The sequence below is a fragment of the Xanthomonas sp. CFBP 8151 genome (assembly GCF_011761885.1).
GTDB lineage: Bacteria > Pseudomonadota > Gammaproteobacteria > Xanthomonadales > Xanthomonadaceae > Xanthomonas > Xanthomonas arboricola_B.
This window is the reverse complement of record NZ_JAASQZ010000001.1, coordinates 632,261-689,931: the sequence shown is the minus strand read 5'-3', so window position 1 is coordinate 689,931 and position 57,671 is coordinate 632,261. Positions and strand designations below refer to the sequence as shown.

General features: G+C 66.8%; 46 protein-coding genes, 1 tRNA gene and 3 pseudogenes (2 of these 50 running past the window's edge). 28 read left to right on the top strand and 22 right to left on the bottom strand.

Annotated elements, in window-relative coordinates; genetic code table 11:
- The 9 genes from FHT08_RS02955 to FHT08_RS02915 all read right to left on the bottom strand — a co-directional run.
- Window positions 1-138, bottom strand: partial view of a hypothetical protein gene (locus tag FHT08_RS02955; RefSeq protein ID WP_208408818.1) — the beginning only. Its footprint begins 723 nt before the window's first position; the window shows 138 of its 861 coding nt (coding positions 1-138); its start codon is at window positions 136-138; its stop codon lies off the left edge, out of view.
- A gap of 115 nt (window positions 139-253) precedes the next feature.
- Window positions 254-1,264 carry an alpha/beta hydrolase gene (locus tag FHT08_RS02950; protein WP_208408817.1) on the bottom strand — a complete coding sequence of 337 codons (1,011 nt, stop codon included), beginning with the start codon at window positions 1,262-1,264 and terminating at the stop codon, window positions 254-256.
- Window positions 1,265-1,425: 161 nt separating this feature from the next.
- Window positions 1,426-2,517, bottom strand: coding sequence for an alpha/beta fold hydrolase (locus FHT08_RS02945; protein ID WP_208408816.1), 1,092 nt, complete (start codon window positions 2,515-2,517; stop codon window positions 1,426-1,428).
- Window positions 2,518-2,536: 19 nt separating this feature from the next.
- Complete coding sequence (locus FHT08_RS20180) at window positions 2,537-3,277, bottom strand: carboxymuconolactone decarboxylase family protein (protein WP_343204127.1); 741 nt, start codon at window positions 3,275-3,277, stop codon at window positions 2,537-2,539.
- A gap of 61 nt (window positions 3,278-3,338) precedes the next feature.
- Entirely contained in the window at window positions 3,339-4,619 is a 1,281-nt protein-coding gene (locus tag FHT08_RS02935) for a Bcr/CflA family multidrug efflux MFS transporter (protein ID WP_166774240.1), read from the bottom strand.
- Between the two features lie 40 nt (window positions 4,620-4,659).
- Window positions 4,660-6,051, bottom strand: a complete 1,392-nt coding sequence (locus tag FHT08_RS02930) for an NAD-dependent succinate-semialdehyde dehydrogenase (protein WP_166774239.1) — start codon at window positions 6,049-6,051, stop codon at window positions 4,660-4,662.
- A 25-nt stretch (window positions 6,052-6,076) separates the two neighbouring features.
- Entirely contained in the window at window positions 6,077-7,132 is a 1,056-nt protein-coding gene (locus FHT08_RS02925) for an NAD(P)-dependent alcohol dehydrogenase (RefSeq protein ID WP_166774238.1), read from the bottom strand.
- A gap of 342 nt (window positions 7,133-7,474) precedes the next feature.
- Entirely contained in the window at window positions 7,475-8,374 is a 900-nt protein-coding gene (locus FHT08_RS02920; protein ID WP_166774237.1) for a LysR family transcriptional regulator, read from the bottom strand.
- A gap of 46 nt (window positions 8,375-8,420) precedes the next feature.
- Window positions 8,421-9,314, bottom strand: a complete 894-nt coding sequence (locus FHT08_RS02915; protein ID WP_166774236.1) for a LysR family transcriptional regulator — start codon at window positions 9,312-9,314, stop codon at window positions 8,421-8,423.
- 265 nt (window positions 9,315-9,579) lie between these two features.
- Between FHT08_RS02915 and FHT08_RS02910 the strand changes: the two genes are divergently transcribed.
- The 8 genes from FHT08_RS02910 to FHT08_RS02875 all read left to right on the top strand — a co-directional run bounded on the left by FHT08_RS02910 (window position 9,580) and on the right by FHT08_RS02875 (window position 16,692).
- Window positions 9,580-10,569: an aldo/keto reductase gene (locus tag FHT08_RS02910; protein ID WP_166774235.1), complete on the top strand. Its 990-nt coding sequence runs from the start codon at window positions 9,580-9,582 to the stop codon at window positions 10,567-10,569.
- 14 nt (window positions 10,570-10,583) lie between these two features.
- Window positions 10,584-11,180, top strand: a complete 597-nt coding sequence (locus tag FHT08_RS02905; protein ID WP_166774234.1) for a flavodoxin — start codon at window positions 10,584-10,586, stop codon at window positions 11,178-11,180.
- Window positions 11,181-11,222: 42 nt separating this feature from the next.
- A complete protein-coding gene (locus FHT08_RS02900; protein ID WP_166774233.1) occupies window positions 11,223-11,960 on the top strand; it encodes an SDR family oxidoreductase in 738 nt (245 codons plus the stop codon).
- A 45-nt stretch (window positions 11,961-12,005) separates the two neighbouring features.
- Window positions 12,006-12,869 carry an oxidoreductase gene (locus FHT08_RS02895; protein ID WP_166774232.1) on the top strand — a complete coding sequence of 288 codons (864 nt, stop codon included), beginning with the start codon at window positions 12,006-12,008 and terminating at the stop codon, window positions 12,867-12,869.
- Between the two features lie 112 nt (window positions 12,870-12,981).
- Complete coding sequence (locus FHT08_RS02890) at window positions 12,982-13,974, top strand: aldo/keto reductase (protein ID WP_166774231.1); 993 nt, start codon at window positions 12,982-12,984, stop codon at window positions 13,972-13,974.
- A 91-nt stretch (window positions 13,975-14,065) separates the two neighbouring features.
- Window positions 14,066-14,746: a nitroreductase gene (locus tag FHT08_RS02885; RefSeq protein ID WP_166774230.1), complete on the top strand. Its 681-nt coding sequence runs from the start codon at window positions 14,066-14,068 to the stop codon at window positions 14,744-14,746.
- Window positions 14,747-14,828: 82 nt separating this feature from the next.
- On the top strand, window positions 14,829-16,058 hold the full coding sequence (locus FHT08_RS02880; RefSeq protein WP_208408814.1) for an aldo/keto reductase: 1,230 nt from the start codon (window positions 14,829-14,831) through the stop codon (window positions 16,056-16,058).
- 163 nt (window positions 16,059-16,221) lie between these two features.
- Window positions 16,222-16,692: a cupin domain-containing protein gene (locus FHT08_RS02875; RefSeq protein WP_166774760.1), complete on the top strand. Its 471-nt coding sequence runs from the start codon at window positions 16,222-16,224 to the stop codon at window positions 16,690-16,692.
- Window positions 16,693-16,950: 258 nt separating this feature from the next.
- Here the strand turns inward: FHT08_RS02875 and FHT08_RS19885 are convergent, their stop codons facing one another.
- Window positions 16,951-17,496, bottom strand: a complete 546-nt coding sequence (locus FHT08_RS19885; protein ID WP_208408813.1) for a MarR family transcriptional regulator — start codon at window positions 17,494-17,496, stop codon at window positions 16,951-16,953.
- Window positions 17,497-17,724: 228 nt separating this feature from the next.
- On the opposite strand from FHT08_RS19885, the gene FHT08_RS02865 reads away from it, so the two are divergent.
- Complete coding sequence (locus FHT08_RS02865) at window positions 17,725-18,792, top strand: LLM class flavin-dependent oxidoreductase (RefSeq protein ID WP_166774228.1); 1,068 nt, start codon at window positions 17,725-17,727, stop codon at window positions 18,790-18,792.
- A 14-nt stretch (window positions 18,793-18,806) separates the two neighbouring features.
- The gene (locus FHT08_RS02860; RefSeq protein ID WP_343204126.1) at window positions 18,807-19,442 is read left to right on the top strand and encodes an NAD(P)H-dependent oxidoreductase; all 636 of its coding nucleotides are present in this window, start codon (window positions 18,807-18,809) and stop codon (window positions 19,440-19,442) included.
- A gap of 171 nt (window positions 19,443-19,613) precedes the next feature.
- Here FHT08_RS02860 and FHT08_RS02855 read toward each other — a convergent pair whose 3' ends face one another.
- Window positions 19,614-20,225, bottom strand: a complete 612-nt coding sequence (locus FHT08_RS02855; RefSeq protein WP_166774227.1) for a TetR/AcrR family transcriptional regulator — start codon at window positions 20,223-20,225, stop codon at window positions 19,614-19,616.
- 114 nt (window positions 20,226-20,339) lie between these two features.
- On the opposite strand from FHT08_RS02855, the pseudogene FHT08_RS02850 reads away from it, so the two are divergent.
- From FHT08_RS02850 to FHT08_RS02825, 7 genes and pseudogenes are all read left to right on the top strand, one after another.
- Window positions 20,340-21,476, top strand: a pseudogene (locus FHT08_RS02850) (efflux RND transporter periplasmic adaptor subunit).
- A gap of 12 nt (window positions 21,477-21,488) precedes the next feature.
- Entirely contained in the window at window positions 21,489-24,647 is a 3,159-nt protein-coding gene (locus tag FHT08_RS02845; RefSeq protein ID WP_166774226.1) for an efflux RND transporter permease subunit, read from the top strand.
- Window positions 24,648-25,003: 356 nt separating this feature from the next.
- Window positions 25,004-25,726 (top strand): TolC family protein, encoded by a 723-nt coding sequence (locus tag FHT08_RS20175; RefSeq protein ID WP_343204125.1) that lies wholly within the window; start codon window positions 25,004-25,006, stop codon window positions 25,724-25,726.
- Between the two features lie 6 nt (window positions 25,727-25,732).
- A complete protein-coding gene (locus FHT08_RS20170; protein ID WP_343204124.1) occupies window positions 25,733-26,515 on the top strand; it encodes an efflux transporter outer membrane subunit in 783 nt (260 codons plus the stop codon).
- Between the two features lie 10 nt (window positions 26,516-26,525).
- Window positions 26,526-27,377 (top strand): universal stress protein, encoded by an 852-nt coding sequence (locus FHT08_RS02835; protein ID WP_166774225.1) that lies wholly within the window; start codon window positions 26,526-26,528, stop codon window positions 27,375-27,377.
- A gap of 598 nt (window positions 27,378-27,975) precedes the next feature.
- Entirely contained in the window at window positions 27,976-28,179 is a 204-nt protein-coding gene (csrA, locus tag FHT08_RS02830) for a carbon storage regulator CsrA (RefSeq protein ID WP_166774224.1), read from the top strand.
- 385 nt (window positions 28,180-28,564) lie between these two features.
- A complete protein-coding gene (locus FHT08_RS02825) occupies window positions 28,565-29,455 on the top strand; it encodes a LysR substrate-binding domain-containing protein (protein WP_166774223.1) in 891 nt (296 codons plus the stop codon).
- A gap of 24 nt (window positions 29,456-29,479) precedes the next feature.
- On the opposite strand, the gene FHT08_RS02820 is transcribed toward FHT08_RS02825, so the two are convergent.
- Window positions 29,480-29,773 carry a helix-turn-helix transcriptional regulator gene (locus FHT08_RS02820; RefSeq protein ID WP_166774222.1) on the bottom strand — a complete coding sequence of 98 codons (294 nt, stop codon included), beginning with the start codon at window positions 29,771-29,773 and terminating at the stop codon, window positions 29,480-29,482.
- Window positions 29,774-29,877: 104 nt separating this feature from the next.
- Here FHT08_RS02820 and FHT08_RS02815 point away from each other — a divergent pair, with 104 nt between their 5' ends.
- Window positions 29,878-30,504, top strand: a complete 627-nt coding sequence (locus FHT08_RS02815) for a LysR substrate-binding domain-containing protein (RefSeq protein WP_166774221.1) — start codon at window positions 29,878-29,880, stop codon at window positions 30,502-30,504.
- A gap of 114 nt (window positions 30,505-30,618) precedes the next feature.
- Here FHT08_RS02815 and FHT08_RS02810 read toward each other — a convergent pair whose 3' ends face one another.
- From FHT08_RS02810 to FHT08_RS02795, 4 genes and pseudogenes are all read right to left on the bottom strand, one after another.
- Window positions 30,619-32,232, bottom strand: a complete 1,614-nt coding sequence (locus FHT08_RS02810) for a PQQ-dependent sugar dehydrogenase (protein ID WP_166774220.1) — start codon at window positions 32,230-32,232, stop codon at window positions 30,619-30,621.
- A 98-nt stretch (window positions 32,233-32,330) separates the two neighbouring features.
- A pseudogene (locus FHT08_RS02805) lies at window positions 32,331-34,195 on the bottom strand (integrase arm-type DNA-binding domain-containing protein).
- A gap of 223 nt (window positions 34,196-34,418) precedes the next feature.
- Window positions 34,419-34,492 (bottom strand) — tRNA-Gly (locus FHT08_RS02800).
- A gap of 103 nt (window positions 34,493-34,595) precedes the next feature.
- Window positions 34,596-36,380 carry an autotransporter domain-containing protein gene (locus FHT08_RS02795; RefSeq protein ID WP_166774757.1) on the bottom strand — a complete coding sequence of 595 codons (1,785 nt, stop codon included), beginning with the start codon at window positions 36,378-36,380 and terminating at the stop codon, window positions 34,596-34,598.
- A gap of 190 nt (window positions 36,381-36,570) precedes the next feature.
- Between FHT08_RS02795 and thiS the strand changes: the two genes are divergently transcribed.
- From thiS to FHT08_RS02775, 4 genes are all read left to right on the top strand, one after another.
- Window positions 36,571-36,771 (top strand): sulfur carrier protein ThiS, encoded by a 201-nt coding sequence (thiS, locus tag FHT08_RS02790; protein WP_047127117.1) that lies wholly within the window; start codon window positions 36,571-36,573, stop codon window positions 36,769-36,771.
- A 49-nt stretch (window positions 36,772-36,820) separates the two neighbouring features.
- Window positions 36,821-37,615: a thiazole synthase gene (locus FHT08_RS02785; RefSeq protein ID WP_166774219.1), complete on the top strand. Its 795-nt coding sequence runs from the start codon at window positions 36,821-36,823 to the stop codon at window positions 37,613-37,615.
- Between the two features lie 172 nt (window positions 37,616-37,787).
- Window positions 37,788-38,573, top strand: a complete 786-nt coding sequence (trmB, locus tag FHT08_RS02780) for a tRNA (guanosine(46)-N7)-methyltransferase TrmB (protein WP_166774218.1) — start codon at window positions 37,788-37,790, stop codon at window positions 38,571-38,573.
- A gap of 66 nt (window positions 38,574-38,639) precedes the next feature.
- Window positions 38,640-40,502: an SLC13 family permease gene (locus FHT08_RS02775; RefSeq protein ID WP_046344012.1), complete on the top strand. Its 1,863-nt coding sequence runs from the start codon at window positions 38,640-38,642 to the stop codon at window positions 40,500-40,502.
- 19 nt (window positions 40,503-40,521) lie between these two features.
- On the opposite strand, the gene FHT08_RS02770 is transcribed toward FHT08_RS02775, so the two are convergent.
- Window positions 40,522-40,869: a Rieske (2Fe-2S) protein gene (locus tag FHT08_RS02770; RefSeq protein ID WP_166774217.1), complete on the bottom strand. Its 348-nt coding sequence runs from the start codon at window positions 40,867-40,869 to the stop codon at window positions 40,522-40,524.
- Between the two features lie 244 nt (window positions 40,870-41,113).
- Here FHT08_RS02770 and FHT08_RS02765 point away from each other — a divergent pair, with 244 nt between their 5' ends.
- From FHT08_RS02765 to FHT08_RS02745, 5 genes are all read left to right on the top strand, one after another.
- Window positions 41,114-41,389 carry a hypothetical protein gene (locus FHT08_RS02765; RefSeq protein WP_046346044.1) on the top strand — a complete coding sequence of 92 codons (276 nt, stop codon included), beginning with the start codon at window positions 41,114-41,116 and terminating at the stop codon, window positions 41,387-41,389.
- Between the two features lie 216 nt (window positions 41,390-41,605).
- Window positions 41,606-42,319 (top strand): fumarylacetoacetate hydrolase family protein, encoded by a 714-nt coding sequence (locus tag FHT08_RS02760; RefSeq protein WP_016903332.1) that lies wholly within the window; start codon window positions 41,606-41,608, stop codon window positions 42,317-42,319.
- Between the two features lie 60 nt (window positions 42,320-42,379).
- Window positions 42,380-42,811 (top strand): large-conductance mechanosensitive channel protein MscL, encoded by a 432-nt coding sequence (gene mscL, locus FHT08_RS02755; RefSeq protein WP_046344017.1) that lies wholly within the window; start codon window positions 42,380-42,382, stop codon window positions 42,809-42,811.
- A 109-nt stretch (window positions 42,812-42,920) separates the two neighbouring features.
- Window positions 42,921-44,339: a M28 family peptidase gene (locus tag FHT08_RS02750; protein ID WP_104604940.1), complete on the top strand. Its 1,419-nt coding sequence runs from the start codon at window positions 42,921-42,923 to the stop codon at window positions 44,337-44,339.
- Between the two features lie 187 nt (window positions 44,340-44,526).
- Window positions 44,527-45,579, top strand: a complete 1,053-nt coding sequence (locus FHT08_RS02745) for a LacI family DNA-binding transcriptional regulator (protein WP_104604942.1) — start codon at window positions 44,527-44,529, stop codon at window positions 45,577-45,579.
- 237 nt (window positions 45,580-45,816) lie between these two features.
- Here the strand turns inward: FHT08_RS02745 and FHT08_RS02740 are convergent, their stop codons facing one another.
- Complete coding sequence (locus FHT08_RS02740; RefSeq protein WP_166774216.1) at window positions 45,817-48,753, bottom strand: TonB-dependent receptor; 2,937 nt, start codon at window positions 48,751-48,753, stop codon at window positions 45,817-45,819.
- Between the two features lie 141 nt (window positions 48,754-48,894).
- A complete protein-coding gene (locus FHT08_RS02735; protein ID WP_166774215.1) occupies window positions 48,895-52,365 on the bottom strand; it encodes a LamG-like jellyroll fold domain-containing protein in 3,471 nt (1,156 codons plus the stop codon).
- A 219-nt stretch (window positions 52,366-52,584) separates the two neighbouring features.
- Between FHT08_RS02735 and FHT08_RS02730 the strand changes: the two genes are divergently transcribed.
- Window positions 52,585-54,549, top strand: a complete 1,965-nt coding sequence (locus FHT08_RS02730) for a glycoside hydrolase family 97 protein (RefSeq protein ID WP_166774214.1) — start codon at window positions 52,585-52,587, stop codon at window positions 54,547-54,549.
- 253 nt (window positions 54,550-54,802) lie between these two features.
- Here the strand turns inward: FHT08_RS02730 and FHT08_RS02725 are convergent, their stop codons facing one another.
- The 3 genes and pseudogenes from FHT08_RS02725 to FHT08_RS02715 form a co-directional block, all read right to left on the bottom strand.
- A complete protein-coding gene (locus FHT08_RS02725) occupies window positions 54,803-56,317 on the bottom strand; it encodes a carboxylesterase family protein (protein WP_166774213.1) in 1,515 nt (504 codons plus the stop codon).
- The gene (locus tag FHT08_RS02720; RefSeq protein ID WP_166774212.1) at window positions 56,314-57,237 is read right to left on the bottom strand and encodes a TrmH family RNA methyltransferase; all 924 of its coding nucleotides are present in this window, start codon (window positions 57,235-57,237) and stop codon (window positions 56,314-56,316) included. The genes FHT08_RS02725 and FHT08_RS02720 overlap by 4 nt, the downstream gene beginning before the upstream one ends.
- A 322-nt stretch (window positions 57,238-57,559) precedes the next feature.
- Window positions 57,560-57,671: pseudogene (locus tag FHT08_RS02715) on the bottom strand (GNAT family N-acetyltransferase); its annotated part runs 26 nt beyond the window's last position; the annotation flags it as partial.

Below are 57,671 nucleotides of genomic sequence, written 5' to 3'. Positions count from 1 at the left end.
CGGGCCGTCGGCGGGGCGGATGTCGTGCAGCGCCTGCGCGGCGACCGGGCCCGGTCCGGACATGCCCGCCAGCGCCGCCACCGCAAGCATTGCCGCCAGCAGCGGCTGGTGGACGGCCCGGTTGTCGTTCGGGTTCATGGGTCTGCTTCCTGTTTGCCGGGTTGTTGCGAGTGGCCGGGACAGCGGCACAGCGCCGCGACGGTCGGGCCCCGATGTGCGAGGCCCGCCGCATGCCGCGCTTCCAGCCGGAGGACTACAGCGTCCGCGCGTAGAACGGGGCCAGCTTGCCCAGCGCGGCCTCCACGTACTCGGGCACCCAGTAGGTCTCGATATGCGTGGCCCCCTCGATGAGGAACAGTTCCTTGTCCTGGGTGCCGGTGGCCTTGGCGAAGGCATCCTCGGTCATGTACAGGGTGTCGGCCTTGCTGCCCGCCAGCATCAGCAGCGGCACGTCGATCAGCTCGATCTGGTCGGTGGCATCCCAACGCATCAGGTCCAGCAGGCTGCTGGTGGTGTACTTGAAGGTCGAGCCGGGATGCGCGTGGGTCCGCCAGTAGTAGTGGTAGCCCTCGCGATACAGGTCGAACGGCAGCGCATCGATCTGCGCATCGGTCAGGTCGGCATCGCCCGAATAGAGCACGTCCCCGCCGGCCGCCTCCTGGGCACGGGCCGCCGAGGCCTGCTGCAGGCGTTGCTGGATCGTGTCCAGCTGCGAATCCTGGAAGCCGTTGCGGCGTACCCGCCCGGAGTTGAACATGCTCAGGGTCGCGATCGACTTGAAGCGCTTGTCGGTCTTGGCCGCGCCAAGCGAGTAGCCGCCGCCGCCGCAGATGCCCATCAGGCCCAGGCGGTTGGCATCCACGCCTGGATACTGACTGATGTAGTCTGCCGCGCCGTGGATGTCCTCGATGCGGAACTGCGGCTTGTCCACGCTGCGCGGCTCGCCGCCGCTGCCGCCCTGATACGCGGCATCCATTGCGATGGTGATGTAGCCCCGTTCGGCCAGATGCTGGGCATACAGGCCCGCGGTCTGCTCCTTGACACCCCCATTGGGGTGCGCGACGACGATCGCCGCGTACTGCCTGCCCGGATCGTAGTTGGCCGGCGTGTAGACGTTGGCCACGATGTTCAGGCCATGCAGGTCGTAGTTGACCGGGTGGATGTTGACCTTGCCCGGTTCGTTGCGGGTGATCGCGCCGCCGTACACCAGGGTGAACGGGTTCTTCCGGTAGTCGCCCGCGTAAGCGGCCGTGGTCGTGGTCATGGCGGAAACTCCCATCAATGCAGCAGGAACAACGAGCGCGGTGGCTCCGAGAAAATCGCGTCTTTTCTTGTCGATGACGTCATTGCGCATATCCAGCTCCTGTCGTTTTGTCCGCGGCGGAAGTCCCGGCGCGATGCCGGGCCGCTGCGCATGCGGGTCCGTCAGTCCAGCTTCTTGTCGGCGAGGAACCTGGACACCAGGTCCGCGATCTCGACGTTGTTCAAGTCGGACATGAGGAAGTGCGTGTTGCCCTCGATGCCGATCTCAGGCAGATGGACCAGGGTCACGTCACCACCATGCCTGTTGACGGTGTCGCGCCACGCCCGGGCCATCGTCAGCCGGGCGCGCCAGCTGTCCTGCGCCGGCAGGTCGATGGACCGCGCCGGGATGTTGTCGCCGTACAGCACCAGGATCGGGATGCGCGTGAGCGCCATGAACTGTTCCGTCGGCACCGCCGCACCCTGCACCGTGTCGAACGCGCTGGGGATCGGCGCCGGCACCTCGCCCTCGGGGAAGACGAAGCTGCTGCCCGGCTCGAACGCCACGACCGCCTTGACGTTGGCGTTCTTGATCGCGGTCAGCCAGCCCGGCCCGCCGCCCTGCGAATGGGTGAACAGGATGCCGGGGCCAATCCGCGCGAACACCGCGGACACGCCATCGGAGACCACGTCCATGTCGAACGGCCCGGTGTTGGGCGTCATCGAACGGAAGAACTGCTCCAGCACGTCCTTGCCCTGCGGGAACCGGCTGCCGGCGAAGGTCTCGGGCCACAGGCCGATGCGGAACTGGTTGAACCACAGCTGCTCGTCCGGGGTCGGCGCGAGCGTGGCCTCGACCATGCTGCGCCCGGCATCGCCACGGCGCGGCTGGTCGATCAGGTACACCCCGAAGCCGCGACGCAGGAAGAGGTTCTGGAAGCCTTCGCGGCCGTCTGCCGTGGTCTCCCAGGTCTTGGCGGACTGGCCGGCGCCGTGCCACATCACGATCGGCAGCGTCCGCGCGTTCGCCGGGATCTGGTAGAAGGCGTAGGCGTGGTCGCCGTGGTAGGTCTGCCCGGCCGGGTCCATCGGCTTGCGCGGATCGAAGCTGCCCGGCGCGGTGGCGACCGTGCCGCCGGCGGCGAAGCTACCCTGTTCCTGGATGACCAGCGGGGCCGGGTTGGCGGCGTCTTCCGCCATTGCGGCAACGCCGGCGAGCAGCGCGACAACGCCGACCACGGTCGCCAGCCATCGCCTCAGTGCTTTGTTGTGCATGTTTGCGCTCCTCATGGGATCACTTCCTTTCCGTGAACACGGCCTGCAGCACCGGCAGGGCCGACATCGCGCGTGGCCAGCCTGCATAGAAGGCCAGGTGGGTGACGGCTTCGGCGGCCTGCGCCTGTGTCAACCCGTTGTCCATGGCCCGATTCAGGTGAAACGGCACCTGGTCGAGCTGGCCGCGTGCGATCAGCGCGGCCATCGTGATCAGGCTGCGGTCGCGCGGCGCGAGGTCCGGACGCCGCCACAGGTCGGCGAACAGCACGTCATCGGTGTAGCGCGCCAGTTCAGGCGCGATCGGCGCGACGTTCTCCTTGACCGTCGCTGCGCGTTGCGCCTCGGCGGCCGCATCGATCGGCAACAGCGCCTCCGACGCGGGCCGGTACTGGTCTGAATCGATGCCGCGCTGGGTGAACACCTCTCTGGCCACGCCGACCGCGCTCATGCCGTTGGGCCAGCCGGTGTAGAAGGCCAGATGGGTGATCAGCCCGATGATCTCGGCGGGCTTGACGCCGTTGTCCAGCGCCAGGTTGATGTGCGAGGTCATCTGCGCGCTCTGGCCGTTCGCCAGCAGCGAGGACATCGTCACCAGGCTGCGGTCGCGCGGTGAAAGCTCGGGGCGCTTCCACACATCGCCGAACAGCACGTCCTGGGTGTAGGCAAAGAGTTGGGGCGCGGTCTCCCGAGCCTGCCGCGCAGCGGGCGTGTCCGGCACGGAACTCTGTGCATTCGCCTGCAGGGACGTGGCGACCAGCAAGGCCGGTATCAGGGATGGAAGGAACTTCATGGTTGTGTATCTCCTTGAACAGTACGAGATGTCATCGCCCCAGGGCTTCTGTCGCGAAATGGCGCGTACGGATGCGGGTGGCGATCACCGACGTGCCCACGCAGCCCAGCCCGGTCAGGCCCATGATCCAGGCCATCGTCCAGGGGGTGCCGTCGGAGAACCAGCCCAGCATCGCCGCGGTCAGGATGCCGCTGCCGTAGTGCATCGCGCCGAGCAGCGAGGACGCCGCCCCGGCCTTGTCCGCGAACGAGGACAGGGCGCCAGCGACCGAATTGGCCACGATCAGCCCGTTCATCGACATGTACAGGAAGATCGGCACCACCAGACCGAGCAACCCGCCCCAGCCGAACCAGGCGTTGACGGCCAGCACGATGCCGGATCCCGCCAGGATCCAGGTGCCGATGCGGAACAACCGCTCGCTGCCGAAGCGCCGCAGCAAGCGGCCGTTGGCGAAGTTGGCGACCATCATGCCGAGGATGTTCAGGCCGAACAGCCAGCCATAGGCCTGCGGGGAGACGTGGTAGTACTCGATGTAGACGAAGGGGGTGCCGACGATGAAGGCGTAGGCTCCGGCGTAGAAGAAGCCCCCGGCCAGCGCATAGCCCATCAGCCGGACATCGCCCAGCAGTTCCAGGTAATCGGCGAAGGTATGCCGCAGCGGCGTGGTCGCGCGGCGCGACGGCGGCAGGCTCTCGGGCAGCAGCCGCAGCGAGGCCAGGGTCAACAGCCCAACACCGGCGAGGGTCCAGAAGATCCCCTGCCAGGACCAGAACGCCAGGATCTGCCCGCCGAGCAGCGGCCCCAGCAGCGGCGCGACGCCCATGATCAGGATCAGCGTCGACAGCATCCGCGCCGACTGTTCGCGGCCATAGAGATCGCGCACCATGGCGCGCGCGAGCACCGGTCCCACACAAGCGCCCAGCGCCTGCACGACGCGCCAGACCATCATCTGGGTCACGTTCGTCGACAGGGCGCAGCCCACGGAGCCGACGATGAAGAGCACCAGGCCAACCGCGATCGGCAGGCGGCGTCCGTAGCGGTCGCTGATCGGCCCCCAAAGCAGTTGTCCCAGGCTGAAGCCGACCAGGAAGGCAGAGAAGGTCAGTTCGATGCCGGCCGTGCTGGTGTGCAGGGCGCGGCCGATGGTCGGCAGCGCCGGCAGGTACATGTCCGTGGAGACGGATGCGAACGACATCAGCGCGCTGAGGATCAGCAGCACACGCAGTTCGCTGCCCCGCCCGGCCACGGCACCGCCCACCGCTACCGGATCGGTAGTGGATGCGTAGGCGGATGGCGGTTGCCGTGAAGCCATTGCGGTGGAGATCTCCAGAACAGGTTCTGCCCAGTACGATTCAGAAGGCGCCGTCGATGTCGGTCACGCCGATCAGCTTGTGGTTGACGAACTCCTTCAGGCCCAGGCCGATCAGCTCGCGACCGTAGCCGGAGCGGCGCACGCCACCGAACGGCAGGTCGGCCTTCACCGCAGTCGGATGGTTGATGTAGACCATGCCCGTAGAAATCTTCGCGGCCACGTCGAGGCCATGCTTGATGTCCTGGGTGAATACCGAACCGCCCAGGCCGAAGGGTGAGTCGTTGGCGATGGCGATCGCCTCGGCTTCGTCCGCGGCCTTGAAGACCAGCGATACCGGCCCGAAGAATTCCTGGTAGTAGGCCGGGTTGTCCGGCGTCAGGCCGGTGAGCATCACCGGGCGCACGAAGGCGCCTTGCGACGGCACCTCGGCACCGATCACGGCGGCTGTGGCGCCATGGGCGACCGCCTGCTCGACCTGCTTGCGCACGTCGTCGGCGGCGCCCTGCGAGGACAGCGGCGCCAGCGTGGTGGCAGGATCCAGCGGGTCGCCGGCCTTGAGCTCGGCCACGCCGGCGACGTAGCGCTCGACGAACGCGTCGTAGATGGATTCGACCACGATGATGCGCTTGGACGAGCAGCACACCTGGCCGGCGTTCCAGTGGCGGCCGAACACCGCCCACCTTGCGGTCTTGTCCAGGTCGGCATCGGCCAGCACCACGAAGGCATCGGCGCCGCCCAACTCCATCGTGGACTTCTTCAACGCCTTGCCGGCCTGCGCCGCGACCACCGCGCCGGCGCCTTCGGAGCCCGTCAGCGCCACGCCGTGCACGCGCGGATCGTTGATGATCGTCTCGAGCTGGCCGCGGGTGGCGTAGAGATTCTTGAAACCGCCTGTCGGCAGGCCGGCCTCCAGCATCAGCTTCTCGAAGGCATCGGCGCTCTGCGGCACGTTGGAGGCGTGCTTGAGCACGACCACGTTGCCGGCGGCGAGTTGCGGGGCGATGATCCGGGCGATCTGGTAGTAGGGGAAGTTCCACGGCTCGATCGCCAGGATGATGCCCAGCGGCTCGTGCACCAGCCACGCCTCGGTCACCGCCGGATCCTTGGACGGCAGCTTCTCCGGTGCCAGCAGCGCCTCGGCGTTCTCGACGTAGTACTCGAAGATCGCCGCGGACAGTTCGACCTCGGCCTCGGCCTCGACGAGCAGCTTCCCCATCTCCAGGGTCAGCAGCCTGGCGTACTCCGTGTGCTTGGCGCGCAGCAGCTCGGCCGCCTTCTGCAGTACCGCGACCCGCTCGGCAATGGATCTGGCCTTCCAGGCCTGGAACGCGGCATGGCCCTGGTCGAGGGCCTGCGACACCTCGGCATCGGAGGCATCGGGGAAGGTCTTCACCGTTTCGCCGGTGTAGGGATTGATCGTTGCGTAAGCCAAGGGGGAGGTTCCTGTAACGGGGGGATCAAGCCTGGGAGGCGTCCAGCGACGCCATGTCGATCACGAAGCGGTAGCGCACGTCGGCCTTCTCCATGCGCTCGAAGGCCTCGTTGATCTGGTCCATGCGGATCGTTTCGCAGTCCGGCAGGATGTTTTTCTTGGCACAGAAGTCGAGCAGCTCCTGGGTCTCGCGAATGCCGCCGATCGGCGAACCGGCGACGCGGCGGCGGCCCGACAGCAACGGGACGGTGCTGAGCCCGTCCATCGCGCCGAGCTGGCCGACGATGACCAGGGTGCCATCCACGTCCAGCAGCGGCAGATAGGGGTCCAGACCATGCTTGGCCGGCACGGTGTCGATGATCAGGTCGAAGCCGTTGGCGGCCTGAGCCATCGCCTCGGCGTCGGAGGACACCAGCAGGCGGTCGGCGCCCAGCGCCAATGCATCGGCTTCCTTGTTGGCGCTGCGGCTGAGCACGGTCACCTCGGCACCAAGGCCGACCGCCAGCTTGACCGCCATGTGGCCCAGGCCACCCAGGCCGATCACGCCGACCCGGCTACCGGGGCCGACGTTCCAGGTGCGCAGCGGCGAGTAGGTGGTGATGCCGGCGCACAGTAGCGGCGCGGCCTTGGCCAGGTCCAGCCCCTCAGGCATGCGCAGGCAGAACTCCTCGCGCACCACCAGGTGCTTGGAGTAGCCGCCCTGGGTCGGCTCGCCGCTGATGCGGTCATAGCCACTGTAGGTGTAGATGGGGCCCTGGCGGCACAGCTGCTCGTCGCCCTTGCGGCACTGGTCGCACTCGCGGCAACTGTCGACCATGCAGCCGACGGCGACGTGATCGCCCGCCTTGAAGCCGGTCACCTGCGCGCCGACCTCGATGACCCGGCCGATGATCTCGTGGCCCGGCACGATCGGGTAGTAGCTCATGCCCCAATCGTTGCGCGCGGTGTGCAGGTCGGAATGGCACACGCCGCAGTAGAGGATCTCCATGGCGACATCGTCGGGACGCAGCGCGCGGCGCTCGAACGCATAGGGGGCAAGCGGGGTGTCGTTGCTGTGGGCGGCGTAGCCGAAGGTCTGCATGGGCATGCTCCAAGGGGGGAAGAGTTCGGCCAGGGTGAGGTGAAGCCGGTCCGCACGCCGCAGACGGCGCAGCCGCCGGGCGAGTGCCGCAGCCTCGACCCTCCGGCGGGCGATCGAGCCATCGTACAGAGACCGGACATTCACATTAAGACCCATATTGCGCATGTACTGATGAACTCAACTCATGAACCCATCAAAGCCGCGCTGCGGCATGCGCGCTACCGGCATGGCAACGCAGGCAGGGGATCCGGAGCGCGTAGGTCGGGCACGCCCCGACACGCTGCGCATCCGAACATGGCACGCCGGGGCGCGGCCCTGACCTGCGCCCATCCGCGGGCCGGATCAACGCTCGTCGCGATGCCGCAGGGCTTCGACCACGACGGCCAGCGCGCGCGAGGATTCGCGGCGGCTGGGGTAGTAGAGGTGGTAGCCGGTGTAGGTGTCGCACCAGTCGTCCAGCACCCGGATCAGCCGCCCGGCGGCAACGTGCCTGAGCACCAGGTCCTCCGGAACGTAGGCCAGGCCCTGGTCGGCCAGCACGGCTCGCACGATGGACGAGCTGTTGTTGAACACCCATTGCCCCGCGACCCGAAGCTTGACCTCCTGCCCCTCCTTCTCGAAGTCCCAGGGCAGCAGCCCGCCGTGGGTGGGAAGCCGCAGGTTGATGCAGTTGTGCCGAAGCAGATCGTGCGGCGTGCGCGGAACGGGCCGATCGGCGAAGTACCTCGGCGTGCCGACGACGGCGATGCGCTGGTCGGGGCCGATGCGCACGGCGATCATGTCCTTGGCCACCTGGTCGCCCAGGCGGACGCCGGCGTCATAGCGCTGGGACACGATGTCGGCCATCGCGTAGTCGACGGTGATCTCGACGTTGATCTCGGGATAGTCGCGCAGGCCCCTGGACAGCTTCGGCCACAGCAGGCTGTTGGCCGCGTGCTCGGCCGTGGTGATGCGGATCGTCCCCATCGGCTTGTCGCGCAGTTCCCGCACGGCTCTCAGTTCCGCGTCGATGTCCTCGAATCGCGGCGCCACGCTGCAGAACAGGTGCTCCCCCGCTTCGGTCGTGGCGATGCTGCGCGTCGTGCGCGTGAGCAGCCGCACCCCGAGCCGGCCCTCGAGCCCGCGGATGGCGTGGCTGAGCGCGGACGGCGACACGCCCAGCAGCGCTGCCGCGCGGGTGAAGCTGCCTTCGCGCACCACGTGCACGAAGGCCAGCGCGTCGTTGAAGCTTTCAATGGGCATCGGTGTCCTCGTTCGATCGGCGGCCGGCGATCCCGGCCTTCGCGGCTCAGGGCCGGTAGCGCAGCGCTTCGATCAGCACCGACATCGCGCGCGAGGGCTGGCGGCTGCCGGGGTAGTAGAGGTGATAGCCCGGGTAGGCCGGCCACCAGTCCTCGAGCACCGGCACCAGCCGCCCGGCGTCCAGATGCGGCCCGGCCAGCGCGAACGGGACATAGCCGATTCCGCAGCCGGACAGCGCCGCGGCGAGGATCTGCCTGATCCCGTTGAAGACCAGCCGCCCCTCGACGCGCACGCTCACCTGTTGCCTGCCCTTCTCCAGGTCCCACGCATACAGGCCGCCCTGGCTCATCAGGCGCAGGTTGATGCAGTCGTGATCCACCAGGTCCTGCGGCCTCGCCGGCGCCCGGCGCCTGGAAAGATAGGCCGGCGCGCCCACCATCGCCATCTGGATGTCGGGGCCGATGCGCACCGCCGTCATGTCCTTGGCCACGCCGTCGCCCAGGCGCACGCCCATGTCGAAGCGCTCCGCGACGATGTCGACGAAGCGCGATTCGCAGTCGATCTCGACCTTGATGTCGGGATACGTTTCCAGCAGCGCCGGAAGCCTGGGCCAGATGATGCTGTCGACGGCGTCCTCGATGGCGGTGATGCGCACCGTGCCGGCGGGCTTGTCGCGCAGTTCCCCCACGGAGGCCAGCTCGCCGGCGATCTCCTGGAACAGCGGGGCGACGTTGCGCATCAGCCGGTCGCCGGCCTGCGTCGGCGAGACGCTGCGCGTGGTCCGCATCAGCAGGCGCACGCCCATCCGCGCCTCGAGCGCCCGGACCATGTGGCTCAGCGCGGATTGGGAGACGCCGAGCTGCGCCGCCGCGCGGGTGAAGCTGCGCTCTCGCGCCACGGCGATGAACGCCAGCAGGTCGTTGTAGCGCTCTCTCGGCATTTATGAGGCAGCTTCAAAAGTCTTTGCCGATTTTACCATCTAGTCGTCTCGGAAAGCGCCCGCTACATTGACCGCGATACACGGCAGACCGGATGCTGGGCGGGTCCGGACAGCCAAGGCAGCCAAGGTTGCCGGGGTGCGCCACCCCGCCTTGTCCGGCAGCCGGAACGGCAACCGCCACCCGGCTCCGCTCGTCATCGACGCGCTGCCCTGCATGCCGCAGGCAACGGCCTGATGCCGCTCCACAGGTACGGGAGAACCGACGATGCAAACACGCACACTGGGACAGAACGGGCTGGAAGTTTCCGCCCTCGGCCTGGGCTGCATGGGCCTGAGCCACGCCTACGGCCCGGCCACCGATACCGCGCAGGCCATCGCGCTGATCCGCGCCGCGGTCGATCGCGGCGTGACCTTCTTCGATACCGCCGAGGTCTACGGCCCCTTCCTCAACGAGGACGTGGTCGGCCAGGCGCTGGCGCCGGTGCGCGACCAGGTGGTCATCGCCACCAAGTTCGGTTTCACTGCTGGCGACAAGGACAAGCCATTCGGCCTGGACAGCCGCCCCGAGCACATCCGCCGGGCGGTCGAAGGCTCGCTCAGGCGCCTGCGCACCGAGACGATCGACCTGCTCTACCAGCACCGGGTCGACCCCGCGGTGCCGATCGAGGACGTCGCCGGCACCGTCAAGGCACTGATCGCCGAGGGCAAGGTCAGGCACTTCGGCCTGTCCGAGGCCGGCGTGCAGACCATCCGCCGCGCGCACGCGGTGCAGCCGGTCACCGCGCTGCAGAGCGAGTATTCGCTGTGGTGGCGCGAGCCCGAACAGGAGATCCTGCCGACGCTGGAGGAACTCGGGATCGGCTTCGTGCCGTTCAGCCCGCTCGGCAAGGGCTTCCTGACCGGCACCATCAAGGCCGGCACGACGTTCGGCAGCGACGACTTCCGCAGCAGCGTGCCGCGCTTCTCGCCGCAGGCGCTCGAGGCCAACCAGGCGCTGGTGGACCTGCTGGGACGCATCGCCGCCGACAAGGGCACCACGCCGGCACAGATCGCGCTGGCCTGGCTGCTGGCGCGCAAACCGTGGATCGTGCCGATCCCGGGCACCACCAAGCTGCACCGGCTGGAGGAGAACCTCGGCGCGGCCGCCATTGCGCTGTCCGGGGCCGACCTCGCCCGGATCGCCGACGCATTGCACCAGGTGCAGATACAGGGCGACCGCTACGCCCCGGCCATGCAGGCATTGGTCGGGCGCTGACCCGGGAGCGACCCATGACGACGCCTTCCCACGATCCGCTCCGCCGCGCGATGATGGCCGCCCTGGCCGCGGCCCCCCTGGGCTGCGCCGCGGCAGCGCCCGACGGTAGCGGCGACACGCGGCAGACAGGATCGTCGACGCTGGTCGCCTATTTCTCACGCTCCGGCAATACCCACGTCATCGCCGGATTGATCCACCGCGGGCTCGGCACCGACCTGTTCGAGATCCGCCCCGCCACGCCCTACCCCGAGGACTACCTGCAGACGGTCGAGCAGGCGCGCAAGGAACGCGACAGCGGCTACGAACCGGCGCTGGCGGCCCGCGTTTCCAACATGGCCGGCTACGACACCGTGTTCCTCGGCTTCCCCATCTGGGGCGAGACCGCGCCGCCGGTGATCCGCGCCTTCCTGTCCGCGCACGATCTCGCCGGCAAGACCCTGATCCCCTTCGTCACCCACGGCGGCTACGGCCTGGGCAGCAGCCAGTCCGTGCTCGCCCGGCATGCGCCCCAGGCGCGCCTGCGCCGGGGCTTCGTCATGGAGGCCGACCAGGAGCGGCGCACGATGGACCAGGTGAACGACTGGCTCGAGGGCGTCGAGGCCGCGCAGTAGCCGCCCGCCACACCCCACCGAACTCAAGAAAAGGACATCCCCATGGAAAACGTCGCAAACAAGATCGTCGTCATCACCGGCACCAGCTCGGGCCTGGGCGCCGAGACCGCCCGCCACCTGGTCGAGGCCGGTGCCAAGGTCGCGCTCGGCGCGCGCCGGCTGGACCGGCTCGAAGCGCTGGCCGAGGAACTGGGCAGCGACAAGGCCACCGTCTTCAAGGTGGACGTGAGCGAGCGCGAGCAGGTCCAGGCCTTCGTCGACCACGCGGTGGCGACCTTCGGCCGGATCGACGTGATGATCAACAATGCCGGGATCATGCCGCTGGCGCCGCTGGAACTGCTGGACTTCGATGACTGGAACCAGTGCATCGACGTGAACATCAAGGGCGTGCTCTGGGGCATCGCCGCGGCGCTGCCCCACTTCAAGGAACAGAAGAGCGGCCAGTTCATCAACGTCTCCTCGGTGGCGGGCCACACGATCAGCGCCGGTGGCGCCATCTACTCGGCCACCAAGTACGCCGTGCGCGTGATCTCCGAGGCGCTGCGCAAGGAGGTCAAGCCCTACAACATCCGCACCACCATTCTTTCGCCGGGCGCGGTCGATACCGAACTGCCCGGCTCGGTCAAGGCACAAGGGGTCGCCGAGGGCGTCGCGCAGTTCTACGCCGCCACCGCCATCCCCGCCTCGAGCTTCGCACGCTGCGCGCTGTTCGCCATCGCCCAGCCGGAAGACGTGGACATCAACGAAATCCTGTTCCGGCCCACGAGCCAGGAGCTTTGACTCTGGACATCGGCGTGCGGGCACCCTGATTCAGGAGGAAAGATCATGAAAACCTGGCTGATCACCGGCTGCTCCAGCGGATTGGGTCGCCATCTGGCGCAGGCCGTGCTCAAGGCGGGCTTCAACGCCGTGGTCACCGCGCGCAATCCCGCCACGGTGCAGGACATCGTCGCCGCTTACCCGCAGACCGCACTGGCGGCCGCGCTCGACGTGGCCGACCAGGATGCCGTGGAACGCACGGTCAAGCGGGCCGAGGAGCGCTTCGGCAGCATCGACGTGCTGGTCAACAATGCCGGCCACGGCTATCGCGCGGCGGTCGAGGAGGGTGAAGACGACCAGGTGGCCGGACTGTTCGCCAGCAACTTCTTCGGTGCCGTCTCGATGATCAAGGCAGTGCTTCCGGCGATGCGGACGCGGCGCAGCGGCACCATCGTCAACGTCACCTCGATCGCCGGGCGCCTCGCCGCGCCCGGCTCCGGCTACTACTCGGCGGCCAAGTTCGCGCTGGAAGGGGTGTCCGACGCGCTGCGCAAGGAAGTCGGCCCGCTCGGAATCGGCGTGCTGATCGTCGAGCCGGGCGCGTTCCGGACCGATTTCGCCGGGCGTTCGCTGCACGGCTCGGCGACGGAGATCGCCGACTACGCCGCAACGGCCGGCCTGCGCCGCAAGGAGAACGACAAGACCAGCGGCACCGAGCCCGGCGACCCGGCGCGGGCGGCACGCGTGCTCGTCGAGTTGATCGAGGGCGGGACACTGCCGGTGCGGCTGCTGCTCGGCAGCGATGCGGTCCGGATCGTCACCGCCGAGGTCAAGGCCCAACTCGAGGAAATCGGGGAATGGGCCGGCGTGAGCACGCGCACCGACTTCCCCGACGCAGGGCAAGGCTCGGTACCCGCCGGCTACACGTGAGCGGGCCGAACACCCGTCCGGCCTGTTCCAGGCGCTGCGGGAACACGATGCGGACCACGGCCACCGGAAATGCCGGCCGCAACGACAATCCACACTGACCCAAGGAATCGAAATGAAAACGCGCACACTCGGAAAGGACCTCGAAGTCTCCGCCCTCGGCCTGGGCTGCATGGGCATGACCGCCGTGTACGGCCCGACTTCCGACAAGCAGGAGATGATCAGGCTCATCCGCGCCGCACACGATCGCGGCATCACCCTGTTCGACACCGCCGAGGCCTACGGCCCCTTCGCCAACGAGGAACTGGTCGGCGAGGCCCTGCAGCCGATCCGCGACCAGGTGGTCATCGCCACCAAGTTCGGCTTCGACATCGATCCGGAGACCGGCGCGCGCGGCCCCGGCACCGACAGCCGTCCCGAGCACGTCAAGCGCGCGGTCGAGAAGATGCTGCAGCGCCTGCGCACCGACCATATCGACCTGCTGTACCAGCACCGCGTGGACCCGGCGGTGCCGATCGAGGACGTGGCCGGCGCGGTCAAGGAGCTGATCGCCGCGGGCAAGGTCAAGCACTTCGGCCTGTCCGAGGCCGGCGTGCAGACCATCCGCCGCGCCCACGCCGTGCAGCCGCTGACGGCGGTGCAGAGCGAGTACTCGCTGTTCTGGCGCGGGCCGGAGGCGGAACTGCTGCCGGCACTGGAAGAGCTGGGCATCGGCTTCGTGCCGTTCAGCCCGCTCGGCGCCGGCTTCCTGACCGGCAAGATCACCGACAAGACCACGTTCGACCCGAGCGATTTTCGCAACCACGTGCCGCGTTTCTCTGTGGAAGCACGCAAGGCCAACATGGCGCTGGTCAAGGTGGTCGAGTCCGTCGCCGACCGCAAGGGCGCCACGCCCGCCCAGGTGGCGCTGGCCTGGCTGCTGGGGCAGAAGCCCTGGATCGTACCGATTCCCGGCACCACCAAGCTCAGTCGCCTCGAAGAGAACATCGGCGCGGTCACGCTCGACCTGGAGCCGCAGGACATCGCCCAGCTCGATGCCGAGGTCGCCAGGATCAAGGTGGAAGGCGAGCGCCTGCCGGAAGCCGCGCTCAAGATGACCGGGCTCTGACCTGGAGGGCCGGCAACGGACAACCGGCGGTGGCAATGCCGGGACACCATCGCCGCGAAGAATCACTGGAAGGATTGGAGATGCAGGAAAGATGAAGCCGTGTTCCCCGTCATTCCAGGAGGTCGTGCGGTCGCGCCATTCCGTGCGCGGATTCCTGCCCACGCCGATTCCCCGCGACGTGCTGGAGGACATCCTCACGGACGCGCAGTACGCGCCGTCGAACTGCAACACGCAGCCCTGGCAGGTCCACATCGTCGGTGGAGACAGGCTGGTTGAACTGCGCGCGACCCTGGTCGAGGCGCTCGCCGCGGAGCACTACAGCTTCGACTTCAGCTTCGATACGGACGACTACCCGGGCGTCTACCGGACGCGCGCCAGGGAGCAGGGCGGACGGTACTACCGGGCGCTCGGCGTGGCCCGCAGCGATGCCCTGACCCGGGCCGACGTGGTCGAACGCAACGTCAGGTTCTTCGGCGCGCCGCATGCGGCCTTCCTGTTCATGCCCGCGGTCGGCGACAACGTCCGCGTGGCGTCCGATGTCGGCATGTACGCGCAGACCTTCCTGCTCGCCCTGGCCGCGCGCGGCTATGCGGGCGTGCCGCAGACCATCCTCGGCTTCTTCGCCGATACCGTACGCCAGGCGCTGGGGGTATCGGGCGATTTCAAGCTGCTGTTCGGTATCTCCTTCGGGATGCCGGACAGTTCCCATCCTTCCTCCGGCTATCGCGAGGGCCGCGTCCGGCTGGAGGAAAGCGTGGTGTGGCACGAATGAACCAGGCCACGGCCGTCGCCGTGGCCCCCTTCCCTCGAGAACCCAGGAGCCCAGCCTCATGCCCAAGAACGACAACAACGACATGCACGGCCATGCGCCAGTCAATCCGCAGCGCCGCCAGTTGCTGGCGACGGCCGCGGCCCTCGGCGTGGCCCCCTGGCTGCTCTCGGCCTGCAGCGCGCCGTCGTCGCCGGCCGGCGGCGACGCCGCCTCGCAACCGGCGCAACCAGCTGGAACCGGCAACGCCGCCACCGCCGGCATCCTGCCGGCCAGCCAACGCCGCAGGTTGGGCTCCCTCGAAGTCTCCAGCCTGGGCCTGGGCTGCCAGTGGGTGCCCGCGGCGGTCGAGGGATCGGTGTCCGACCGCTATGGCAGCACCATCGAGCGCAAGACCGCGATCGACCTGATCAGGACGGCCGTCGATTCCGGCGTCACCCTGTTCGATACCGCCGAAGCCTATGGCCCCTACCTGTCCGAGGAAGTCGTCGGCGAAGCCCTGCAGGGCATGCGCGACCAGGTCGTCATCGCGACCAAGTACGGCTTCAGTTTCGATCCACAGCAGACCCAGGCGCGCGGCGGCCGGGACAGCCGGCCCGAACACATCAAGCAGGTGGTCGAGGGCATGCTCAAGCGCCTGCGCACCGACCGCATCGACCTGCTGTACCAGCACCGCGTCGATCCGCAGGTGCCGATCGAGGACGTGGCCGGCACGATCAAGGACCTGGTCGCCGAAGGCAAGGTGCTGCACTACGGCCTCTCCGAGCCGGGCATCCAGACCATCCGACGCGCCCATGCCGAGCATCCGCTGGCGGCGATCCAGAACGAGTACTCCATGCTCTGGCGCGGGCCGGAGACGGACGTGCTGCCGGTGTGCGAGGAACTGGGCATCGGCTTCGTGCCGTGGAGTCCGATGGGCATGGGCTTCCTCGCCGGCACGATCACCGCCGACACCCGTTTCGTCGAGGACGGCCAGCGCGAGTTCCGCGCCGCGGTGCCGCGCTTCGCCCCCGACAACCTGCCCGCCAACATGGCGCTGGTGGAGGTGGTCAAGGACTGGGCGCAGCGCAAGAACGCCACCCCGGCCCAGCTGGCGCTGGCCTGGCTGCTGGCGCAGAAGCCGTGGATCGTGCCGATTCCCGGCACCACCAGGATCGCCCACCTGAAGGAGAACCTCGGCGCCGCCGCGATCACCTTCAGCGGCGAGGAACTGGCCGAACTCAATGCGGCCGTGACCGCGGTCCCGATCCAGGGCGAGCGGCTGCCCGCGGGCGTGCTGCAGATGTCGGGCGTCGAGGCACCGCCGAAGCGCTGAGCGCGACGGAGAGGCATCAGGCCCCCCATGCCGCCGGCAGCTTCGATCACGATGGACAACCGCTGCGCACGTGTCGCCGATGGCAGGATCGTATAGCCAAGCCGCCGATCAAGTCATGACAGAGCTACCCCCTTCCCCGGAAGGCTCCATGAAGGAAAACGCAATGAAGCCACTTGCTGCAATGACTCTCGCAATGACGATGCTGTCTTCAACGGCATCTGCCCAGGAGGCCCCCGCGATCAGCGTCACCCGCGTGGGCTCGCAGCCTTCCGCCGTTGGACCGGAGAGCAACTTCACCGGCTCGGTCCGCGTCGACGCGCTGTTCCGCGCCCCTGCGCCCGCCCGGGTCGGCGGCGGCACTGTCACCTTCGAGCCCGGCGCGCGCACCGCCTGGCACACGCACCCGCTGGGGCAGACGCTGATCGTCACCGCGGGCGTTGGTTTCGTCCAGTCGTGGGACGGCCCCCGCCAGGAAATCCGTCCAGGCGACAGGGTCTGGATCCCGCCGGGCGTCAAGCATTGGCATGGCGCCGCGCCCACCACCGGGATGAGCCACATCGCGATCGCCGAAGCGCTGGACGGCGAATCGGTGGAATGGATGGAGAAGGTCTCGGACGAGCAGTACACGCGCTGAACCCGCTCGCTGCGCCCTGCACTTTCGGCCCCCGGCAAAGGGGCCGAAGAAAACATGTTCTTCGCCCAATTCACGGGGCGAAAGGCGCACTCCAGGAGTGCCTGCAGACAGCCGTCCGTCGTCCCGAGCGCAGCGAGGGATCTGCTTCATCTGCCGAGACAAGCGCCAGGCAAGTCCACGCGATGGCGGGTCGAGACCCGACCTCCGCTGCCCGACCGGGGATCCCGGCGTCGGGCGCGTTACCCCGGAGGCTCGATATCAATCGGCGGCTCCGCTCCCGCCCCCGGCGTCGCGCCGGGCCAATGCGCCATCGATCTGCGCGACCAACTGCTCCAGAAGCGTTGCGGCGCCGGAGACCGGCGCAGGGTCGATCCCCGCCTCGGCGATCGTCCCCGCGATCAGTTCGCTCTGCGCGGCATGCACGCTCTCCAGCGCCGCCTGCCCCTGCGCGCTGATGCTGATCACCGACACCCGCGCATCGGCCGGCTCGGTGCCACGATCGATCAACGCCAGCTTCTCCAGCGACTTGATCCTCGGGGTGACCGAGGAGACGTCCACGCCATAGCACAGCGCCAGCTCCGAGACCCGCATGGCGCCCCGGGAATCCAGGTACTCGAGCAGCGCCCATGAGGCGGGAGGCAGGTTGTACCCGCAGCGCGCCGCGATGTCGCCCAGGATCAGGCGCTGCCCCAGCAGCCGGGTCAGGGCGGCCAGCGAACGCTCGAACCGCCGGATGTCACCCGCAATGGACTTGGCGTTGCGTGTCTGCCGCGCCCGAACGGTGTCACCTGTTGTCTCTGCCACCCTGCATCACCTTGTCGTTGATAGTTTGCTTGTCAAAACCAAGTGGATTGACAGTGCATCCGGCGCGCGTGTAGTCTCGCCGAAATAGTTTGTTTATTCAAACCAACCTTCATCGCGGCGGACATCCTGCCGGAACACGGCACCCGGGCGATTTCTACCGCCCACGCCCCCAGGCCGGCCCTGCGGCGCGGTGAATCTACAACATCACCAGAAAGGCGAGATCACCCCATGGCGGGCAACAGCAATATTCCGGCAGTCAGACTCTCGATCGTCGAGCAGGCCACCGTGCCGACCGGCACCACCGCCCACAACGCCATCAACGAGGCATTGACCACCGCCCGGCATGCCGAGGCCCACGGCTTCCATCGCTTCTGGCTGGCCGAGCATCACGCCATCGACGCGGTCGCCTCCATCGCACCGGAAGTGCTGATGGGCGTGGTGGCGCGCGAGACCCGGCGCCTGCGCATCGGGTCGGGCGCGATCCTGCTCAACCACTACAGCCCGCTCAAGGTCGCCGAGCTGTTCCTGCAGCTGGAAACGCTGGCGCCGGGCCGCTTCGACCTGGGGCTGGGACGCGCCACCGCGGGACAGCTGGTGGATACCGCGCTCCGGCGCAAACGCGATGCCGCGCCGCCAAACGATTTCGACCAGCAGGTCCAGGAGGTGCTGGCCTTCCTGCACCGCGACTTCCCCGCCGACCACCCGTTCAGCAAGGTCCGGCTGATGCCCACGGTCAATGCCCGTCCGGACCCGTGGGTGCTCGGCTCCTCGGGCAGCAGCGCCGGCCTGGCGGCGGCGCTGGGCGTGGGCTATTCGTTCGCCGGCTTCATCAATCCGGACATCGCCGCGCAGGCGCTGCAGGCCTATCGCAAGGCGTTCCGGCCGACCCAGTACGGCCTGCAGACCCCGCAGGCGATGCTGGGCATGAGCATTTTCGCCGCCGACACCGACGAGGAAGCGCATCGCATGACTTGGCCCACGCGCGCCGTCTACGCCAACCTGGCGCGTGCCGGCGGCACCGTGGAGGTGCCCACCATCGAGGAGGCCGCCAAGCAACTCACCCCGAGCCAGCGCGACGAGCCCTCGCGCATCGTCGACGGCCGCTGGCCCCGGCAACTGGCGGGCAGCCCCGCCACCCTGCGCGGCCAGCTGCTGCAGATGATCGAGCAGAGCGGCGCCACCGAGCTGATGCTGCAGAGCATCCTGCCCGACCAGGAGGCCCGGCGCCATTCCCACGCATTGATCGCCGAGGCCCTCGGCATCGGGCCGGTGCGCGACGCGCACGCCGCACATTGAATCCGGAGGGCGCAGTGGCGCTGGACGGGTCCGCGAGCGGCGGCCACGCAGTCCGTTCCCCGCCTGTCCCCGGCGGGCCGCGGACGCTGGTCCTTTCCGGATCCACGCGCCGTCCGTCGAAGTCGCGCGCGCTGGGCGAGGCCATCGCCGCGCGGCTCGTCGGGAAGGTCTTCACGGAAATCGAGGTGCTCGATCTGGTGGATGCCGGGAGCGGCCTCGGCGCTGCGTTCACCCGCGACGCACTGGACCGGCGGGCAGGCGCGGTCGTGGATGCCGTGGAGCGCGCCGATGCGCTCGTCGTGGTGACGCCCGTCCACAAGGCGGCCTATCCCGGCCTGTTCAAGCACTTGATGGATCTCGTGGACCCCGGCGCATTGATCGACAAGCCGGTCGTCATCGGTGCAACCGGAGGCGGCCACCGGCATGCGCTCGTTCCCGAGCATCAATTGCGCCCCCTGTTCGGCTTCTTTTCTGCCGCCACTGTCGCGACGTCGATCTATGCGGCAGAAGGCGAATTCGTCGATGGCCGGATCGCCGACCCTGCGGTGCTCGACCGCATCGAACGGGCCGCGTCCCAGCTTGCGGCCGCGCTCTGCGCGCGCGGCGCGCCCGCGCATGGAGGCGCGATGTCGCACGCCACAGCCGAGTGAATCGCGCACCCGGGCCGGGCATTGGCGTGACGGGACACGAGAGTCCGGGAGCGGTTCGCCCGCGGACTGAGACCGCCGGACCCCGCCGCCTCGGACGTTCCGGCGCCGGCACACGTCAGTACACGGCCAATTCCCGTCCAGGCCCGGAACCCGTTCGAACGCACACCGCCGTCAGTCGGCGTCGTCCAGGATGAAGCGGACCACCTGGCTGATCAGGCGGGCCATGCCTTCCTTGTCGGGCATGGGATCGACCACGCCCTGCAGCGTCACACCGTGGAAGAGCGCGTTGATCGCCGACATGCGCAGGCGCAGTTCCGCATCGTCGATTCCCTCCGGCACGCCCATCCGCCGCGCCTGCGGGAGGCACTGCTGGCGCACGCTTCCGTACGATCGCTGCAGGATGTCCCGCACTGCGGGATTGCGGGCGGCTTCCGCGGCCAGTTCCAGCGACAGGCCGACGCGCGACGGGTCGCCATTGCGGGCGATGGTATCCGGCACCTGCCGGATCAGCCGGTCGGCGAGATCGCCGCCATCGCGGTCCTGTTCCATCCTGCGCAGGATTTCCGACAGTTCGTGCTCTTCGCGCTCGGCGATCGCCTCGACGATCTCCTCCTTGCTTGCGAAGAAATGATAGATGTGGCCGGGGCTCATGCCGGCCATCTGCGAGATCCGCGCGATGCTGCTGCCGTGGAAGCCCTCCTTGCGGAAGCACTCGGCCGCGGCGTCGAGCAGGCGCTCGCGGCGCAGTTCGCCCTTGCCCGGCTCGGCACTGTCTTTCGCCATGATTCTCGTCCCTCCGTCGATGCCTTGCGCGATGCTTGCGACTCTACTGTAAACGCACTAGAGTGAACGTTCAGTCTATTCTGGACTGCCTTCTCTCCCACCCGTGCGTGCCCAATGAATCCAACTACCCAGTTCGTCGCCGCCGCCGCGGTGGCCCTCTCGCTCGCAGCCTGCTCCTCCAACAGTCAGGACGCCGCCCAGGCGCAGCCACCGCCGGAGGTCGGGGTCGTCACCCTGCAGCCCGAGGACGTGGCACTGACCACCTAACTGCCCGGGCGCACCAGCCCGTATCTGGTGGCCGAAGTCCGTCCGCAGGTCGGCGGCATCCTGCTCCGGCGCCAGTTCGAGGAAGGGAGCGAGGTCGGACAGGGAGCGGTGCTGTACCAGATCGATCCGGCCCCCTACCGCGCCACGCTGGCACAGGCCGAGGCGAGCCTGGCAGCGGCGCGCCTGCTCGACGAGCGCTACAGCCGGCTGATCGAAACCCGCGCCATCAGCCAGCAGGACCGCGACGACGCGCGCGCGCAGTACCTCCAAGCCCGGGCCGCCGCGGACGCGGCGCGGATCAATCTGGGATACACCCGCATCATCGCGCCGATCTCCGGGCGCATCGGCCGTTCGTCGGTCACCTAGGGGGCGCTGTTGACCGCCAACCAGGCCGCCCCCCTGGCAACCGTCCAGCAGCTCGATCCGATCTACGTCGACATCACCCAGCCCTCCACCGCGATCCTGGCCCTGAAGGAAGGGCTGGCCAGCGGCCGCATCCAGCGTGCCGGCGACGATGCCGCCGAGGTGGCGCTCACCCTGGAGGATGGCCGTCCCTATGCCCATGCCGGCGCATTGAAGTTCTCCGAGGTCAGCGTCGACCAGGGCACCGGCGCGGTGACGCTGCGTGCGGTGTTCCCCAATCCGGACGGGCTGCTGATGCCGGGCATGTTCGTGCGCGCGCAACTGCAGGAGGGCGTCCGCAACCAGGCCCTGCTGGTCCCCCAGCGCGGCATCACCCGCAACAACGTCGGCCAGGCCACCGCGCTGGTTGTCGGCAGCGACAACAAGGTCGAGCTGCGCCACGTGGAGACGGAACGGACGCTGGGCAATCGCTGGCTGATCGGTGCGGGCCTCGAACCGGGCGAGCGGATCGTCGTCGATGGCGTCCAGCTCGCCAGGCCCGGCGCCGAGGTGACGCCGGTGGCCGCAACCGCCGCCGCGACCGCCGCAGCCGAGGCGGCGCCCGCCGCTGCGGCCAACTGAGGAAACGCCCCCATGTCCCGTTTCTTCATCGACCGGCCGATCTTCGCCTGGGTTCTGGCCATCATCGTCATGCTGGCCGGCGCCCTGGCGATTCTTTCGCTTCCGGTCAACCAGTATCCGAACATCGCGCCGCCGGCGATCTCCATCACCGCCAACTATCCGGGCGCATCGGCACAGACCGTGCAGGACACCGTGGTCCAGGTGGTCGAGCAGCAGCTCAGCGGCCTGGACGGCCTGCGCTACCTGCGTTCGGAAAGCAACTCCGACGGCAGCATGACCATCGTGGTCACCTTCGAGCAGGACGTGGACCCGCACGTCGCCCAGGTGCAGGTGCAGAACAAGCTGTCGCTGGCGACGCCGCAGTTGCCGCCGGAAGTCCAGCAGCAGGGCGTCCGGGTGGTGAAGTTCCAGCAGAACTTCATGCTGGTGGCGGCGCTGGTCTCCGAGGACGGCAGCCTGGACGAGTTCGCGCTGGGCGACTACATCGTCTCGCGCCTGCAGGATCCGATCTCGCGCACCTCGGGCATCGGCGACTACCAGGTGCTGGGCACCCAGAACGCCATGCGGATCTGGCTCGATCCGCTCAAGCTCAACAACTACGGCCTGACCCCGGGCGACGTCATCGCCTCGGTCCAGGAACAGAACGTGCAGGTCTCGTCCGGCCAGATCGGCGGCCGGCCCACCGCGGGCACCGTGGAACTGAGCGCGACGGTGATCGGCAAGACCCTGATGCAGACCCCGGAGCAGTTCGGCGAGATCCTGCTCAAGGTCGAGCCCGACGGCGCCCAGGTGCGGCTGCGCGACGTCGCCGAGGTCGGGCTGGGCGCCGAGACGTTCTTCTTCAGCGTCGCCTACAACGGCCAGCCCAGCGCCGGCATCGCGATGCGCCTGACCAGCGGGGGCAACGTGCTGGACGCGACCGCGGCCGCCCGCGCCACGATCGCCGAGCTCGAGCCCACCCTGCCGCCGGGGGTCAAGGTCGTCTATCCCTACGACACCGCCCCGGTCGTCAACGCGTCGATCAAGGGCGTGGTGCAGACGCTGCTGGAAGCCATCGCGCTGGTGTTCCTGATCATGTACCTGTTCCTGCAGAACTGGCGCGCCACGCTGATCCCGACGCTGGCCGTGCCGGTGGTGCTGCTGGGCACCTTCGGCGTGCTGGCCGCGTTCGGGTTCACCATCAACACGCTGACCATGTTCGGCCTGGTGCTGGCGATCGGCCTGCTGGTCGACGACGCCATCGTCGTGGTCGAGAACGTCGAGCGCCTGATGCACGATGAAGGGCTCTCGCCGCTGGAGGCCACGCGCAAGTCGATGGACCAGATCTCCGGCGCGCTGGTCGGCATCGGCCTGGTGCTGTCGGCGGTGTTCGTGCCCATGGCCTTCTTCGGCGGCTCCACCGGGGTGATCTACCGGCAGTTCTCGGTCACCATCGTCACCGCAATGGGGCTGTCGGTCCTGGTCGCGCTGATCTTCACGCCGGCGCTGTGCGCCACCTTGCTGAAACCTGCGTCCAAGGAACATGCGCAGCCCAAGGGCCCGCTGGGCCGGTTCTTCGCCTGGTTCAACCGCAGCTTCGACCGCAGCGCCACCCGCTACGAGCGCGGCGTCTCGCGGATGCTCGCCGGACGGGGCCGCTACATGCTGGTGTTCGCGCTGATCGTCGGCGGCCTGGCCCTGCTGTTCCCGCTGATGCCGACCTCGTTCCTGCCCGACGAGGACCAGGGCGTGATGCTGGTCCAGGTGCAGATGCCGCCCAACGCGTCGCTGGAGCAGACCGACCGCGTCCTGGCCGAAGTGACCGAGTACTTCCTCGAAGAGGAGTCCGCGGTGGTGGAATCGGTGTTCTCGGTGGGCGGCTTCAACTTCGCCGGCCGCGGCCAGGGATCCGGCCTGGCGTTCGTCAAGCTCAAGGACTGGAGCGAGCGCGACGACAGCGTGTTCGACCTGTCCGGGCGGGCCATGCAGCGCTTCGCGCAGATCAAGGCCGGCACCGTCCTGGCCTTCGCCCCGCCCGCCATCATGGAGCTGGGCAACGCGACCGGCTTCAACTTCTTCCTGCAGGATTTCAGCGGAAGCGGCCACGAACAGCTGGTGCAGGCGCGCCGGCAGTTGCTGGAAGCCGCCGCCCAGCGACCCGAACTGATGCTGGTGCGCGCCAACGGGCAGGAGGACGAGCCGCAGTACGAGGTGCGCATCGACGACGAGAAGGCGCGCGCGCTGCAGGTCAGCCTGAGCGACATCAACACGACGATGACCGCGGCCTGGAGCTCGTCCTTCGTCGGCAACTTCATCGACCGCGACCGCATCAAGCGCGTGTACGTCCAGGGCACGCCCGGCTCGCGCATGGCGCCGGAAGACTTCGACAAGTGGTACGTGCGCAACGCCGAGGGACGCATGGTGTCCTTCGCCTCGTTCGCCACCGGGCGATGGGTCTACGGCGCCACCAAGCTCGAGCGCTACAACGGCGTCCCGGCGGCGGAAATCCTCGGCGAACCGGCCCCCGGCTACAGTTCCGGCGACGCGATGGCGGCGATCGAGGAGATCGCCGCCGGACTGCCCGCCGGCGCCCGCGTCGCGTGGACCGGCCTGTCGTTCGAGGAGCGCCTGTCCGGCGCGCAGACCCCCGCGCTCTATACGCTCTCGATCATCGCCGTGTTCCTGTGCCTGGCCGCGCTCTACGAGAGCTGGACGGTGCCGCTGTCGGTGCTGCTGGTCGCACCGCTCGGCGTCATCGGCACCGTGGCGGCGACGTTGATGCGCGGACTGGAGAACGACGTGTTCTTCCAGATCGGCCTGTTGACGACGGTGGGGCTGGCGGCGAAGAACGCCATCCTGATCGTCGAGTTCGCCAAGGATCTGTACGAGAACGAGGGACGCAGCCTGGTCCAGGCGGCGACCGAGGCGGCGCGGTTGCGACTGCGGCCGATCATCATGACCTCGCTGGCCTTCACCATGGGCGTGATCCCGCTGGCCGTGTCCAGCGGCGCCAGTTCGGGCAGCAAGCACGCGATCGGTACCGGCGTGATCGGCGGCATGGTGACGGCGACCTTCCTGGCGATCTTCTTCATCCCCCTGTTCTACGTAGTAGTAATGCAGCTGTTCCAGAAGAAGCGGCGGGATGCTGCCAACGAGCAACACGCAGCGTCCGTCACGGAGGGCTCGCCGTGAATCCTGCATCGACCCCTCCGGTTGCAGCCGACCAGGTGTCGTCCGCCGCCACGCACGCCACCGGGGAAGGACTCCCACCGGCGTGTCCCGCTTCGCTGTCCCCAAGCGATGGCGGGTCAATCCAACCGGCCCCCTTCCGGTTGGCTCATGCCTCCGCAACGGAGGATCCGGTCGTCCGATGTGACGACCCTGCCGAAGAGAAGGCAGGACGCCTTCCTTTCGGCATCTTCGAAACCGCACGCGACGCCGGACATGCCTTCGCCGTGGCAGGCAGGGGTGGACGACGCGAACCGCCTCTTCTCGCTCCGGGGCAGTCCGCCGAGCGTCCTTTCCGAACTGTTCCAAAACTCCTGCGCTTGCCGCCTGCCTCTTTCCGATGGCTGGCCCCCAGCGTGCTGGCCGTGGCACTCGCCGGCTGTGCCACAACCCTGGCGCCCCACTACGAACGGCCCGAAACGCCGATCGCGGCGCAATGGCCCACGCAACCGGTACCCGGCGACTCCCAGGCGCGAAGCGATCTGCCCTGGCAGTGGTTGTTCGCCGCGCCCGAACTGCAGCAGATGGTGCAACTGGCGCTGGACAACAACCGCGACCTGCGCGTGACCTCGCTCAACGTCGAGCGCGCCCTTGCCCAGTACCGCATCCAGCGCTCGCAACTGCGTCCCGACATCGGCGTGGGCGTGGCCGGCGACTCGGGACGCACGCCGGCGTCGATCTCGGCGACAGGCGTCTCGATGGTGAGCCGCGTCTACAGCGCCGAACTGGGCATCGCCTCCTGGGAACTGGACCTGTTCGGACGCCTGCGCAGCCTCAGGGACCAGGCCTTGCAAGACTTCCTGGCGACCAATGCCGCGCATCGCGCCGTCGAACTCGGCCTGATCGCCGGAGTCGCCAATGCCTACTTCAACCTGGCCGCCGATCACGAGCAACTGGCGCTGGCGCGCAGCACGCTGCAGGGCAGGCAGGAGGCATACGACCTGCAACGTCAGCTGCTCGAGATCGGCAACAGTTCCGAGCTCGCCCTGCGCCAGGCCGAGGCCGAACTGGAGAGCGCACGGGACCGGATGCTGGAACTGTAAAGCCTCGTGGCGTCGGACCGCAACGCCCTGGAACTGCTCGTGGGCAGCCCGCTGCCGCCGGAGCTCCGCCCGACGGCAACGCTGGAATCGATGCTGTCGCAGCAGGAGATTCCGGCAGGCCTGCCATCGGACCTGCTGCATCGCCGACCCGACATCCTGGCGGCCGAACATGCGCTGATCGGCGCCAACGCGAACATCGGCGCCGCTCGCGCAGCGTTCTTCCCCAGCATCCAGCTGACCGGCGGTGTCGGCCGCGCTAGCGACTCGTTGTCCAGCCTGTTCGACAGCGGGAACCGGGCATGGAGCTTCGTTCCACGGATCGATCTTCCGATCTTCAACAGCGGTCGCCTGCGCGCCAATCTGAAGGTGGCCAAGATCGAGCGCGACATCGCCGTCGCCGAGTACGAGCGCGCGATCCAGTCGGCATTCCGCGAGGTCGCCGATGCGCTGGCAGTGCATGCGGCCCTGGACGGAAGAACGTCCGCGCAGCAACGACAAGTTGAAGCCGCGCAGCGCGCCTACGACCTGATGAGCGCGCGCTATGAGAACGGTGTTTCGAGCCATCTCGAAGTGCTCGACGCCCAACGCACCCTGTATGCCGCACAGCAGAACTGGATCGGGATACGCCTTGCCCGGCAGTCGAATCTGGTCACGCTGTACAAGGCGCTGGGCGGCGACTTTTCCGTAGCACTGACGTCCTTGGGCCCCGACGATCCGGGCGGCACGGTCCGGCACGCATTCACTGCGACATCGAATCCTCCCAGGCACACGCTTCCCACCCACCCTTGAGGCCGCTCGCGTGTTGACCAACCTGAAAAGCATCGCATTCATCGTCGGAGAGACCCAGCACCAGACGTCCTCCGGACTCGTCAATCGCGCAGCCGCGCTTGCCCAGTTGCATGGGGCGCATCTGATCGGGATATACCGGGCATCCTCTTCAGGACCTTCCGACGGCAGCTATGTGCGCGGCACTGCCGCCATGCACGACGTGGCCAGCAGGATCGCACGTCATCGCGAAGAGCAGGCGCTGATCATCAGCAGGCATATCGCCGAGCTTTCTCGAAAGCATGGAATAAGCGCGGAATTCAGGATCATATGGAGCGACCACGTCGAGCAGAGCATCGTCGCGCACTCGCTGCACTGCGACCTCGTGGTCATGGGTCATCCCCTGCCCTCGGGATGGCCGGCTTCCTGGCTGCCCGAAAACATACTGGCCGCCAGCGGCATACCGGTACTGATCATTCCCGAGAGCTCGCATCACGACTACATCGGCGAACGGGTCATGCTGGCGTGGAACGGTAGCCGCGAAGCCCGTCGCGGCATCACCGACGCCATGCCGTTCATCGCCAACGCCGAGTCCGTGATCGTCCTGATCGTGGATGCCGACCGGCATCCACGACAGCATGGGTCGGAACCCGGCTCGGACATTGCCACCTATCTCGCACGCCACAACACGGACGTCGTCGTCGACCGGATCGCCTCGGATGGCTCGCCTGTCGCCGACGCGATCCTCGACCATGCGATTGCATCCGACGTCGATCTCCTGGTCATCGGAGCCTACAGCCATGCGCGCATGATCCAGCGCCTGGTCGGAGGCGTGACGGAAACGCTGCTGCACGAAGTGCCGGTTCCGTTGTTGTTGTCGATGTAGCCCGTATAAAAATCTGTGAAGCCGGAACTCACTGATCGCGGTACGCGCGAGCGACTACAGTTCGGAAAGGTCTGCGGGTCTGCGGACATCCACGTGCTGCATCCGATCGGACGGACTGTGGCGCACCCACCCTGCAAGGGACCTTGACCCGATGAAAAACCGAACTGGCATGAGCCGTCGCAGCGTTCTCACGACCGGCATGGGCATCGCCGCCACGGCGCTGCTCCCGACGGCATCCCCGGCCGCAAACCCGGCCGCGCCCCCCGTCGGCGCGCAGTCGCCCGACGTGCGCCGCCGCAGACTGGGTGCGTTGGACGTCTCGCCGCTGGGTCTGGGCTGCATGGGCGGCGCCAGCGCCATTCGAGCCCGGCACCGAGGCCAAGCCAAGATAGAAGAACTGCCAAGCCGATGACGCGACGATGGCGCGGTGGCCACTGCTACCGCGCCATCGTCGCAGGCCGAGAGGCCGGTTCTCGGAAAAGCTGGCAGACTCTAGCGCACGAAGCGCGCCAGATCGCACTGCGCGCAACGGACGTGCATAACATGTTCAATCATCCTGTGCCAACCCACGATAGCTCGCTGACCTTGGAGCGTGCCGATGCTGATTCTGACCCGACGTACTGGTGAGACCTTGATGATCGGAGACACCGTCACGGTCACTGTGCTCGACGTCAAAGGACACCAGGTGCGAATCGGAATCGCTGCACCGAAGGACATCGCAGTACATCGCGAAGAGATCTACCAGCGCATTCATGAGCACATTGCCCTGCCCACGGAAACAAAGGGAACGCGATCCAAGTAGAGACGCGAAGTGGCAGGCAAGCCAAGAGGTCTGGCAAGGTACGGCTGCCCTTTAACTGCTGTCACGAAGGTGACATCGCATAGCGAGTTGTCAGCCGCCACTACGGGCTCAACGCAACTTATAGGACCCGAGTCGACTCAACTTATGAGTTTGGCTCACAAAGCCATGCGAATTCTGCCCACTAATCTTAGCCAATAGGTAGGGTAGATTTTCTTTACATGGCACGTTCGCCCCCTCTCGGCAATGGGTCGTGCTCTAACCGATTGTGATCGCCTCGCTCTCAGCCAGTGAGGTGGCCAAGTTGCGTGTCTAGTGCCCAGTCCATAGCTCTGTCGTCCATGGAGGAATACACGGGAGGTCTACTGACTAGAAGAGGAGTGCAACCATGGAGTTGCGACACCTTCGCTGCTTTGTCGTCCTCGCCGAGGAATTGCATTTCACGCGCGCAGCCGAGCGCCTGCACATCGAGCAGTCGCCGCTGTCTCGAACCATCAAAGAGCTTGAGGACGAGGTGGGCACATTGCTGTTCTATCGCGACCGCCGAGGAACCCGACTGACCCAAGCCGGCTCTGTTTTCCTCCAGGATGTCCGCAGGGTGTTCACGACGCTGGACCAGGCACGAGAGAACGTGAGAGCCGTGTCCGCAGGCTATCGGGGCAGCCTGCGCATCGCGGTGTCCGATGGCGCGATTGACCCCCGGTTGGCCGCATTTCTTGCCTGCTGCCGCGAGGAGGAGCCGGAGATCGAGATACGCCTGTCCGAGGTGCCGCTTGCCGAGCAGCTGCGCGGACTCCGATCCGGTGATTTCAACATCGGCTTTGCACACACGGCCGATGTCGGCGATGGAATCATCGCTGAGCCGCTGTGGTGTGACCCGCTCGTCGTAGCCGTGCCAGCGCGCCATTCTCTCTTGGCCTACAAGGAAGTGCCGCTGCACGAACTGACCTGCAATCCATTGGTGATGTGCGACCCGCAAGCATGCGAAGGCTACAGCAGAGAACTGACCCGATTACTGCGCACACTGGAACGGGAACCCAGCATCGTCGAGCATGTGGTTTCGCTGGACATGATGCTCACGCTGGTCGCTGCAGGGTATGGAATCGGCTTCTCGACGGCCGCCAGGATCGCGATTTGCCGTCATCCCGGTGTGGTGATCCGGCCACTGGCGGTCGATTCGGCGCTGCTGACGACCTATCTGCTCAGGCTGGATAGCGAGAACCCGTCCATTCCACTGGACCGATTCACTGCACGCCTGCATGCGCAGATGACCGATTGATGGGGCGCGACGGCGGCGCCTGACTTACATCTTGAGGCCAGTATGCAGGTTGCTTTCGGTTGCAGCCATCAGGTCGGCTGCGCTGATCTTCAGTGCCCTGGAGATTCTGAGGATCAGGGCCAGCGTCGGCATGTGTTCTCCGCGCTCGATCTTTCCCATGTGCGAGCGCTCGATCTCTGCGAGAGATGCAAGTTCCTCCTGAGCGATCCCTTGCTCCATACGCGCAGCACGCACCGCGACGCCGAAGGCCAATGCTGGCTCAGGTTCATAGGTGGTCGTGCCAGCCGGGCGGCCTCGTTGAACAGTACGCTTTCGCATCAGCAAAAGCGTCGAATATCGCCGCGAATTAAACCACGTTAAATTTAACTCTTGATAGGATATCGGCCTGTTTCCTCCGCCAGAAACGCTTCCAGATGGCAGCCATGCGCGCCTCCAGTCGACCTCCGGTGCTCAAGCTCGGCGTCTCACCCGGCGTACCCTCGCCGCGATTGGCGGCACTGCTCGCGCTGCATCGGGCGGAGGAGCCGGAAACACCGATTCGGATGCAGGAAGCCTCTCCGGACGATCTCGTCGAAGGCGTGCAGGATGGCCGCTACGACATGGGCATGATCTTGGCGGGGATCACGGCACCGGCCATTGGCAAGCCGCTCTGGCGCGATGAGCTGGCGGTGGCGGTGCCCGTCCGATCGACCTTGCTGTGCCACGCCGCGATCCCCGTGACAGCGCTTCTGTCGTATTCCTTGTTCCCGTCCAGCCCCCAAGCCAGCGAAGTGCTGTTCGGTCACGAGCCGCCAGCGCTTTGCCGGATCACTTCGCACGAGTTGATGACCGTGCTGGTGGCCGCCGGCTACGGTGTTGGCATCGCCCCCCGCTCGCGCATCGTGCAGCTCCGGGGTTTGGGTGTCGTGATGCGGCCGTTGGCCGGAGGCACCTGCTGGATCGGAACGCAGTTGTTCCGATCCGAGCTTGGCGACTCACCCGCCATAGAGCGGTTCGTTGACCGTGCGAGCAAAGTGGCGGGTGACATTGGCCTCGACCGTCATCGGTGATGGTCACGCGCTGCTGAACACTGGCGACCCGCGACGCACCACCTGGTGCCCCGTGCGAGGTTGACGTCGTGCATGCGCTAACCACGTCGGCCAACGGCAACCCGCGCGCAGCCTTCAGCCCGGGGATGGCGGAACGAGACGCAGCAGCCTGGCACCGGGACCATCGGTCAGGACGTAGACCGAGCCGTCCGGTGCAACTTTGACGTCGCGCATGCGCTCGTCCATGTCGGCCAGCAGCACTTGCTGTCCGACGATCCGCCCACCATCCCGCAAAACGCGGCGCACCGTGCGCTCCTTGAGCGCGGGCACCAGCAGATCGCCTTGCCAGTCCGGGAACAGCACGCCGTCGTAGACCGCCAGGCCGGCAGGCGCGATCGACGGGGTCCACTCCAGCACTGCTTCCTGGTAACCCTCCAGGCGGCGGAACGGCGTCACGCGCGCGAAGGGATAGTCGATGCCGCCGGTCACGACCGGCCAGCCGTAGTTGCCGCCTGGCACGATGCGGTTGATCTCGTCGCCTCCGCGCGCGCCGTGTTCACTGATCAGTACATCGCCCGTTACTGGATCGACGGCGATTCCCTGTGCGTTGCGATGGCCGAGGCTGTAAATCTCGGGCGCGGCGCCAAGCTGCCCGTGGAACGGGTTGTCGGCCGGCGGCCGGCCCTCCCGGTCGATCCTGACCAGCGTGCCCAAATGGTTCGCGCTGTTCTGCGCCTCCTCCCGACGCGCGCTGCCGTCCCCGAGGGTGAGGACCAGCGTGCCATCGTCGAGGAACGCGAGACGTCCTCCGTTGTTGCCGGCGCGCGGCTTCGGCGTGGAGCTGAAAAGCACACGGACGTCCTCAATCCTGTCGCCGGCCAGCCTCGCCCGCACCAGGCGCGTACCATTCGCGCCTGGCTCGCCATAGCCCATCGTCAAGTACAGCCAACCGTTCCGATCGAACTCCGGGTCCAGCGCGACCTCCATCAGCCCGGCGACACCGCCCTGACGGAAGGTGAGGGGCAACCCGCCGAGCGCGATCGCCGAAGACGAGCCATCAGTCGCGACCGCCAGCAGACGTCCCCCCATCTCCGTCACGAGCGTGCGGCCGTCCGGCAGGAACGCCACCGACCAAGGCCGATTCAGTCCTGTCGCTATCGTCTGGACGCTGTAGGTCTGGGGATCTACCAGATCGGGCCGGTCGCCGCCGCCAGGCGCCATGACGAAGAACAGAACCGCGGGGACAAGCACCAGCGTCGCTCCTGCCAGGACGTGGCGACGAAGCGTTGCCGGAGCGGCGACATGCAGCCGCGTGGGCGACGTCATCGCGGCATAGAGCACACCACCGAGGATGCCCGTCACCGACATCAGGGCATGGCCGAACTGCCCGCGCGTTGCAGCGATCGCAGGCATCGGAATCACCGAACGCATCATCCAGAACGCGACCCATAATCCGGCAACAGCCATCGCGGCGAAGATGGCCATGCGCCAGGCCGGCGGTGCGGCCCGGGCCACCACGTGCCCCACCAGGAATGCGGGCAACAGTGCCGCTGCGGCGATGCCGGCCATGACGGGACCGAACCGCGCCACGTCTTCCAGTGTGGTCAGCGCTCGAATTGCAGCAGAAACAGGCACACCAAGTTCAATCAGTTGAGCAAGATTAATCTGCGTCTGGACGATGCTGGCGATGGCGCCTGTGGCCACGGCGGCGGCCGCAAAGGCGACTAGGTACTGAGAAACGTGCTTCATCTGCTTTGCCTATTCGCGACACGCCGGACAGGCGTGATCAAATCCTTTGTTGCCTATTGATTCCTTCTCAGAGTAACCCACACGAACCGACCTGGCCGCTAGCCATAAGCTTGCAAGCCTACCGGCTGACTGTCAGACCTTCTTGTCGTTTCCTGTACTGCCATGCACACCACGCGGACGGCCATCTGAAGATTGTCCGAGGTGACGGCTTCAATCGGCGGCAGCCCTCCGAACACATCGCATGGCCGCGTCAGTGCGTGGTAGATCTCCCAAGTGTCCACGCCTCGGGCCGTCTGTTTGAGGATGGCCTGGACAAGCCGGCGCTTGAGCGGATCGAGTTGCCAGTCCGGCACACGCTGGCCCCGGTTGCCCAGGCTGATCGACAACAGATTGCCGGCGGTGATCTCGTAGGTGATCCAGCGCCGCGACTTGCCGGCGAGCTTGCCGTAATCGGCGACCGACAGGTTGTGCGGCGCCTCCAAGATGTCGAGCAGGATCATCCGCTCGCGCTGGGCGTTGGAGATGGCCGGTTCCGTCCTGGGGGCGCGCACGGCGGACAGCCGCTGCATCGGGGCGGTGATCTGCGGGGAGCCCTCCTGGGGCTTGCTCAGCACCAAGGCCGACGTCGCGGTGATCGACAGCGATCCAGGCTCATCGGTATCGCCAGCCGCCGCCGGGAATCCTTCCAGACGGACGGTCAGGTGGGCGCTGGCCGCTTCGACCTGGCCTTGCTCGAACAGATCCAGCCGGTCGGCCCAGTCCTGCATCATCCGGCGCCGCTGCTCGACGTACTCGGCATGGTTGTAGGTCCTTCGGACCGGGTTCGGATCGACGTGGGAGAGCTGCGCATCGACCCACTTCTCGGGATAGCCGAACTCGTGCAGCGCGGTCGAGATGGTGGCGCGGATGCCATGACCCGTCAGCCGGCCATCGTAGCCCAAGCGCTTCACTGCGTGGTTGAGGGTGTTCTCGCTGATGCGCTTCTTCAGATCCTTCTCCCCGGGGAACAGATATTTTTGCGCCGGCTTCATCCGATCGAGCATGTGGCGAACGATCTCCACCGCCTGCGCCGACAGCGGCACGATGTAGGGCGGGATGTCCTCCGTCCGCAGGTTCTCCTTCTGCATCTTCAGTTCCAACTGCTTCACCACGTCCGGCGGGATGATCCACAGGCCGTCGTCGAGGTGGAACTGGTCCGGCGTCGCCAGGCGCAGTTCGCCGGTGCGCACCCCGGTCAGGAACAGCATCCGCACGCCGAGCTGGGTCTGCAGCCGGCCGGGATACTTGCGCAGCAGTTGCAGGAACTCAGGCAACTCGGGCATGCGCAGGAACGGGTTGTGACGCACGGGAGGCTGCGGCATGGCGACCACGTCCAGGTCGGAGGCCGGGTTGCGCTCCAGGCCAGGCACGATCACCAAGGCGTACCGGAACAACTGGTTGAGCCAGGTGCGGACCTTCTCGGCCACCGACGGCGCACCCCGCTTCTCGATGCGGCCGACGACTTCGAGGAGATCGGCGCGAGTGATGTCGTGGATCGACCGCTTGCGCAGCGCCGGCAGGATGTCCTTGTCGAAGGTACGTGGGATCTGCGAGAGGGTGGTCTGCCGCCCCTTCTTGAGGCGGCCCTGTTGGCGAAACTTGTACCACTTCTCATAGACCGCCTCGAAGGTGTTTTCCTCGGCTTGGGTAGCGTTCCGACGGTCCTTCTCGCGCTGTCGCAGAGGATTGATGCCCTGGGCCACGAGCGAGCGCGCATCATCGCGGCGGGTGCGCGCCTCGCGCAGGCTGATCTCCGGATAGGTCCCCAGGGACATCCGCTTCTGCCGACCGAGCCAGTAGTAGCGGAAGTACCACGACCTGGTGCCGGTCGCGGAGACGGCCAGGGTGAGACCGTCGTAGTCAGGGAGGTGTAGTCCTTTCCGGTGGCCCTGGCCTGCCGGACGGCTGCATCAGTGAGTGCCATGTCTGCTCCTGAACAGAGTCAGAAGTCAGATGCTCATCCCTTGGCCCGCTCACTCCCAGCAACAATCCGGTTCTGAACCAACCCGCTTTGCTGGACTTACGGCTGGACTTAAATGCCGTAGCTGCGGATGGATTTCAGTGGATCTCACTGGACGACTGTCAGTCGAAAAATCCTTTTCTGACAGTAGCTTATGGAACTCAGTGGATTTCCATGGAAGCTATCTTGGAGCGGGCGATGGGAATCGAACCCACGTCAGTAGCTTGGGAAGCTACAGCTCTACCATTGAGCTACGCCCGCGCGGCGTTGTGAGAGTTTAGGCGGGTGCGGTGTCAGGCGCAATGCGCAGACGTAACGAGGGCCGGTTGCCCGGCCCTCGTTTGCAACGCGCGTGGTGGGTGGATCAGAAGTTGCCGCTGAAATTCACGAACAGCGTTGCATCGCGGGCGCTGCGTTGGGCGGTGGTGGTGCTCAGGCCGACATTGCTCTGCAGGCCCCACAGGCCGGTGCGGGCACCCAGCACGACGGTCGCGTAGTTGCGATCGAAGTTCTGGCCCGGGACGGTGTACATGCCCACTTCCGGCATCGACTGCAGCCAGGCGCTGGCTTCGGTGCCGTCCTTGAACTCGTGGTCGTAGGTCGCCTGCAGATACGGCTTGACCGCAGCACCGTCCAGGCGCACCTGGAAGCCGATGCGGCCGACCATCGAGTCGATGTCCTGATCGGTGTAGCCCAATGCGGTGGAACTTTCGTTGCTCTCGGTATAGCCGTCGAGCTTGAGCTTCTGCCAGGTCAGGCCGACCACCGGGCCGTACTTGACGTTGCCTTCGCCCAGCGAATAGCCGGCGTTGAGCGCGGCGGTAAGGTTGCTGCCGTCCGGCGAGCCGCTGTGCACGCGGGTGGCCGGCCCGAGCTGCACTTCACGGTCGACGTCGTAGCTCAGCCAGCTGTAGCTGACCTGCGCATTGACCCAGACCGGGCCGGTGTACCAGCCAAAGAAGCCGCCCAGCGTGGTGTCGTCCTGCTTGAAGCTGCCGTTACGGTTGCCGAAGTCGGCGTCCATGCTGCCGAATCCGGCAAAGCCGCCGAACACCAGGTCGCCCGCAGTCCAGTCCACACCGAACAGGCCGGCCGGAGCCATACCGTCATACAGATCGGCGTGGTCGTAACGCTGCATGTCGCCACGCACGCTGCCCCACCAACGCAGGCCATCGGCGTCCGGCTTGCCGTCCAGATGCCAGGCCACCTGGTCGGCGCGCGCACGGCCGATCGCCTGCGCCGAATGCGTCAGCACCTGCTGCAGACGTGGCGCTTCCAGCAGCGAGATGGCGTACTGGCCCAGGATCTGGTGGGTGGCGGTGGTGGGGTGGATGCCGTCGGCGAACACATAGGTGTTCGGCGCATTGGCGGCGACCAGGCTGGTCGGGTTGCAGGCCGGCAGCGGCACGGCCGGGTTGCAGGCGGTGCTGGTGACGTTGCTGAAGCCGTAGGTGCCTGGATTGGCGACCACTTCCTGCAGGATGTGGAAGGTGTCGACCGGGATCACGCGCAGGCCGGCCGACCGCAGGCCATTGAACAATGCGGTGTTGTAGGCGGTTGCCGCAGCAGTGCCCTGCGCCATCGCGGCGGCACCGCCGGCACGGAAGCGCGGGGTGATGCCCACGTCCGGAATGGTCGGCACCATCACATAGCGCGCGCCGGCGGCCTGCAAGGCACCGACCGCACCGACCTGCGCGGTGACCGCGTTGCCGATGATGGCCTGCGCCTGGGCCGGCGCGGCTGCAGCGGCGAGCAGATCGTTGGCGCCGCCCCACACGGTGTAGAGCGCATTCGGGTTGGCCTGGCCGCCGTTGGCGCTCAGGTAGGTGTTGATCTGGCTGGTCACCGACGGCGCGGCACCGAGCACGCTGGTCGAGCTGGCCTGGATGCGGGCGCCGCCGGCAGCGTAGTTGTCGCCGGTCTGGCCGTTGCCGTTGGGGGCGGCATTGGTGCCGTAATGGTCGGCGACGTATTCGGCCCAGACCCAGCCCGGGTTGGTGGTGAACTTGCCGGTGACTGCACGCGAGGCGGCCGGCAGCAACGGGTTGTAGTAGCCGCTGTCGGTGAGGCTGTCACCGAAGAACACGGTCTGGTCGAACGCAGACGCGGCCATGGCCGGGGTGGCTGCAATGGCGATGGCCACGGCCATCAGGGAACGGATCGGGCGAAAGGTTGAAGCCATGGGAGTGCCTGCTCAAAGTAGGGTGGAACTGGACCGGACCTGCTGACGTACGCCGGCGAATGGCACATGGTTTCACCCTCGCCGCCCGCGCTCACGCTGCATTGCCGCATAACGCAAAAACGCGCGCCCTGGCGGCACGCGGTGCCACAATGATGACATGAACATTCAACTCAACGGCACCCCGCGCGAGGTATCCGACGACGTGCCACTGGCAACCCTGCTGGAGCAGGAAGGCCTTGCACAGCGGCGCGTGGCGGTGGAGGTCAATGGCGAAATCGTGTCGCGCGGGCAGCATGCCACGCACCGGTTGCGTGCCGGCGATGTGGTGGAGATCGTGCACGCGCTGGGCGGCGGTTGATGTGGCGCGCAGGCCGGCGCAGCTGCGCGCGATCGGTGATAATTGCCTGATGACCAATACCGCCCCCTCCGATGCGCTGATCATCGCCGGCAAGCCCTACCGTTCGCGCCTGCTGACCGGCACCGGCAAGTTCAAGGATCTGGACGAAACCCGCCTGGCCACCGAAGCGGCCGCCGCGCAGATCGTCACCGTGGCGATCCGCCGGGTGAACATCGGCCAGGACCCGAGCGCGCCCAGCCTGCTCGATGTGCTGCCGCCGGAGCGCTACACGCTGCTGCCCAACACCGCCGGCTGCTACACCGCCGAAGACGCAGTGCGCACCTGCCGGCTGGCACGCGAGCTGCTGGATGGCCACAACCTGACCAAGCTGGAGGTGCTCGGCGATGAGCGCACGCTGTATCCGGACGTGGTGCAGACGCTCAAGGCCGCCGAGCAGTTGGTCGCCGACGGCTTCGACGTCATGGTCTATACCTCCGACGACCCGATCCTGGCCAAGCGCCTGGAAGAGATCGGCTGCGTGGCGGTGATGCCACTGGCCGCGCCGATCGGCTCCGGGCTGGGCATCCAGAACAAATACAACCTGCTGGAAATCATCGAGAACGCCAAGGTGCCCATCATCGTCGATGCCGGCGTGGGCACGGCGTCGGATGCGGCGATCGCGATGGAGCTGGGTTGCGACGGCGTGCTGATGAATACCGCCATCGCCGGTGCGCGCGATCCGATCCTGATGGCAAGCGCGATGCGCAAGGCGATCGAGGCCGGACGCGAGGCATTCCTGGCCGGGCGGATTCCGCGCAAGCGGTATGCCTCGGCATCGAGTCCGGTGGATGGCGTGATTGGATGAGCGGGTGTGCTGCGTTGACATTGCAGTCGATGCGCAATGCTTGGCCGTGTGACGTGGCGGATGTGGCCGTTGCTGGATCGCGCGTTGCTGCAAGTGCTCCCTCACGCCGTAGCCTCACCCCATCCCCTCTCCCCAAGGTAGAGGGGCTTTTGTTTTTTGATGTGACTTCCTCATGACTGATCCTTTCACCAGCGACGGCGCCAAGATGCCGCCCAAGCCCTTCACCATCGAAGAGGGCCGCCGGCAGGTGCGCAGCTTTGTGCTGCGCCAGGGCCGCTTTACCCCGGCGCAGCAGCGGGCGTTCGACGAGTTGTGGCCGCGCTTCGGCCTGGACTACAGCGGTGCGCTACGCGATCTCGATGCGGCCTTCGGCCGTCCTGCACCCAAGGTGCTGGAGATCGGGTTTGGCAATGGGGCGGCATTGCGTTTCGCCGCACAGCAGGACCCCAGCCGCGACTACATCGGCATCGAGGTGCACGCGCCCGGCGTCGGTCGCCTGCTCAATGCGCTGGACGATGACGGCAGCACGCATGTGCGCCTTTACCACCACGATGCGGTGGAAGTGCTCGAACACGAGATCGCCGATGGCGCGCTTGACGAGGTGCGCATCTACTTCCCCGATCCATGGCACAAGAAGCGCCACAACAAGCGTCGCCTGATCCAGCCGGCGTTCGCGCAGCTGGTGGTGCGCAAGCTGCGCGATGGCGGCCGCCTGCACGCGGCCACCGACTGGGCCGATTACGCCGAACAGATGTGGGACGTGCTCGACGCCACCCCGGGCCTGGTCAATCGCGCCGGCCCGCGCGGCCACGTCGAGCGCCCGGCCTGGCGCCCGCAGACCCATTTCGAGACCCGCGGCCAGAAGCTCGGTCACGGCGTGTGGGATCTGCTGTACGACCGGGAATCGGGAATCGGGAATCGGGAATCGCAAGAGCAAACGGCGGTGCCCCCCGGATAACTCACAGCATCAGCGCTTTCCCGCTCTGCCAATTCCCTATTCCCGACTCCCCATTCCCGGCACCCGATGGACACCGCGCTGACACTGACCAACGATATGAAGCTCGTCCTCGGGCTGGTCGGTTTCACGATGGCGATGTTTTTGTTCGAGCGCATCCGCGCCGACGTGGTGGCGTTGATCGTGCTGGTGGTGCTGGGCGTCACCGGGCTGGTGGCGCCGGAAGAACTGTTCGGTGGCTTTTCCGGTAACGCGGTGATGAGCATCATCGCCACCACCATCCTCGGTGCGGGGCTGGAGCGCACCGGTGCGTTGAATCGGCTGGCGACCTGGCTGCTGCGGCGCTCGCACGGCAGCGAACAACGCTTGATGATGATGACGCTGGCCATCTCCGGCCTGAACTCGTCCTTCATGCAGAACCCGTCGGTGATGGCCTTGTACCTGCCGGTCGCCTCGCGTCTGGCTGCGCGCACCGGGCTGACCTTGCAACGCATGCTGCTGCCGATCGCCGCGGCCATCGTGATGGGTGGCGCGCTGACCATGGTGGGCAATTCGCCGTTGATCCTGCTCAACGATCTATTGGTCTCCGCCAACAACAACCTGCCCTCGGGCATGGCCAGCATCGAGCCGTTGACGATGTTCGCGCCGTTGCCGATCGGCGTGGCCTTGCTGATCGCCGCACTGCTGTATTTCCGTTTCTACGGCGACCGCAAGCTGATCGAAGAAGAACGCCTGATCAACGAAGGCGTCACGCCCTCGCGCACAGAGAGCTATTTCGCCAAGACTTATGGCATCGACGGCGATGTATTCGAGCTCACCGTCAGCGCCGAAAGCCCGCTGGTCGGCATGACCCTGGGCGAAGCCGAAGCGCTGCACGACGCGCCGCTGCTGCTGGCCTTGAAGACCGGCAACGACACTCGCCTGGCGCCGCCGGCCGACATGCGCATCTGGGTCGGCAGCGTGCTCGGGGCGATGGGCCCGCGCCAGGAAGTGGCCGACTTTGCGCAGAACCAGTTCCTGCGCATGTCCTCGCGCCTGCGCAACCTGGGCGACCTGTTCAACCCCAGCCTGGCCGGCATTTCCGAAGCATTGATTCCGCCCAACTCGCGGCTGATCGGCAAGACCGCCGCCGAGTTGCGTCTGCGCAAGCAGAGCGGCATCAGCCTGCTGGCGATCAACCGCGACAAGCAGGTGATCCGCGAGGACGTGCGGAATGTGGCGCTGCGCGGCGGCGACATGCTGGTGTTCCACAGCATCTGGCAGGACCTGGCGCAGGCAGCGGAAAGCCGCGATTTCGTGCCGGTGACCGACTTCCCCAAGGGCGAGCAGCGCCCGCACAAGTTCAAGATCGCCATGGCGATCTTCGCCTTCACCATCCTGATCGCGCTGACCTCGCGGCTGCCGGTGGCGCTGACGTTGATGACTGGCGTGGCCTGCATGCTGGTCAGCGGCGTGCTGCGCATGGACGAGGCATACGCCTCGATCAACTGGAAGACCATCTTCATGATGGCCGGCCTGATTCCACTGGGCTGGGCGATGGACAGCAGCGGCACTGCGGCCTGGGTTGCAGGCCACACCATCGACCGCCTGCCCGAGGGCATTCCGGTGTGGGCGCTGGAAATCAGTCTGGCGCTGCTGACCACCGCGTTTTCGCTGGTGATCAGCCATGTCGGCGCCACCATCGTGATGGTGCCGATCGCGGTCAATCTGGCGTTGGCAGCCAACGGCAACCCCACCGCGTTCGCACTGATCGTAGCGTTGTCGGCATCCAACAATCTGATGACCGCGTCCAACCCCGTGATCTCGATGGTGGCCGGCCCGGCCAACTATCAACCGCGCGAGCTGTGGCGCGTGGGCGCACCGCTGTCGCTGATCTACATCGTGGTGATGGTGTCGATGATCAACCTGATGTTCTGGTGGGCAGCGCGCTGAGCCGCACCACCTTCAGCAGTCACCCAAGCACCACCTGCTCGCCCTCGATGCGCACCGGTACCGCCAGCAGCGACTGACCGCGGCACGGGCCGCTGATGCATTCGCCGCCACTCAGCTCGAACGCTGCGCCGTGCGCTGCGCACACCAGATGGCCATCCTTGGTCTTGAGGAACTGGCCGGGCGCCCAATCCAGGCGGCGGCCGGCATGCGGGCAGACGTTCAACCAGGCACGCACCTGGGCGCCATCGCGATACAGCACCAGCGACTCCGGGCCGCCGTCCCAGACCGCCTCGACTTCCAGAAATCCGGCATCGGGAATCTGCGCCAGTTCGGCAAGCGTGGTAGACGATGACGATGAAGAGGACATGCAGTTAGCTGTGCGACAACGGACTGCGATTGTGGCACGCGTCTGCATCGCTCTGACGTGGTGGCTACCGCCCGCGCCGTTGCTGGCCCCACCGGCCTTGCTACGGGCCTATAAGGCGGCGTGCATCACCACATCGGATGTGATGGATTTAACAAAACGACCCTGAGCTTAACGAAGTTTTCACTCAATGACATGCAACCGCAACGATACTGCCTGCCTGTTTCCTGCCCGGCAGCCCACCGCCATGCCTGCACGTCTCTTCCAATTCGGCAACCTCCACCATCTGTTTGCCCCACGCAAGCCGCGTCACCCGCTGGTGCGGGTTGCCGCCGGCCTGGCGGGTCTGGTCATCCTTGCGGTGCTGATCTTCTTCAGCGTGTTCGTGGGCGCGGCGATGATCCTGGGCGGCATCGCCTGGAAGCTGTTGAGCAAGTCGAACCGTCGCACGCCGCAGCAGGCACGCGTGGTCGAGGCCGAGTACCGCGTGGTGCGCAAGCCCGCGCTGCCGTTGTCGCACTGAGGCGTCATTCCACCGCCTCCAGCGCGGTGAACATCCAATCCCGAATCAGTCGCGCAGGTATTGACCGGTCTGCGCGAGTTTGCGTGCGCCGATGCAAGCCGTGATAGCAGACCTGCCAGCCAGACGTTGTGCCGCACTGCACGCTGCAGCGCGGCGGTTCCGTCATGCACAGCCAAACGGCTAGACTCACGTGCCCTGTTCCCCAAGGATGCGTGCATGACCCACGATGTGATTCCCGCCGCCGATGTTCCGCGCATTCCGGTGGTTGGTGGCGGCAACTTTCCGGTGCACCGCATCTACTGCGTCGGCCGCAACTTTGCCGATCACGCGCGCGAAATGGGCGCCACTGCGCCAGCCTCCAAGGCAGAGCGTGGCCAGCCGACGTTTTTCATGAAGCCTGCCGATGCGATCGTGGTCGGTCATGGCGACCACATTCCTTATCCGCCCGGCACCAGGGAACTGCACCACGAAGTGGAGCTGGTGGTGGCACTGGGCAGCGATGCGCCGGCCGGTGAATTGCCGGTGGAGCAGGCAGAAGCGCTGATCTACGGCTATGGCGTGGGCCTGGACCTGACCCGACGCGATCTGCAGGCGGCCGCCAAGGCCAAGGGCCTGCCGTGGGACATCGCCAAGGGATTCGACCACTCCGCGCCGATCAGCGAGTTGGTGCATGCCGGCGAAGTAGGCGCGCTGGAAGCCTTGAACCTGTCGCTGGAGGTCAACGGCCAGGTACGTCAGCAGTCGTTGCTGGATCAGATGATCTGGAACGTGCCCGAGATCCTGCATGAGCTCTCCAAGCTCTACGCATTGCGCGCGGGCGACCTGATCTTCATGGGCACGCCGGCCGGTGTCGGCCCGCTGCTGCCGGGCGATCAGTTCAGCGCACGCCTGGAAAACGTCGCCGAGCGCCACGGCATCATCGCGGGCTGACACCCAGCCCGCTACGATCACGCCGCGGCAGTTGGTCCGCGACCGCATCTGGAGTGCGCTATGGGAATGGTCAGCGAATTCAAGCAATTCGCGATGCGTGGCAATGTCATCGACCTGGCGGTCGGTGTCGTCATCGGTGCAGCGTTCGGCAAGATCGTCACTGCGCTGGTGGAAAAGATCATCATGCCGCCGATCGGCTGGGCCGTCGGCAATGTGGATTTTTCGCGCCTGGCATGGGTGCTCAAGCCAGCCGGCGTCGATGCCACCGGCAAGGAAATTCCGGCGGTGGCGATCGGCTACGGCGATTTCATCAACACCGTCGTGCAGTTCGTGATCATCGCCTTCGCGATCTTCATGGTGGTCAAGCTGATCAACCGCCTGACCCACCGCAAGCCTGATGCCCCCAAGGGCCCGAGCGAAGAAGTGCTGCTGTTGCGCGAGATCCGCGATGCGTTGAAGAACGACACGCTCAAGACACCTGGCGTGCCGTAAGCGGACACGTCCGCTGCGCGACTTCGTGCAGGAGGATGACCTTTCGCACGCAGACGGGGGACCTCGCGCTGATAAGCTCGGGGTCCCCTTGTCGTTGGAGCCGCCCTGCATGCGTCGCCTCGCTGTTGCCATCTCTGCCCTCCTCGCCTGCGCGCCCGCACTTGCCGCACAGACCTCCATCGCCGATGGCGCATTGCGCACCGCCGCGCAGCTGCGCGAGCAGGCCCTGGCCGACACCACCGGCTTTGCGGTGGTGGAATCGTTGACCACCGAAGTGGGCCCACGCATTGCCGGTGGCGAGGCCGACCCGCGCGCGGTGGCCTGGGCCAAGGCCAAGTTCCAGTCGCTGGGCTTTGACAAGGTGTGGACCGAGCCGGTGAGCTTTCCGAAGTGGCAGCGGCGCAGCGAACAGGCCGCGGTGATCGGCGCGCATGCGCAGCCCCTGCACATCACCGCACTGGGTGGCAGCCCGGGCGGCACCGTCGAAGGCGAGGTGGTGCGCTTCGAAAGCCTGGCCGCACTGCAGGCCGCACCGGCCGGCTCGCTGGCCGGCAAGATCGCATTCGTCGATTACCAGATGACCAAGGCGCGCGACGGCAAGGATTACGGCAATGGCGGCGCAGTACGCAGCAAAGGCCCGTCGGAAGCGATCCGCAAGGGTGCGATCGGCTTCGTGATGCGCTCGGCCGGCACCGACTCGCACCGTGTGCCGCATACCGGCATCACCCGTTTCGATGAAGGCGTGACGCCGGTGCCGGCAGCGGCGTTGTCGGTACCCGATGCCAACCAGCTTGCGCGCCTGACCGCGCTGGGCAGCACGCGTGTGCGGCTGGCACTGGATTGCGGCTGGGATGGCACGGCGACCTCGTACAACGTCATCGGCGAAATCACCGGGCGCAGCAAGCCGAAGGAAGTGGTGGTGATCGGCGGGCATCTGGATTCGTGGGATCTGGGCACCGGCGCGATCGACGACGGCGCCGGCGTGGCGATCACCATGGCCGCAGGCCACCTGATCGGCCAACTCAAGCAGGCGCCCAAGCGCAGCATCCGCGTAGTGGCCTTCGCCAACGAGGAGCAGGGCCTGTACGGCGGCAAGGCGTATGCGGCCGCGCACGGCAAGGACGCCAAGGACATGGCGCTGCATCAGATCGGTGCAGAGAGCGACTTCGGTGCCGGGCGCATCTATGCGTTCAACACCGGCTCGGCGGCACCGGACGAGTCGCGCGCAGCGACCAGACAGATTGCCGAGGTCCTCGCGCCGTTGGGCATCGCGTATGAGCCGAGCAAGGGCGGCCCTGGCCCGGACGTCGGGCCGATTTCCGCCAAGGGTGGCGCCTGGGCATGGCTGGCGCAGGACGGCACCGACTACTTCGATCTGCACCATACCGCCGACGACACGCTGGACAAGATCGACCCCAAGGCGCTTGCGCAAAATGTCGCGGCCTACACGGTGTTTGCGTACCTGGCGGCCGAAGCCGATGGCGATTTCGGCAGCCGCGCGAAGGGTGTGCAGCCGCCGAGCGAGTAACTGCATTTGACGACGCCGCGGGCGCACCTCGGTTGAGTGCGCGCGGCACAGGGGGCGCAGGGCGCGCGTTGTCTGTGCCGAGACCCGACATCGGCAGTGACGATTGCCAGCGGCCGGGCATGTCTGGTGCGCCGCGGGCCCAAGCACACCCCCGCACTTCGCTTCCCCTCCAGGACGAGCACACACAATGGCGGCCAAGCGCCAACGCAGTGCGAACACCGCAGCGACCTTGCTGGATGTCGCCAAGCACGCCGGCGTCTCGCCGATGACGGCGTCGCGCGTCATCAACCGCCACCCGCATGTCGGCAAGGAGATGCGTGGGCGCGTGGAGGCGTCGGTCCAGGCATTGGGGTACCGCCCCAACCTGGCGGGCCGTTCGTTGCGCACCAGCGGCCTGTTGCGCATCGGGGTGTTGTACAGCAATCCCAGCGCGGCGTATCTCAATCAGTTCATGCTCGGCCTGCTCGAGCAGAGCAGCCTCAATGGCAGCCAGGTGCTGGTGGAAAAATGCGGCGCCATCCGCAGCCAGCGCGCCGCCACCGAACGTTTGCTGGCGGCCGGCGTGGACGGCGTGATCCTGCCGCCACCGTTATGCGATTCGCGCCAGACCATCGCCGAGCTCGATGCACGCGGCATCCCGGTCGTGGCGGTGGCGAGCGGCGCACCGATGGCGCAAATCAGCTCGGTGCGCATCGACGATTACCAGGCCGCGCGCGCCATCGTCGACCACCTGATCGAACTGGGCCATCGCCGCATCGCCTTGATCAAGGGCGACCCCAAGCACACGCCAAGCGCGTTGCGTGCCAATGGCTATCTCGACAGCCTGCAGGCTGCCGGCCTGCCTGTGGCCGAAGAGTTGATGGCAGACGGTCTGTTCACCTATCGCTCCGGCCTGCTCGCCGCGCGCAGCCTGCTCGCACAGGCCCAACCGCCTACCGCCCTGTTCTGCAGCAACGACGATATGGCGGCTGCGGCCGTTGCGGTCGCACACGGCCTGGGCTTGCGCGTGCCCGAGGACGTGTCGGTCGCCGGCTTCGACGACACCCCGGTTGCCACCACCATCTGGCCCGAGCTCACCACCGTGCATCAACCGGTCACCGCGATGGGCCGCGCGGCGGTGTCGCTGCTAGCCGATGCGATCCGCCAGCGACGTAGGGGCGATCCCGCGCAGGGCGTGCACCAGGTGATGAAGTACACCGTGGTCAAGCGCGGCTCGACGGCGGCTCCGCCGGCGCGGTAAGCGGTGCGTCGATCCGCATCGTGTGACGCCTGCGCCCTGACACACAAAAAAACGGCCGCATCGCTTCCCGACGATGCGGCCGAATGGGAGGGTGCCTGACGCTGCCGTCAGGCGTACTGCAGCGCCGCAATCAACGGCGACGGGAAGAACACGCAATGACCGCTTGGAGAGTGACGACAGCGGAACATGCGCGACACGGCGCGGGGGTGCGCCGTGTCGCACGACGGTGCGGCCGGATCAGAAACGCAGACGCAAGCCGGCGTAGTAACGACGCTCGAAGATGTTCTGGTCGTAGTAGTGGTTGGTCCACTGCGCGTAGCGCCGCTCGCTTTCGCCGGTCAGATTGGTCGCCTGGGCGTACAGGGTCAGGTGATCGTTGACGTCGTAGCTGAAGGACGCATCGAGATAGCCCACGTCGTCGTTCCAGATCGCCAGCTCGTCGCCCCACGCACCGCTGTTGACCTGGCTGAAGCGCTTGCTGCGCCAGTTGTAGGCCACGCGCGCCTGCAGCTTGTCCTTCTGGTACCACAGCACTGCGTTGGCCTGGTGCTTGGAGTTGTCGCCGATCGGCAAGGTGTTGCCTTCGATATCGGTGTTGTCGGTATCAGCGTCGGAGAAGGTGTAGTTGATGTTGGTACCGAGGCCGCTCAACCAGCCGGGCAGGAAGTCGAAGGCTTGCTGGTAGCCGACTTCAAAGCCCTTGATCTTGCCGCCACCGCCGTTGACGATGCGCTCCACCGGGCCGCCCAGCCGCGCCACGCCATCGGCGTCGGGCAACAGCTCGATATTGGTCACCATGGTGGGGAACGACTTCACATCGATCAGGAACGCACCCACGCTGACCAACGACGCATCGGAGAAATACCATTCCCACGAAGCGTTGTAGTTGGTGGCGCGATACGGATCGAGATCCGGATTGCCGGAGCGGCCATTGAGGAACAACACCGCATCCGAGGGCAAGGAAGGGTTACGCGGCGGCGTGCCGTTGACCGCATAGAAGCTCACCAGCCCACGCCCGAGATCGGGCAGGTCCTGGCGCGCAACGGCCTTGTTGTAGGCAAAGCGCAGCTTCTGCGCGTCGGTGATGTCCAGCGACAGGTTGGCGGTGGGCAGCACGTCGGTGTACTGGCGGTTCAGGCGATTGGTACCGATCGCCGGGCTGACGCCATTCCATTCGACATTGCCGATGAACACGTTGCCGCTGCTCAGGTACTGGTCGATCGCCAGCTTGGTCTGCACGATGCGCGCGCCGATGTTGGCCGTCCACGGGACCGCGCTGCCGGTACCGCCTTCCAGGTTGGCCAGAAAGTACGCCGCGGTGCTCTTTTCGGCGACCTTGTACGAATCGGCGGCCTGCTGGTAGGCCACGTTGCCGGGGTACAGGCTGTTGAGATAGCCCACCGGGTCCTTCATGACCTGCGGGTTGATCGCCGGCAGGCCCTGGCTGCCCAGGCCGGTGACCTTGAGCGGATCGAAGTCGTTGAAATACGCCCAGTAACCGGGAATCGAATTGAACGGCAGCAGGCGCGCTTCGGAGACGCCGCTGCAGGTGTCCACGATCAGCGGATCCTTGAAGTAGTACAGCGAGCGGTTCGGGTCGGCGCAGCTGGTCGACACCGGCGACAGATAGCGATAAGTGTCCAGCTTGACCTCGCGCTCGCCGTAACGGATGCCGAACTGGAAGCCGCGCACCACGCCCTCGTCGAACTCGAAGGTGCCATCGGCGCGGAACGCGTCCATCGTCGCCTCGATCTTGTTGCCCTGCGCCCAGGTCGACATCAGCTGCCAGTTGTCCGGGTTGGACACGTCGGTACCGAGGTCGATTGCCGGATAGGTGCCGCGGAAATCCACCGCGGCATCCACTGTCGGCAAGCCGTTGGCGTTCGCCCACTGCGTGACGCCGCCGGCGCGCGTAATCTGATCGCCACGCGTCACCACCGCATCGGCACGCGCTTCGTCGTAGGTGCGCTGTGCATCGCCATGTACCCAGCGCAGCGAGGCACGCAAGGGGCCGCCATCATCGAAGCGCAGCTCCAGATTGGTGTTGAGCGCGTCCGAGTCGGCAACGCCGGCCATCGAATGGGCCTGAAAGCGGTTGTAGCGGAATTGGCCGTATTCCAGTACGCCGTTGGAATCGACCACCGACCCGGGCTGCAACTGGTTGGTGGCCCAACCGGTGTGCAGCTGCGCGGCGACCGAGGTGTCCTGGTCTTCGAGCTTGGTGTAGGCCGCATCGGCCAACACCGTCCACGAATCGTTGATGTTGAACTGGAACGAGCCGTTGATGCCGGTGCGCTGGCGATCGGTGCTGCGGTTGTCCAGTTCGGTGGCGACCCAGTTGTAGAAATAATCGCGCGGCAGATTGCTGGGGTCGGTGTTGCTGCCGATGCGCCCGTCGCCGTTGAAATCGAAGCCCACATTCTGCTCGGTGGATTTCTGCGCGCCATTGGAATATACGCTGGGATGCTTGTTTTCCAGCGTGGCATCGGAGTACGACACGGCCAGCAACGCGCCCCAACGCTCGGTGCGGAAGCTGGCCAGGCCCGAGTACAGCTCGTTGAGTTCCTGCACGCGGTCGCCGTAGGAGCCTTCGGCCTGGCCGCTGAAGGTCCAGCCTTCAGGCAAATCGAACGGGCGCCGCGTCTTCAGCGAGACGGTACCGCTGATGCCGCCATCCAGATCGGCGGCGGTCGGCGATTTGATCACGTCCACGCCGCTGAACAGCGTCGGTGGGATGTCGACGAAATCCGGCTGCGCGCGGCCGATGTTCGGCTGGCCGTATTGGTCGCCGCCACCGGCGCTCAGGTACAACTCGCCGTTCATGGTGGTCTGCACCTGCGGCATGCCGCGGATATTGAGTTGCGAGCCCTCGCCGGCCGAACGTCGGATCTGCACGCCGGGCACGCGTTGCAGCGAATCGGTGATGGTGACATCGGGCAACTTGCCGATGTCTTCGGCAGAGATCGAGTCGATGATTTGCGCGGCGGTGCGCTTGTTCTCGATGGCCTCGGCCTGCGCGCCGCGCACGCCCTTGACCATGACCTTGTCCAGGTCGGTGACTTCGGCGGCGGTGCCGGCGTCCTGTGCGCCTGCGCTGCCGGCAAGCAGGGTGAGTGCAGCCGCGAGCGCGGCGGCCAGTGGGGTGTGGCGGGTGTTCGAATGCAGCTTGTTCATGGTCCCCTCCCAGGGATGACGACAATCCACGACCGTTTCGAATGGCATTGCAGCAACGGCAATGCGGTATTGGCTGACGCGCAATCGGCGCGTCAGTGCGGACGCCGTGTGCAGGCACGGCGTGGCAGCTCGCTGGCGCCGCTACGGAAGCCCGTTGGCAACGCCTGTTGATGGTTCGACATTCCAGCCGCGCACCTGCAGCGTGGCATTGCGCAAGCTCGCCGCGGACGGGCCGCGGATCTCGACCTCGCGCTGCTCGCCCGGCACCAGGCTGAGGTAGTTGTCGCTGTAGTACGCCGGCAGGATGCGTTGGCCTTGCGCGTCCACCAGGGTCAGCTTGGTGTTGAGCACAACCTGTTGCGAGGCATTGCGCACGCTGGCGCGCAGCACCGGTTCCGCACCCTCCTGCAGCTGCGTGCTGAGCTGCACCGGCACTGCCGCCAGCGCATCCAGGCCGCGCATCGCGGCCGCATCGCGCGCCACCCAGTAGAAATTGCGCGAACGCACGGCCGCATTACGATCGAGCAATTGCAGCCGCACAAAGCCCAGGCCATTGGTCTCCTTGAGCAACGGCGCCAGTTGCAGCACCGGTGCCGAGACCGAAACCGCCGCAGCCTCCAGCGCCTGCTCGCGCTGCTGCAGCAGCCTCCCGTCCGCAGCATAGACGTCCGCGCGTACACGCAGGCCGCTCACCGGCTCGGCCGCGTTGTTGACCACCACCACCTCGTGCCCGGGCAGGTTCATCTGCACATGCAGCATCTCTGCCGCGTTGCGTACACCGTAGTAGGCCGCATGGGTATCGTAGTCGTGGCTGTAGATCTGCCACATGTTGCTGGGCCAGGCCGGGTGGCTCATCCATAGCAGCCGCCCGCTGTTTTTGCTCCACAGCTGCGCGTTGAAACCTTCGAAGATGGCGCGATGCGTTTCGTAGTTGAGCAGCTGCGCCTTGCGTTCGAAGTCGGCCAGGCTGGTCGGCGCACCGAGCTTGTCGGTCAGCGAGCGCATGAAACTGGCAGTGTCGCCATTACCGGACTGGTGCCAGTCGTGGTACGCCCAGGCATCGCCGATCGGCCACTGGTCCTGCACCGCCGGTACCGAAGCCTTGAACGACTCCAGGGTGGAGAACGAAGGCGTGCCCACTTCCACCGAAAAGCCCTGCGCCAGTTTATTGAAGTACGCCACCGGCTCGCGGTAGTTGTACGGGCCGCTGACCTGCAGATTGATCTCGTTGGAACTGCCGGTGTACCAGCGCGTGCCATCGAGTTCGGCAACCAGGGTGTCCAGGCCCTCGTTGAGGATCGGCGCCGGCACGCCTTCGTTGCGCCCGAACCACAGCACGATGGAAGGATGATTGCGGAAGCGCTTGATCACCTCGGCGGCATTGTCCAGGAACAGCGCCGCGTCGGCCGGCTCCATGTTGTAGTTCTGGGTGGACTGCCAGAAGTCGTTGAACACCAGCATGCCGTACTCGTCGGCCAGCTCGAAGAAGCTGGCTTCGGTGTTCTGTCCCACCCAGTTGCGCACCACATTGAAATGCGCATCGCGCTGCAGGCGGAAGTAGGGCTCCAGCCGCTCGCGCGAGACCCGCTTGCGCCAGTCGTCCATGCCCCAGTTGCCGCCCTTCACCGCAATGCGCACACCGTTGATGCGCAGCGCCAGATGCGGGGCCAGACTGGTGTCGTCGAGCTGCTGCACGGCCGGCGAAGACAACGCGCCGGGATACAACGATTGTGCATTGCCGCCCGCTACCGGCCGGATCGCCGCATGCCGCACGTCGACGATGCGCTCGCCGCGTTGCCGGGCCTGATTGAGATCGACCAAGACGCGGCGCAACGCGCCATCGTCGTCGAACAACGACAGTTCGTAGGTCACCTGACGAATGCCAAAGCGCAGCTGCTGCGCATCCGATGGCGCACCGGCCACCTCGACGCTGGCCTGCAAGGTGTACAGCGCCGGCTCGCCATAGCCGTTGGGCCACCACAGGCGCGGATTGGTAATGACCAGCTGCGGCGTATCGGCGGCGGTGAGCTTGAGCGTGCTGCCACCGGCCGGCACGTTGACCTCGCGCCGGATGCGCACATCACCGAAGGCCAGCTGCAATGTGCCCCGCACCGCTGCGACGGTGTCGTTACGCAGCGGCACGTTGATTTCGAGTTCCGCGCGGCGGTGATCGGGTGCCAGCCGTGCGGTGACGACCTGCGTGTCGCCGAGTGCCACCGGACCCGTCGCATGCAGTTGCACGTCCTGCCACAGACCGGCATTGCGATCGCGCACCGCCGGAATCCAGTCCCAGCCCTCGCTGGCGATGAAGGCCGGCCCGTCCAGCGCCTGCATGCCGCCATTTTCGCCGACGCCTGCCGTCATCGACTGTTCGTGCGCGATGCCGGGATGCGGTGGCGGCGACACCCGCACCGCAATGACATTCCTGCCCGGCTTGAGCTGCTTGCTGACATCGAAGCGGCCGCGTGCGAATGCGCCGCGGGTGCGGCCGACCTGAGTGCCATTGACCCAGATCTCGCCGGCGTAGTTGATGCCGTTGAACAGCAGCTCCAGTCGCTTGCCTTGCAACGCTGCAGGCAGATCGAAACTGCTGCGGTACCACCAGTCCTGCCGGCTCAGCGATTCGGGAATCGCCATGTTGTTGAGGCCGATATCCGGATCCGGATACACGCCACGATCGACCAGCGTGGTGAGCACCGTGCCCGGCACGGTCGCGGCATGCCAGCGGGTCTTGCCGGACGCGTCATCGCTGCGCGACAGCGTCGCACCGCTGGCCTGGCCGAGCTCTGGTGCCGCAGCGAGTTGCCATGCGCCGACCCGCCATGACGCGGCATCCAGCGCCTGCAACGCAGGCACATCCGACACCGGCCTGGCGACCGGCGCCGAGAATGGCGCCGCACTGCGCGGCAGGGTCGCCGCCGCTTGCGGTGCGAGTTGACCCGCCATCTGTTTGATCTGCACAGGCCAGCCGGGCGATGCGTCTTCGAAGCGCTGCAGCGCAGGATCCGGCGTCTGTCTGGCAAGCCGTGCGATGGCCGCCGCATCCAGTGCACCGGCCTGCGCGGTGAAGGCTGCGATCTGGCCGCCGAAATGCTGCGTGTACGCCGCCGGTTGCTGGCGCGGACCGAACACCAGCGTGGGCGCGACCGCGCTTTGCTGCACGCTGCCGCTGGCGACCTGGCGGCCATTGGCATACAGGCTCAAGCGCGTGCCCTGTGCAATCGCGGCGACCTGCGTCCAGACGCCGACGCGTAGCGGCTGCTTGCTGCGCAGCACATGCTCGGCGCCCTGGGCAAAGCCCAGCAGGCCGTTGTCGATGACGAAGAAACGGCCGGCCGCCTGCGGATCGCCAAGGCCGGCAATCAACGCTGGGCCGGTGGTCCCGCTGGACGGCCGCACCCAACCGGACACGCTCCAATCCGCATCGGCGGCCAGCAGCGGTGTCCCGGCGGCGAGCTTCTTGCTCAGCCCGCCACCGCCGGCGAGCACGCGCACGTCGTAAGGACCGGGCGGATCGGCATCTGCGGGTGCAGCCTGCACTGCACTCCACGCGATGCAGGCACACAACAACCATAGCGCTCCACGGCGGAACGCCTTGCGAACCATCAGCATTAGAGGCCTCTCCCAAGCTCTACTGCCAAGCAACGGTGTACATCGCGTCGACACAGCCGCCAGAGCGACGCGTCGTCGCCCTGTCATTGCATCTGTCGTGATGCCGCCCGTGGCTGCCGCCCCTGTTTCAGCGGCCATGGTGCGAGGTAACGTTACCCCAGGTGGATATCGACGACAACCGTTCTGCGCTAGGGTTGGCGCTTCCAGGAGGAGGGACTCATGCCAAACCTGATCCATTCCGCATTACCGGCGGCGTGCGCGCTGCTGTGTTCGATCGCGCTGCCTGCAGTTGCGCAGCGTTTGCAGGTGCAGTCGCCCGACGCACGTACGCAGGTGGAATTCTCGCTGCGCGAGGGCGGCGTGCCGACCTATCGCGTGCTGTATCGCAACAAAGTCGTGCTCGACGATGCCCCGCTCGGACTGGATCTGGGCCGCGCAAATACGCTCGGCAAGGCGATGACGCTGCAGGGCAGCACGACCGAAACGCATGACAGCCGGTTCGCCCTGCCCGTGGGCAAGACGCGCCAGGCGCGCGATCACTACCGCGCACTGCGCGTGCAGTTGGCAGACCCGAAGCAACGCCGCCTGACGGTGGAACTGCGTGCCTACGACGACGGTGTTGCGCTGCGTTACGTGCTGCCCGACGCCGGCGAGGTGCGGATTCGCAATGAACTCACCGGCTTTGCATTCCCCAGCGACTACGCATGCTGGAGCTTGAACCTGGGACGCTTCGGCACCAGCCACGAGGGCGAATACGATGCGATCGCCGCATCCAGATTGCGCCCGCACAACCTGCTCGAGTTGCCGCTGGTGTGCCAGACCGATGCCGGCGGCACCACGCTGGCGATTGCCGAGGCGAACCTGCGCGATTATGCCGGCCTGTATCTCACCGGCCGCGAGGATGGCGGCCTGGGCGTGTCGGCGAAATTGTCGCCACGTCTGGACAACCCCAAGCTGGCCGTGCGCTTCAATGCCAAAGGCCGCGATTTCGCCACGCCGTGGCGGGTGATCATGCTGGGTGACAGCCCGGCCAGCCTGATCGAATCCAATCTGATTTCTGCGCTCAACCCGCCGCCGGCCTTCGATGCCAGCTGGGTGCGCGCGGGCAAATCGGCATGGGATTGGTGGTCCGGCGCACTGGCCAGCGGCGTGGCGCAGCCGGGCATGAACACCGCCACGATTGAGCGCTACATCGATCACGCGCAGCAATTGAAGCTGCAATACATGCTGATCGACGACGGCTGGTATTTCGGCAGCACCGGCGATGGCCAGTACAACGTCGATGCCGACATCCGCCGGCCGGTGGAGCAGCTCGACCTGCCCGGCCTGGTGGCCTACGCACGGCAGCGCGATGTCGGGCTGTGGCTGTGGGCGCATTGGCGCGCACTGGATGCGCACATGGACCAAGCACTCGCCTGGTATCAGCAACTCGGCATCAAGGGCATCAAGGTCGACTTCATGGACCGCGACGACCAGCAGATGGTGGATTTCTATCACCGTCTGCTAGTCAAGGCCGCCGAGCACAGACTGCTGGTGGACCTGCATGGCGCCTATCACCCCACCGGCCTGACCCGCACCTATCCCAACTACCTCACCCAGGAAGGCGTGCTCGGCGCCGAGTACAACAAGTGGACCACGCGCATCACTGCCACTCACAACCTCACGCTGCCGTTTACGCGCATGTTGCTCGGGCCGATGGATTACACGCCGGGCGGCTTCCGCAACGTGCGCCCGGCCGAGTTCAAGATGCAGCACATCGCCCCGCAGGTGATGACCACGCGTGCGCAGCAACTGGCGATGTATGTGGTCTACGAAAGCCCGTTCGCAGTGGTCGCCGACAGCCCGGAGCAGTACGAAAACGTGCCGGCAGCGCAGTTCCTGCGCGATGTGCCGGCAAGTTGGGATGAGACGCGCGCACTGGATGGCGCCATCGGCGAGCACATCGCGCTGGCGCGGCGCAGCGGCAAGGATTGGTACGTAGGCGCGATGACCAACGAGCAGGCACGCACGCTGACCTTGCCGTTGGCATTCCTGGGCAAGGGCAGCTGGACCGCAACCATCTACACCGATGGCGCAGCCCCGACGGACGTGCACATCGACACGCGCAAGCTCACCTCCAACGACAGCTTGAAGCTGCCATTGGCTGCAAACGGCGGTGCCGCCGTGCGGCTGCAAAAAAGGTAACACCAGCCATGTGTATGGTGGAGTGCGATGCAGCGGTGGCCACCCCTCCCATGCAACGCCGGCCGTCACTGAGAGTGGAGCAGCCGCCCTGCTGCACGCTGGCAATGGCCGGTTACAGCTATCCGTCTGCCCCGGGTGCGGTTGTCGCCCGCATCAGCGTGCCGTCGGAAATGCGCAACGGCGGCTTCTGCATCGGCGGGCGGGGCTGCGCACGTTGAAGTGCGTTGACCGCGCGCGCAGTGCGCGCGATCCGTCAGGGCAAGTCCATGCCTGCGCACACGGCCGGGCGCGCATCCTTGAGTTGGCGCACGCCGCTGGCGTCGAACTGCAATGCCGCATGCTTGGGCGCAAATGCCGGCCAGTCCGGCAAGCCGCTGGTGTTGGGATTGCCACGCTGCACGAAGGCGGCCCAGTAGCGCTGCAGACTCACCGGCGGCTGGCCGATCGGCAGGCCCTTGAACAGGAACGGCAGCTCGGCGCTATGCGTCACCTGCCCGCCCGGTGCGGCGGTATCGAACACGTACTGCCACACCGGCACGCCGAGCGCGGCCTGGTGCTGGGCAACGGTCACTGCCGGGCAACGGAAGGTCAGATCGGTGGATAGCTGCATCGGCGCGTCGCCCTGCCGTGCGGCACGCTGCGTCGCATGCGTGCGTAGCGTCTGCAGCACGGCGTCGGCCTGCGCGGGATAGTCGCGACGCAGCCGCGCCTGCGCGCCCTGTTTGCCGCCGTATTCCAGCTCCTGCACCACATAGCCGATCAACAGCGGCACCCTGGCCTGTGCACCGTCGGCCAGCAACGCGGCCGGCGCACGCGGCAGCACGCGCCCATCGACGACCGCCTGCAGCCAGATGTAGCCATCGTCATCCAGTGCCGGCACGTCGACATCCTGCCCGGCCTCGATCAGCTGCTCCACCGGCAGCGCGCGCAGCTGCGCCAGACGCGTGGCAGGCTCATCGATGCCGGCGCGCTTGGCGATCTCCACACCCAGCGCGCGATTGTCCTCCAGCGAACGCGCCGGCAATCCGAACCCGGCGGTGCCGCTCTGCTCGATCGCCGCCGAAAACAGGCCGCGTGCCAGCGGGCTGAGCATCAGCAAGCCCACATCCTGGCCACCGGCCGACTGCCCGGCGATGGTGACCCGCGCAGGATCGCCACCGAACTGCGCGATGTTGTCGCGCACCCACCGCAGCGCAGCGATCTGATCGAGCAAGGCGTAGTTGCCGGCGGCCTGATGGTCGCCATCGCGCAGTTCCGGCAGCGACAGGAAGCCGAGCGCGCCGAGCCGGTACTGCAGCGTCACCACCAGCATGCCCTGTGCGACCAGGTTGGTCGGCAGATGACCATCGGCGCCGCCGGCCACATTGGCGCCGCCGTGGATCCAGACGAACACCGGCAGCGGCTTGGCCGGCTGCAGCGTTGGCGTCTGCACTTCGACGTAAAGACAGTCTTCGCTGCCGCGCCTGGCCATGGCGTTGTTCCAGCCCAGCGCCGGTTGCACGCACGGGGTGGCGGCCTGGGTGGCATCGCGCACGTCCGACCAGGCGGCAGCCGGTTGCGGCGGCTGCCAACGCAGCGCGCCCAGCGGTGGTGCGGCAAACGGAATCGCGCGGAACACCGCACTGCCGTCGTCCTGCCACTGCCCGCGCACGAGACCGTGATCGGTGCGCACCTGTGGCGGTGCCGCGGGCGTGGATGCCGCTGCAGCATGCGCGCTGACGCTCAACGCGCAAGCGGCGGCAAGCAGACCGGCACACAGGCGCATCACGCTTCTCCACTCAGCGCGCGGGCACGCCAGGCGGCCTGGAACACGGCGGTGGCCGAGGCCACGTTGAGGCTTTCGACCTTGCCGCTGCCGCGGATCGACAACTGCAGGTCGCAATCGCGCGCGAACTGGCGGTCCATGCCCTCGCTCTCCGCGCCCATCACATACACCAGCCGTTGCGACAGCGCGGCGGCGAACACGTCCTGACCGCCCTCCACCAGCGTGGCCGCCACCGCGAAACCGGCCTGACGCAGCTGCGCCATCGCCGTTGCGGTCTCGGGCAGTTGCACCAGCGGCACCGCTTCGGCGCCACCTTCGGCCACGCGCGCGGCTGCGCCGGACAGACCCAGCGTGGCGCCGGCAGGCAGTAGCAGGCCGGCCACCCCGAAGTGCGCGGACGAGCGCAGGATCGCGCCGAAGTTGTGCGGGTTGCCCACGCCATCCAGCCACAGCGCCAGCACCGGCCCCTGCGGCAACGCGGCCAGCCAGTCCTGCAACGGCTGCGGGGCGACGCGCAGCACATCGGCCACCACACCTTCGTGGTGCGTGCTGGCGGCGAGCTTGCTGAGATCGGCTTCCTCGACCACGCGGTAACCGATGCGTTGGGCCACGCACCAGGCCAGCAAGGCCTTGAACTGCGGAATGCGCGCCTGGCTCAAGTACAGCTTGCGCACTGCCTCCGGGCGCGCCTTGAACACGGCCTGCACGGCGTTGATGCCGTACAGCCGCAGTTCGCGCGCGTTGCCGCCGGACGATGACGCCGCGGCCTGCGCAGCAGCAGGCGTGTAAGCCGTTGGCGCCTGCTGTGCCGGCGGCCGCGCTGCCGGTGTGCGCGGCGCGGCGCGACCCCAGGGATTGTGCGAGGCGCCGGAGCTGCCGCCATCGCGCGGCGGTCGTCCGCCCCGTCCATCATGCTGTGTCATCGTCGTATCCAAGGTTCGTGTTGCTTGCCGGCTCTGCGGGGACGGTATCGCCCCTTCTGCCACCAGCGGTGTTCGTCATCCTGCGGGCCGGCGCAGCCGGCGGTGCAGACGCATTGGCGACGATGGTAAGCCACTGGCGCAACGCGCCGTATACGAAGCAGCCCAAGCGCAGCCTTCGAGGCCCTGCAGTTCGGGTGACTCGGTTGACGTTGACGCCATGCAGGACACGCGCGATCGGCGCCGATGCCGGTGACGGATCTGCGACAGCCTGCAGCGCGCAAACGCGCCTGGCCGACGCGTTCGCCAGCGCACATGGCCGGGATCAGTCCAGATCGTCCGGCAACCCCACCCGCGCGAACACGCGCAAATCGTGCAGCCCATCCGGCCGCAAGATCGCGCAGCGGCTACAGCCTTCTTCGACCAAGCCGTTGCGC

Bases quoted from the DNA above. Each gene is read 5' to 3' on its own strand.
- FHT08_RS02910 (WP_166774235.1), top strand. From the start codon at position 9,580: ATGCAAACACGCACACTGGGACAGAACGGGCTGGAAGTTTCCGCCCTC.
- FHT08_RS02950 (WP_208408817.1), bottom strand. From the start codon at position 1,264: ATGACCACGACCACGGCCGCTTACGCGGGCGACTACCGGAAGAACCCG.
- FHT08_RS02730 (WP_166774214.1), top strand. From the start codon at position 52,585: ATGCCAAACCTGATCCATTCCGCATTACCGGCGGCGTGCGCGCTGCTG.
- FHT08_RS02810 (WP_166774220.1), bottom strand. From the start codon at position 32,232: ATGAAGCACGTTTCTCAGTACCTAGTCGCCTTTGCGGCCGCCGCCGTG.
- FHT08_RS02775 (WP_046344012.1), top strand. From the start codon at position 38,640: ATGGACACCGCGCTGACACTGACCAACGATATGAAGCTCGTCCTCGGG.
- thiS (WP_047127117.1), top strand. From the start codon at position 36,571: ATGAACATTCAACTCAACGGCACCCCGCGCGAGGTATCCGACGACGTG.
- FHT08_RS02855 (WP_166774227.1), bottom strand. From the start codon at position 20,225: ATGGCGAAAGACAGTGCCGAGCCGGGCAAGGGCGAACTGCGCCGCGAG.
- trmB (WP_166774218.1), top strand. From the start codon at position 37,788: ATGACTGATCCTTTCACCAGCGACGGCGCCAAGATGCCGCCCAAGCCC.
- FHT08_RS02915 (WP_166774236.1), bottom strand. From the start codon at position 9,314: ATGCCGAGAGAGCGCTACAACGACCTGCTGGCGTTCATCGCCGTGGCG.
- FHT08_RS02865 (WP_166774228.1), top strand. From the start codon at position 17,725: ATGGCGGGCAACAGCAATATTCCGGCAGTCAGACTCTCGATCGTCGAG.
- FHT08_RS02890 (WP_166774231.1), top strand. From the start codon at position 12,982: ATGAAAACGCGCACACTCGGAAAGGACCTCGAAGTCTCCGCCCTCGGC.
- FHT08_RS02945 (WP_208408816.1), bottom strand. From the start codon at position 2,517: ATGCACAACAAAGCACTGAGGCGATGGCTGGCGACCGTGGTCGGCGTT.
- FHT08_RS02900 (WP_166774233.1), top strand. From the start codon at position 11,223: ATGGAAAACGTCGCAAACAAGATCGTCGTCATCACCGGCACCAGCTCG.
- FHT08_RS02920 (WP_166774237.1), bottom strand. From the start codon at position 8,374: ATGCCCATTGAAAGCTTCAACGACGCGCTGGCCTTCGTGCACGTGGTG.
- FHT08_RS02880 (WP_208408814.1), top strand. From the start codon at position 14,829: ATGCACGGCCATGCGCCAGTCAATCCGCAGCGCCGCCAGTTGCTGGCG.
- FHT08_RS02820 (WP_166774222.1), bottom strand. From the start codon at position 29,773: ATGCGAAAGCGTACTGTTCAACGAGGCCGCCCGGCTGGCACGACCACC.
- FHT08_RS02760 (WP_016903332.1), top strand. From the start codon at position 41,606: ATGACCCACGATGTGATTCCCGCCGCCGATGTTCCGCGCATTCCGGTG.
- FHT08_RS02785 (WP_166774219.1), top strand. From the start codon at position 36,821: ATGACCAATACCGCCCCCTCCGATGCGCTGATCATCGCCGGCAAGCCC.
- FHT08_RS02825 (WP_166774223.1), top strand. From the start codon at position 28,565: ATGGAGTTGCGACACCTTCGCTGCTTTGTCGTCCTCGCCGAGGAATTG.
- FHT08_RS02885 (WP_166774230.1), top strand. From the start codon at position 14,066: ATGAAGCCGTGTTCCCCGTCATTCCAGGAGGTCGTGCGGTCGCGCCAT.
- FHT08_RS02740 (WP_166774216.1), bottom strand. From the start codon at position 48,753: ATGAACAAGCTGCATTCGAACACCCGCCACACCCCACTGGCCGCCGCG.
- FHT08_RS02935 (WP_166774240.1), bottom strand. From the start codon at position 4,619: ATGGCTTCACGGCAACCGCCATCCGCCTACGCATCCACTACCGATCCG.
- FHT08_RS02770 (WP_166774217.1), bottom strand. From the start codon at position 40,869: ATGTCCTCTTCATCGTCATCGTCTACCACGCTTGCCGAACTGGCGCAG.
- FHT08_RS02905 (WP_166774234.1), top strand. From the start codon at position 10,584: ATGACGACGCCTTCCCACGATCCGCTCCGCCGCGCGATGATGGCCGCC.
- FHT08_RS02895 (WP_166774232.1), top strand. From the start codon at position 12,006: ATGAAAACCTGGCTGATCACCGGCTGCTCCAGCGGATTGGGTCGCCAT.
- mscL (WP_046344017.1), top strand. From the start codon at position 42,380: ATGGGAATGGTCAGCGAATTCAAGCAATTCGCGATGCGTGGCAATGTC.
- FHT08_RS02925 (WP_166774238.1), bottom strand. From the start codon at position 7,132: ATGCAGACCTTCGGCTACGCCGCCCACAGCAACGACACCCCGCTTGCC.
- csrA (WP_166774224.1), top strand. From the start codon at position 27,976: ATGCTGATTCTGACCCGACGTACTGGTGAGACCTTGATGATCGGAGAC.
- FHT08_RS02765 (WP_046346044.1), top strand. From the start codon at position 41,114: ATGCCTGCACGTCTCTTCCAATTCGGCAACCTCCACCATCTGTTTGCC.
- FHT08_RS02750 (WP_104604940.1), top strand. From the start codon at position 42,921: ATGCGTCGCCTCGCTGTTGCCATCTCTGCCCTCCTCGCCTGCGCGCCC.
- FHT08_RS02815 (WP_166774221.1), top strand. From the start codon at position 29,878: ATGCGCGCCTCCAGTCGACCTCCGGTGCTCAAGCTCGGCGTCTCACCC.
- FHT08_RS02735 (WP_166774215.1), bottom strand. From the start codon at position 52,365: ATGCTGATGGTTCGCAAGGCGTTCCGCCGTGGAGCGCTATGGTTGTTG.
- FHT08_RS02745 (WP_104604942.1), top strand. From the start codon at position 44,527: ATGGCGGCCAAGCGCCAACGCAGTGCGAACACCGCAGCGACCTTGCTG.
- FHT08_RS02875 (WP_166774760.1), top strand. From the start codon at position 16,222: ATGAAGCCACTTGCTGCAATGACTCTCGCAATGACGATGCTGTCTTCA.
- FHT08_RS02720 (WP_166774212.1), bottom strand. From the start codon at position 57,237: ATGACACAGCATGATGGACGGGGCGGACGACCGCCGCGCGATGGCGGC.
- FHT08_RS02845 (WP_166774226.1), top strand. From the start codon at position 21,489: ATGTCCCGTTTCTTCATCGACCGGCCGATCTTCGCCTGGGTTCTGGCC.
- FHT08_RS02795 (WP_166774757.1), bottom strand. From the start codon at position 36,380: ATGGCCGTGGCCATCGCCATTGCAGCCACCCCGGCCATGGCCGCGTCT.